45 protein-coding genes and 1 pseudogene are annotated in these 52,599 nt (G+C 71.1%); 25 read left to right on the top strand and 21 right to left on the bottom strand.

The genetic code is table 11. The features are described from left to right. Positions 1-363: 363 nt before the first annotated feature. A complete protein-coding gene (locus AB0M27_RS34500) occupies positions 364-702 on the bottom strand; it encodes a hypothetical protein (protein ID WP_365727699.1) in 339 nt (112 codons plus the stop codon). 279 nt (positions 703-981) lie between these two features. On the opposite strand from AB0M27_RS34500, the gene AB0M27_RS34495 reads away from it, so the two are divergent. From AB0M27_RS34495 to AB0M27_RS34485, 3 genes are read left to right on the top strand one after another with little or no spacing between them, the layout of a single operon-like run. After that, positions 982-1,290 (top strand): transposase, encoded by a 309-nt coding sequence (locus AB0M27_RS34495; RefSeq protein WP_365727697.1) that lies wholly within the window; start codon positions 982-984, stop codon positions 1,288-1,290. Then, a complete protein-coding gene (locus tag AB0M27_RS34490) occupies positions 1,287-1,571 on the top strand; it encodes a hypothetical protein (protein ID WP_365727696.1) in 285 nt (94 codons plus the stop codon). Before AB0M27_RS34495 ends, AB0M27_RS34490 begins: the two co-directional genes overlap by 4 nt. Next, the gene (locus tag AB0M27_RS34485) at positions 1,559-2,206 is read left to right on the top strand and encodes a hypothetical protein (RefSeq protein WP_365727694.1); all 648 of its coding nucleotides are present in this window, start codon (positions 1,559-1,561) and stop codon (positions 2,204-2,206) included. The genes AB0M27_RS34490 and AB0M27_RS34485 overlap by 13 nt, the downstream gene beginning before the upstream one ends. A 239-nt stretch (positions 2,207-2,445) precedes the next feature. Here AB0M27_RS34485 and fxsT read toward each other — a convergent pair whose 3' ends face one another. Together fxsT and AB0M27_RS34475 are read right to left on the bottom strand one after the other, a co-directional pair. Further along, entirely contained in the window at positions 2,446-4,998 is a 2,553-nt protein-coding gene (fxsT, locus tag AB0M27_RS34480; RefSeq protein ID WP_365727693.1) for an FxSxx-COOH system tetratricopeptide repeat protein, read from the bottom strand. Between the two features lie 179 nt (positions 4,999-5,177). Then, complete coding sequence (locus AB0M27_RS34475) at positions 5,178-5,666, bottom strand: hypothetical protein (RefSeq protein WP_365727690.1); 489 nt, start codon at positions 5,664-5,666, stop codon at positions 5,178-5,180. Between the two features lie 582 nt (positions 5,667-6,248). Here AB0M27_RS34475 and AB0M27_RS34470 point away from each other — a divergent pair. Then, the gene (locus AB0M27_RS34470; RefSeq protein WP_365727705.1) at positions 6,249-7,346 is read left to right on the top strand and encodes a PP2C family protein-serine/threonine phosphatase; all 1,098 of its coding nucleotides are present in this window, start codon (positions 6,249-6,251) and stop codon (positions 7,344-7,346) included. 541 nt (positions 7,347-7,887) lie between these two features. Here AB0M27_RS34470 and ppdK read toward each other — a convergent pair. Together ppdK and AB0M27_RS34460 are read right to left on the bottom strand one after the other, a co-directional pair. Next, a complete protein-coding gene (gene ppdK, locus AB0M27_RS34465; protein WP_365727688.1) occupies positions 7,888-10,608 on the bottom strand; it encodes a pyruvate, phosphate dikinase in 2,721 nt (906 codons plus the stop codon). A 422-nt stretch (positions 10,609-11,030) separates the two neighbouring features. Beyond that, a complete protein-coding gene (locus AB0M27_RS34460) occupies positions 11,031-12,251 on the bottom strand; it encodes an ROK family protein (protein WP_365727687.1) in 1,221 nt (406 codons plus the stop codon). A gap of 132 nt (positions 12,252-12,383) precedes the next feature. Between AB0M27_RS34460 and AB0M27_RS34455 the strand changes: the two genes are divergently transcribed. The 3 genes from AB0M27_RS34455 to AB0M27_RS34445 all read left to right on the top strand — a co-directional run bounded on the left by AB0M27_RS34455 (position 12,384) and on the right by AB0M27_RS34445 (position 17,837). Continuing rightward, the gene (locus AB0M27_RS34455; protein ID WP_365727685.1) at positions 12,384-13,916 is read left to right on the top strand and encodes a hypothetical protein; all 1,533 of its coding nucleotides are present in this window, start codon (positions 12,384-12,386) and stop codon (positions 13,914-13,916) included. Beyond that, positions 13,913-15,850 (top strand): glycogen debranching N-terminal domain-containing protein, encoded by a 1,938-nt coding sequence (locus AB0M27_RS34450; protein WP_365727683.1) that lies wholly within the window; start codon positions 13,913-13,915, stop codon positions 15,848-15,850. Before AB0M27_RS34455 ends, AB0M27_RS34450 begins: the two co-directional genes overlap by 4 nt. A gap of 418 nt (positions 15,851-16,268) precedes the next feature. Further along, the gene (locus AB0M27_RS34445) at positions 16,269-17,837 is read left to right on the top strand and encodes a CDP-alcohol phosphatidyltransferase (protein WP_365727703.1); all 1,569 of its coding nucleotides are present in this window, start codon (positions 16,269-16,271) and stop codon (positions 17,835-17,837) included. Here the strand turns inward: AB0M27_RS34445 and dusB are convergent, their stop codons facing one another. Continuing rightward, the gene (dusB, locus tag AB0M27_RS34440) at positions 17,838-18,995 is read right to left on the bottom strand and encodes a tRNA dihydrouridine synthase DusB (protein WP_365727681.1); all 1,158 of its coding nucleotides are present in this window, start codon (positions 18,993-18,995) and stop codon (positions 17,838-17,840) included. It lies immediately after the preceding gene. Positions 18,996-19,329: 334 nt separating this feature from the next. Between dusB and AB0M27_RS34435 the strand changes: the two genes are divergently transcribed. After that, positions 19,330-20,781, top strand: a complete 1,452-nt coding sequence (locus AB0M27_RS34435; RefSeq protein WP_365727679.1) for an MFS transporter — start codon at positions 19,330-19,332, stop codon at positions 20,779-20,781. A gap of 40 nt (positions 20,782-20,821) precedes the next feature. Here AB0M27_RS34435 and AB0M27_RS34430 read toward each other — a convergent pair whose 3' ends face one another. Continuing rightward, the gene (locus AB0M27_RS34430; RefSeq protein ID WP_365727677.1) at positions 20,822-21,721 is read right to left on the bottom strand and encodes a helix-turn-helix transcriptional regulator; all 900 of its coding nucleotides are present in this window, start codon (positions 21,719-21,721) and stop codon (positions 20,822-20,824) included. Positions 21,722-21,823: 102 nt separating this feature from the next. On the opposite strand from AB0M27_RS34430, the gene AB0M27_RS34425 reads away from it, so the two are divergent. The 3 genes from AB0M27_RS34425 (at position 21,824) to AB0M27_RS34415 (ending at position 24,255) form a co-directional block, all read left to right on the top strand. Further along, entirely contained in the window at positions 21,824-23,251 is a 1,428-nt protein-coding gene (locus tag AB0M27_RS34425; RefSeq protein ID WP_365727675.1) for an MFS transporter, read from the top strand. A 136-nt stretch (positions 23,252-23,387) separates the two neighbouring features. After that, positions 23,388-23,612 carry a hypothetical protein gene (locus AB0M27_RS34420; RefSeq protein WP_365727673.1) on the top strand — a complete coding sequence of 75 codons (225 nt, stop codon included), beginning with the start codon at positions 23,388-23,390 and terminating at the stop codon, positions 23,610-23,612. A gap of 148 nt (positions 23,613-23,760) precedes the next feature. Next, positions 23,761-24,255, top strand: a complete 495-nt coding sequence (locus AB0M27_RS34415; RefSeq protein WP_365727671.1) for a hypothetical protein — start codon at positions 23,761-23,763, stop codon at positions 24,253-24,255. Here the strand turns inward: AB0M27_RS34415 and AB0M27_RS34410 are convergent. Further along, positions 24,236-24,832: a TetR family transcriptional regulator gene (locus AB0M27_RS34410; RefSeq protein WP_365727670.1), complete on the bottom strand. Its 597-nt coding sequence runs from the start codon at positions 24,830-24,832 to the stop codon at positions 24,236-24,238. The two genes, AB0M27_RS34415 and AB0M27_RS34410, sit on opposite strands and share 20 nt — an antisense overlap. A 26-nt stretch (positions 24,833-24,858) precedes the next feature. Further along, positions 24,859-25,869 carry an aldo/keto reductase gene (locus tag AB0M27_RS34405; RefSeq protein ID WP_365727668.1) on the bottom strand — a complete coding sequence of 337 codons (1,011 nt, stop codon included), beginning with the start codon at positions 25,867-25,869 and terminating at the stop codon, positions 24,859-24,861. Positions 25,870-26,014: 145 nt separating this feature from the next. Here AB0M27_RS34405 and AB0M27_RS34400 point away from each other — a divergent pair, with 145 nt between their 5' ends. Further along, the gene (locus AB0M27_RS34400) at positions 26,015-27,061 is read left to right on the top strand and encodes a chitinase (RefSeq protein WP_365727667.1); all 1,047 of its coding nucleotides are present in this window, start codon (positions 26,015-26,017) and stop codon (positions 27,059-27,061) included. 13 nt (positions 27,062-27,074) lie between these two features. Here the strand turns inward: AB0M27_RS34400 and AB0M27_RS34395 are convergent, their stop codons facing one another. Beyond that, entirely contained in the window at positions 27,075-27,641 is a 567-nt protein-coding gene (locus AB0M27_RS34395) for a TetR family transcriptional regulator (RefSeq protein WP_365727663.1), read from the bottom strand. Positions 27,642-27,728: 87 nt separating this feature from the next. On the opposite strand from AB0M27_RS34395, the gene AB0M27_RS34390 reads away from it, so the two are divergent. Continuing rightward, positions 27,729-28,148 (top strand): nuclear transport factor 2 family protein, encoded by a 420-nt coding sequence (locus tag AB0M27_RS34390; protein WP_365727661.1) that lies wholly within the window; start codon positions 27,729-27,731, stop codon positions 28,146-28,148. 140 nt (positions 28,149-28,288) lie between these two features. On the opposite strand, the gene AB0M27_RS34385 is transcribed toward AB0M27_RS34390, so the two are convergent. After that, positions 28,289-29,671 (bottom strand): glycine--tRNA ligase, encoded by a 1,383-nt coding sequence (locus AB0M27_RS34385; protein ID WP_365727659.1) that lies wholly within the window; start codon positions 29,669-29,671, stop codon positions 28,289-28,291. A gap of 173 nt (positions 29,672-29,844) precedes the next feature. On the opposite strand from AB0M27_RS34385, the gene AB0M27_RS34380 reads away from it, so the two are divergent. From AB0M27_RS34380 to AB0M27_RS34365, 4 genes are all read left to right on the top strand, one after another. Further along, a complete protein-coding gene (locus AB0M27_RS34380) occupies positions 29,845-30,804 on the top strand; it encodes a metal ABC transporter substrate-binding protein (protein WP_365727658.1) in 960 nt (319 codons plus the stop codon). Between the two features lie 23 nt (positions 30,805-30,827). Continuing rightward, positions 30,828-31,598 carry a metal ABC transporter ATP-binding protein gene (locus AB0M27_RS34375; RefSeq protein WP_365727701.1) on the top strand — a complete coding sequence of 257 codons (771 nt, stop codon included), beginning with the start codon at positions 30,828-30,830 and terminating at the stop codon, positions 31,596-31,598. After that, positions 31,598-32,500, top strand: coding sequence for a metal ABC transporter permease (locus tag AB0M27_RS34370; protein ID WP_365727656.1), 903 nt, complete (start codon positions 31,598-31,600; stop codon positions 32,498-32,500). The genes AB0M27_RS34375 and AB0M27_RS34370 overlap by 1 nt, the downstream gene beginning before the upstream one ends. A gap of 63 nt (positions 32,501-32,563) precedes the next feature. After that, the gene (locus AB0M27_RS34365; protein WP_365727654.1) at positions 32,564-32,983 is read left to right on the top strand and encodes a transcriptional repressor; all 420 of its coding nucleotides are present in this window, start codon (positions 32,564-32,566) and stop codon (positions 32,981-32,983) included. A gap of 95 nt (positions 32,984-33,078) precedes the next feature. Here AB0M27_RS34365 and AB0M27_RS34360 read toward each other — a convergent pair whose 3' ends face one another. The 4 genes from AB0M27_RS34360 to recO are packed head-to-tail and all read right to left on the bottom strand — an operon-like array spanning position 33,079 to position 36,641. Beyond that, the gene (locus tag AB0M27_RS34360) at positions 33,079-33,600 is read right to left on the bottom strand and encodes a YcxB family protein (RefSeq protein ID WP_365727652.1); all 522 of its coding nucleotides are present in this window, start codon (positions 33,598-33,600) and stop codon (positions 33,079-33,081) included. Positions 33,601-33,632: 32 nt separating this feature from the next. Next, the gene (locus AB0M27_RS34355) at positions 33,633-34,964 is read right to left on the bottom strand and encodes a histidine-type phosphatase (RefSeq protein WP_365727650.1); all 1,332 of its coding nucleotides are present in this window, start codon (positions 34,962-34,964) and stop codon (positions 33,633-33,635) included. Between the two features lie 40 nt (positions 34,965-35,004). Continuing rightward, on the bottom strand, positions 35,005-35,853 hold the full coding sequence (locus AB0M27_RS34350) for an isoprenyl transferase (protein ID WP_365727648.1): 849 nt from the start codon (positions 35,851-35,853) through the stop codon (positions 35,005-35,007). A gap of 41 nt (positions 35,854-35,894) precedes the next feature. After that, positions 35,895-36,641: a DNA repair protein RecO gene (gene recO / locus AB0M27_RS34345; protein WP_014672589.1), complete on the bottom strand. Its 747-nt coding sequence runs from the start codon at positions 36,639-36,641 to the stop codon at positions 35,895-35,897. A gap of 95 nt (positions 36,642-36,736) precedes the next feature. Here recO and AB0M27_RS34340 point away from each other — a divergent pair, with 95 nt between their 5' ends. Then, entirely contained in the window at positions 36,737-38,101 is a 1,365-nt protein-coding gene (locus AB0M27_RS34340) for an AMP-binding protein (RefSeq protein WP_365727642.1), read from the top strand. Here the strand turns inward: AB0M27_RS34340 and AB0M27_RS34335 are convergent. Continuing rightward, complete coding sequence (locus AB0M27_RS34335) at positions 38,098-38,313, bottom strand: hypothetical protein (protein WP_365727640.1); 216 nt, start codon at positions 38,311-38,313, stop codon at positions 38,098-38,100. The two genes, AB0M27_RS34340 and AB0M27_RS34335, sit on opposite strands and share 4 nt — an antisense overlap. 205 nt (positions 38,314-38,518) lie before the next feature. Here AB0M27_RS34335 and AB0M27_RS34330 point away from each other — a divergent pair. The 7 genes and pseudogenes from AB0M27_RS34330 to AB0M27_RS34300 all read left to right on the top strand — a co-directional run. Next, positions 38,519-38,823, top strand: a pseudogene (locus AB0M27_RS34330) (Scr1 family TA system antitoxin-like transcriptional regulator); the annotation flags it as partial. A gap of 65 nt (positions 38,824-38,888) precedes the next feature. Continuing rightward, positions 38,889-39,419: a DUF397 domain-containing protein gene (locus tag AB0M27_RS34325; RefSeq protein WP_365727638.1), complete on the top strand. Its 531-nt coding sequence runs from the start codon at positions 38,889-38,891 to the stop codon at positions 39,417-39,419. Positions 39,420-39,552: 133 nt separating this feature from the next. Next, entirely contained in the window at positions 39,553-41,187 is a 1,635-nt protein-coding gene (locus AB0M27_RS34320) for an ABC transporter substrate-binding protein (RefSeq protein WP_365727636.1), read from the top strand. A 4-nt stretch (positions 41,188-41,191) separates the two neighbouring features. Continuing rightward, positions 41,192-42,148, top strand: coding sequence for an ABC transporter permease (locus tag AB0M27_RS34315; protein ID WP_365727634.1), 957 nt, complete (start codon positions 41,192-41,194; stop codon positions 42,146-42,148). Beyond that, positions 42,148-44,127, top strand: coding sequence for a dipeptide/oligopeptide/nickel ABC transporter permease/ATP-binding protein (locus AB0M27_RS34310; protein WP_365727624.1), 1,980 nt, complete (start codon positions 42,148-42,150; stop codon positions 44,125-44,127). Before AB0M27_RS34315 ends, AB0M27_RS34310 begins: the two co-directional genes overlap by 1 nt. After that, positions 44,124-45,128: an ABC transporter ATP-binding protein gene (locus AB0M27_RS34305; protein WP_365727622.1), complete on the top strand. Its 1,005-nt coding sequence runs from the start codon at positions 44,124-44,126 to the stop codon at positions 45,126-45,128. The genes AB0M27_RS34310 and AB0M27_RS34305 overlap by 4 nt, the downstream gene beginning before the upstream one ends. 1 nt (position 45,129) lies before the next feature. Further along, positions 45,130-46,056 (top strand): dihydrodipicolinate synthase family protein, encoded by a 927-nt coding sequence (locus AB0M27_RS34300; protein WP_365727617.1) that lies wholly within the window; start codon positions 45,130-45,132, stop codon positions 46,054-46,056. Here AB0M27_RS34300 and AB0M27_RS34295 read toward each other — a convergent pair. The 5 genes from AB0M27_RS34295 to AB0M27_RS34275 all read right to left on the bottom strand — a co-directional run bounded on the left by AB0M27_RS34295 (position 46,053) and on the right by AB0M27_RS34275 (position 52,355). Further along, on the bottom strand, positions 46,053-47,507 hold the full coding sequence (locus tag AB0M27_RS34295) for a sialidase family protein (RefSeq protein ID WP_365727616.1): 1,455 nt from the start codon (positions 47,505-47,507) through the stop codon (positions 46,053-46,055). The two genes, AB0M27_RS34300 and AB0M27_RS34295, sit on opposite strands and share 4 nt — an antisense overlap. Then, on the bottom strand, positions 47,504-48,169 hold the full coding sequence (locus AB0M27_RS34290) for a response regulator transcription factor (protein WP_365727614.1): 666 nt from the start codon (positions 48,167-48,169) through the stop codon (positions 47,504-47,506). Before AB0M27_RS34290 ends, AB0M27_RS34295 begins: the two co-directional genes overlap by 4 nt. After that, positions 48,166-49,365 (bottom strand): histidine kinase, encoded by a 1,200-nt coding sequence (locus AB0M27_RS34285; RefSeq protein WP_365727612.1) that lies wholly within the window; start codon positions 49,363-49,365, stop codon positions 48,166-48,168. Before AB0M27_RS34285 ends, AB0M27_RS34290 begins: the two co-directional genes overlap by 4 nt. A gap of 6 nt (positions 49,366-49,371) precedes the next feature. After that, positions 49,372-51,441, bottom strand: coding sequence for an MMPL family transporter (locus AB0M27_RS34280; RefSeq protein ID WP_365727607.1), 2,070 nt, complete (start codon positions 51,439-51,441; stop codon positions 49,372-49,374). Between the two features lie 218 nt (positions 51,442-51,659). Beyond that, positions 51,660-52,355 carry a TerB family tellurite resistance protein gene (locus AB0M27_RS34275; RefSeq protein WP_356302633.1) on the bottom strand — a complete coding sequence of 232 codons (696 nt, stop codon included), beginning with the start codon at positions 52,353-52,355 and terminating at the stop codon, positions 51,660-51,662. Between the last annotated feature and the right edge of the window lie 244 nt (positions 52,356-52,599).

Below are 52,599 nucleotides of genomic sequence, written 5' to 3'. Positions count from 1 at the left end.
GTCATCCCACAGCAGGTCAGGCATCACGCCATGCTGCCTTGCCACTCACCGAAACGCAGGCCGATTCCCTTGACGAAACCCATAGGGGCACCCCCGGGAGCGTGATCGTGGCGGAAGCGTATCCGTACTGCGTTGGAACGGTGGGCGTGGTGCCGGCGACCGCACGTGCAGGGGTGGCGCGGGGGGCGGGCGCAGAACATCGGCGTGGGCCTCGGCCACGTGGTCGACCACTCGGGTCGGAATCCTTCGAAGAACTCGGGCGGCGACTCGATCCTGTTAAAGGTGGTCGTCGATGCGTTTCTGTACTGGGTGCGATGGGCGCGATGGGCGCGATGCGTGGCGCGACTTGGCTAGATCACGACACTACTTGCCGACGTTGACCTTCTCGTTGTCGAGGAGCGCGGTGTGGGTGGCTGCGGTGATGATCAGCAGCGCGAGAAGGAAACCGGGCACGGGGTTGTCGTCGTTGGCTTTGGGGCTGATGCCGATGGCGATGGAGAACACGGCGATCTCACCGATCACGTAGGTGATGGCGAGCCACGGCTTGATGACGCCCTTGACCGCGGCAACGACGAAGGGGACGGCGGCGGCCAGGCCGGCGCTGACGATCGGGACGAGTGTCCAGATGACTTTGGCCGGAGTGGAGGCGAACATGCGCGGCCGGATTGGGGCGAGTGGCTGATTGAGGTAGGGACTGACCATGGCTTCTCCAGGAACTAAGGGCGTGTGGAGGAAGTGTGCAGGAAGCGTGCGTAAGACGCAGGTGGTTCAGGAGAATTGACGCTCAGCAGTGACTGCCGCCGTTGGTCGCTTGGGTCGCTGCCATGCTCGGCGTAGGCCCGTCGTGCCTGGGGCAGCGCGCGCACAGTGCGAGCCAAGCCTGGTCGCCGTCAGGTGTACAGCTGTAGGTGAGGGTCTGCTGCACGATCGGGTGACATCTGAACTGGCTTGCCCTGTGAGGCGGGTGGGAAGGATGTCGCTGTGCCCAAGCCTTATCCGGAAGAGTTCCGCCAGGACGTCGTGCGGGTCGCGAGGAACCGCGGCCCGGGTGTCACGGTGGAGCAGGTGGCCACCGATTTCGGGGTTCACCCGATGACGTTGTGGAGGTGGATGCGCCAGGCGGATGTCGACGACGGGTCCAAGCCCGGGGTGACCAGCCAGGAGAGCGCGGAACTGCGGGAAGCACGTCGGCGGATCAAGCTGCTGGAGCAGGAGAACGAGGTCCTGCGCCGGGCTCCGGCCTATCTGTCGCAGGCGCATCTGCCGGGAAAAGGATCTACCCGCTCGTGAGAGAGCTGGCCGTGGACGGGGTGCCCGTCGCGGTGACGTGCCGGGTGCTCAAGCTCGCCAGACAGCCCTACTACCGCTGGCTGGGCAAGCCGGTCGCCGACGCCGTGCTGGAGGAGGCATATCGCGCGAACGCGCTGTTCGACGCCCACCGCGACGACCCGGAGTTCGGCTACCGGTTCCTGGCCCCTCTGCGCGAGTTGTGCGCAACCTCTTGGATTCGGCGACTCCCTTCGTTGCCGACTGCGGCGCCCCCGCTACCGTCCCCGCCATGGACTACCTAGCGATAACTGGCACCGTCGCCGCCGGCCTCAGCGCCGTGGCCGCACTCGGCTCGTGGATGGCAGCGCACCGCGCGAACAAGACCAGCGCCCAGGCGCAGGAGACTGGCGAGCGGGCCTTCCAGACCGCCGAGGCCGTGGCGCGCATCGAGCGCGACCGACGACACGAGGAGAGACGCCCACAGTTCGAACTGCGGCTGGAGCCGCGAGGGCCGCAGCACTCCATGCTGAACGTGCACCTACTCGGCCCTGATGAACTGGGCGAGGTCGAGATCGTCAGCATTCGCGTGGACGACGACGACAAGGACCGCACAGGGCTGATCTACGGCAGTACTCCCCGCGAGGACATCCTCAACCACGTCTGGAGGCCGCTCCGGTTCACACCGCGCGTTGACACCGCAGACGCACACGGGCGGGCCGTGGGCCCTGAAACCTTGCGGGTCGGCCGGGGTCGGCCGTTTCAGATGGAGCCCACTCGACCCGGCCACTGGATGACGGGGACCACAGCAGACCAGTGGCAGGAGGGGTATCGGGATCACCCGGTGCGCCTGATCATCACGTGCCGGGTCGGGTATGAGGAGTGGGTGTTGCCGCGGCATCTGCCGCAACCCGCCTTGGCGCCGCGCCTGAGCGCCTGACACGTCCGTGCTGCTTCGGCGGCCCTTTCTGGAGGGTGAAGTGGCGAACTGGTGGGTGCCCTTGAGAGGCGTGTTTCCCCCAGGTGTCCCCCGATGGGTTCAGGAGCTGCTAAAAGACCTGCTCAGGGCGGGCGAAGCCAGCCCGCTGTAAATCTGCCGTGGTGCGCACCTGGGGTACAGGTAAACGGCTTTGTCATGAGCCGCGGTCGGGGTGAATCTTGGTGTTCCCCCCGCGTCCGTTAGCCGACGGCGCCATCGCTCTCCCCTGCCTCCCCTCGCCAGCGGGCCAGCTGGTGCCCGGTGTTGAGGGTGTGGGGGTGGTCCGGGCCGAGGACCCGCACCTGGTCCTCCAGCAGTTCGGCGAGCGCGGTCGCGGCTCCGGCCGCATCACCTGCCTCCCCCCGCCACCGGGCCAGGTTGTGCCGGGTGTTGAGGGTGTGAGGGTGGTCCGGGCCGAGGACCCGCACCCGGTCCTCCAGCAGCTCGGCGAACGCGGTCGCGGCTCCGGCCGCATCACCTGCCTCCCCCCGCCACCGGGCCAGGTTGTGCCGGGTGTTGAGGGTGTGGGGGTGGTCCGGGCCGTGGACCCGGACCCGGTCCTCCAGTAGCTTGGTCGTCGCCTCCACGGCCCCGGCCGCATCCCCCGCCTCCCCCCGCCACCGGGCCAGCTGGTGCCGGGTGCTGAGGGTGTCGGGGTGGTCCGGGCCGACGACCCGCACCCGGTCCTCCAGCAGCTCGGCGAACGCGGTCGCGGCCCCGGCCGCATCCCCCGCCTCCCCCCGCCACCGGGCCAGGTTGTGCCGGGTGTTGAGGGTGTCGGGGTGGTCCGGGCCGAGGACCCGCACCCGGTCCTCCAGCAGCTCGGCGAACGCGGTCGCGGGCCCGGCCGCATCCCCCGCCTCCCCCCGCCAGTGGGCCAGTTTGTGCCGGACGGTGAGGGTGTCGGGGTGGTCGGGGCCGAGGACCCGCACGTGGTCCTCCAGCAGTTCGGCGAGCGCGGTCGCGGCTCCGGCCGCATCACCTGCCTCCCCCCGCCACCGGGCCAGGTTGTGCCGGGTGTTGAGGGTGTGGGGGTGGTCCGGGCCGACGACCCGCACCCGGTCCTCCAGCAGCTCGGCGAACGCGGTCGCGGCCCCGGCCGCATCCCCCGCCACCCCCCGCCAGTAGGCCAGGTTGTGCCGGGTGTTGAGGGTGTCGGGGTGGTCCGGGCCGACGACCCGCACCCGGTCCTCCAGCAGCTCGGCGAACGCGGTCGCGGCCCCGGCCGCATCCCCCGCCCACCCCCGCCAGTAGGCCAGGTTGCCGCGGGTGGTGGAGGTGTCGGGGTGGTGCGGGCCGAGGACCCGGACCCGGTCCTCCAGCAGCTCGGCGAGCGCGGTCGCGGCCCCGGCCGCATCCCCCGCCTCCCCCCGCCAGTAGGCCAGGTCATGCCGGGCGGTGAGGGTGTCGAGGTGGTCCGGGCCGAGCTGGCGGCGGGTGGTGGCCGCGAGGTGGTGAAAGTGGTCGACAGCAGCGGTGACTTGGCCGGACTCGCCGAGGCTGGTGCCCATGCGGTACAGAACCGTATGGACACCCGGCTGGTACAGGGCGTCTGCGGCGCAGCTGGTGAGGGCGGTGGTGTTGGCGCGCAGGGCCTGAGCGAGGGTGGTGTCGCGTTCTACGTCGGGCCAGGCCGCGAGGAGGGCGTCGGCGGCGGTGCGGGCGGCGGGGTGCTTGTGGTCGTCGGGGAGCCGTTCGCGGACGGCGCGTTGGATGAGCTCGTGCACGCGGACGGTCTGGTTTGGGGTGTGATCGATGAGGCTGAGTCGGTGCAGGGCGCGCAGGGCCCCCGTGGCATCTTCGCCTGTCGCCTCGGGGCGACGGTATCCGGCTCGCTCAGCGGTGAGGTGGGCGAGGGCGGGGGGGCTGGTCAGGACGGTTTCGGGGATGCCGTTGGGGTCCAGGAATGCGGCGAGTTGGAGCATGGGGCGGGCCAGGCCGGCGGGGGGCAGAGTGTCGGCGCGTTCGATGGACAGGGACCATGCGGCGGACATGGTGCGGGTCTGGTCGTCGGGCAGGACGGCGGGGGCGGCATCGGCGAGGGTGGCGGTGCGGTCGGCGAGCAGGGTGCGGTAGGCGGCTGCGGTCTGGCCGGAGTCGATGAGGTAGGCGGCGGCCTGGGACAGGGCCAGCGGCAGGTGTCCGAGGTCTGCGGCGAGCGCGGCGAGCTGCTCGTCGGGCTCGTGGCGGTCGTGGGCGGCCAGTGCCGTGGTGAGGTAGGCCAGCGCTTCGGTCCTGGTGAACAGTCCGACGTTGATCAGGCGTCGTTGGCGGCCGGTGAGGGCGGCGTCCCGGCGGCGGGTGGTGACCAGGGTGCGGCCGTGCGGGCTGGCCGGCGGCCACAGGCCGTGCAGAGCCTCCGGGTCGGCCACGTCATCCAGCACGATCAGCCACCGGCAGGGGCGCTGGTGGGGTTTGGGCTCCAGCCAGGCCACGAACTTCTCGGCGGCCGTCTCAAGGTCGTCGGTGTCGGCGGCCAGGACCTCCGCGGCGGCTTTCGCGTATCCGGTCACGGCGGCGCTGCGGGTGTCGGCGGTGATCCAGACCAGTACGTCCAGGGTGCGGGTCTGCCAGGCGGTGCGGGCGTAGTCGGCGGCGAGCTGGGTCTTGCCGACCCCGCCCATCCCGGTCAGCACCTGTCCACGCACGGTGTCCTGTCCCACCAGGACCGCGGTGTCCACCCCCGCGAGGGCCTGGCGCAGGCGGGCCGCTTCGGCCCGGTCCTGGAAGCAGTCCGCCCGCGGCGGGATCACCCCGACCTGGTGCGGCCACGGCGCCGGCGTGCGCGGCGCGGCATGCTCGTGCCGGTGCTGGTGGATCCCGCCGGCGACGAACCCGGCGGCGATACTGCCATCGCCCGCGATGACCTGCGAGTGCTGGGCGGTGGTGTACGGGGCGGTGGGTGGTGGGCCGGGAGTGGCGCCGGGTGCGGTCAGCCCTTGTCCGGACCCGGCTGCGAGGGGTTTGGCGCCGACCCGATCGTCACGTCCTCCATGCGCAGGGCGGCCGCCGACCCGCCCTCGGCACGGATGTCCACATTCCCGCCGACGGCCTGCCCGTCCCCGGACGCCGACACCCCGCCACCCGCGGTCCCGGCAGCCGCAGCCGCCTGCAGCTCCTCCACCAGGTTCGCCAGGGCCTGGGCGAAGCCCGCATCCCGCTCGGCGGCATCCTCCAAAGAATCCGTCAGCCGCCGCTGGGTGCGCTCCGAGAGCACCTCCCGGCCCTCACCGGCCTCCTCCGCAGCTCGTTGGAGCGCTGGATCCTGGCCGAGTTTGCGGCTGACCAACTCGTGCAGCCGGTCCATCCCCGCATCCAGCCCCCGGTCGACCTCGGCATCCGCCCGCCCCGCCACCCGCTGGGCCTTCCGGGCCAGCCAGGCGAACACATACCCCGCCGCGATCTCCACCCCCGGAACCACGACAACCCCCTCTGATCCAGCCGAAGACGACACCACGAACATACCCACACCCAGAGGCCCTGTCCCCGAAAGAGGTACGCGTCGGCTACCTGCGCCTCCTAGGTGTAAAGCATCCCAAAACTGCACGTGTCACCCAAATTCTCGCCGCTGCGCTGACCGCCATGGGAAGGACACATGAGGCGCAGCAGCTGACTGGCGGGAAGCCGAGAAGGGGCAAAGGCCGCTTCGGTCGTAAACGGCGGTAGTGAAGCAGTCATTGTCTGTAATATGCATGCAGGTCACGCTGGCGCGGTGGTCTGCTCTCAGCCCAGACACGGCACGGCATGAGTGCTGACGGCGGTAACGGTCTTTACTTGGTGGGGCAAGCGTGGGGCAACTTCGCCTTGCGGTGGCTCAAATTCCTGGTCAGAGGCAGACACGCGCGCGGTCTGTCAATGGGCCGGGCCGGTCTCCGGGCTGCCCAGGGCGGCCGGCAGAGTGGAGCCGTGGGTTTCAGCGAGGCAGGCTTGATGCATGAAGTCGCTCTTGCGCTCACCCCCGCGGCCAGGAGCAGGCGGTCATAGCCGGGTCCTCTTCACGCTGATGCAGTGTGTGCCCTATCTGATCGCGCTGGCCGTGCTGGTCATCGAGCTCACGCCTGCGCACTTCATCTATACCGGCCCCCTTCTCACCGCGGTCCCGGCGCTGGCGGCAGTGACGTTGGGGCCCAAGGGCACCACCGCGGCGGCGGCCCTCGCTCTGGCGATAAGCGTGACCACCGCGACCTATAACGGGGCATGGGGCACCCTGCAGGTCTACTCCAATTTCCTCGCTCTGGCCCTGGTCTCCGTGGCTGGTTTCATCGCCAGCCATGCTGTGCAGGAGCGCAGGCAGAGAGAGCTCGACCAGGTCCGCCGGATCGCCGTAACGGCCCAGGAGGTCGTGCTGCGGCCTGTGCCCGCGCGCCTGGGCCCAGTGTTGGCCGGCAGCCTGTGCCTTGCGGCTGGGACGGGGGCACAGGTGGGCGGTGATCTGTATGAGGCCGTGCAGACGCGGTACGGCGTTCGGATGATCGTCGGGGACGTCCGCGGCAAGGGGCTGTCCGCGGTGCGAGCCGTCGCGGTGGTGCTGGGTGCGTTCCGGGAAGCTGTGCACTATGAGGAGGACCTGCTCGACGTTATGAACCGCTGCGCGGCTGCGCTGCGACGGGAAGTCGCCGTGCCGGGTGCGTATGGTCAGGAGGTTCTGCTGGAAGGGTTCACCACGGCGCTCATCGCGCAGGTGCCGGACGAACCCGTGGTGCAGCTGGTCAACCGTGGACATCCACCACCGCTGCTGCTGCACCAGGGCAGGGCTACGCCACTGATGCCGAGCTTGCTGTCGCCGCCTCTCGGCCTCGAAGATCTCATCAACGACCTCCCCGTTAAGCCTGAGAGCTATGCGTTCATCCCCGGTGACCGTCTGTTGCTGTATACCGATGGTGTGATCGAGGCCCGCAACCGGGACAGCGAATTCTTTGCTCTGCCGGAGACCGTGGAGGGGATACGCGTCGACACCACCCCACCGGAATTCCTGGAGCGCCTGCACCAGGCGTTGATCCGTCACACCGGTGGCGATTTGGCAGACGATGTGGCGATGATCCTGGCTGACCGGTTCCACGGCCTAACAGAGCCATCGTCCGGTGGGGCGGACGTGGGGTGACAGTGGTTGTGGGCTGCGAAAACCGCAGTTCGAGGGGCGTCCTCCGCGGGGTCTGTAGATCTGCCGACCGCGCCAACTGGGCCGTCTCCGGGCCGTCTGAGGGTGGCCGATGACGGCCTCGGACAACCAATAACGATCAGGACGGCCCGGCATCCTGCCGGGCCGTCCTGGCTCGTATACCCAGCTAAACCCAGGTGTCCAGCCACATCCGCGACCGCCACGAGTCGATCGGGATGGCCGTGCCCGTGTACAGCGGCCAGAAGTAGATGTTCTGCCACGGCTTGACATCGACATACGCTACCCCCACCTGGAGGGCACGGCGAGGGCACAACGGCTTCGGACTGGTCCAACGGCAACCAACGCCAGCAAACATCATTTCGCCTGGTCAGCGACGTACCTTGACAGCCTTCGCAGATGATGCACGGAGAGGCGGCACCCCCGCACAGGGTGCCGCCTCTCCTCTTTCGTGCGCCGGAGCCGCCGCCGATCGGTGAGGGTCGGGGACCAGCGGCGGCTCCGGGGTCAAGTGGCCCGTGAGGGCCTAGCGGTGGTCGCTGCCCGCCGAGTTCGTCGCCGCCCGGCCTGCCTCAAGGCGGGCCACCGGGATGCGGAAGGGGGAGCAGGAGACGTAGTCCAGACCGACCTCGTGGAAGAAGTGGACGGACTCGGGGTCACCGCCGTGCTCGCCGCAGACGCCGAGCTTGAGGTCGGGGCGGGTACGCCGGCCCGCTTCCGCCGCCGACTTCACCAGGGAGCCGACGCCGTCCTTGTCGATCGTCTCAAAGGGGCTGACGCCGAAGATGCCCTTCTCCAGGTACGCCGTGAAGAAGGAGGCTTCGACGTCGTCACGGCTGAAGCCCCATACCGTCTGCGTCAGGTCGTTCGTGCCGAAGCTGAAGAACTCCGCCGCCTCGGCGATCTGGCCCGCCGTGAGGGCGGCTCGGGGGAGTTCGATCATCGTGCCGATCGCCAGCCTCAGCGCCGTACCCGTCGCCGCCTCGACCTCCGCGATGACCTTGTCGGCCTCCTCGCGGACGATCTCCAGCTCCTGGACCGTGCCGACGAGCGGGATCATGACCTCGGCGCGCGGGTCGCCCTTCGCGGACTTGCGTTCCGCCGCCGCCTCTGCGATCGCTCGGACCTGCATCGTGAACAGGCCGGGGATGACGAGGCCGAGACGCACGCCACGCAGGCCCAGCATCGGGTTCTGCTCGTGCAGGCGGTGCACCGCCTGGAGCAGGCGGAGCTCGTTCTCGTGCGGCTCCTGGCGGGACTCGGCCAGGGCCACGCGGACCGACAGCTCGGTGATGTCGGGGAGGAACTCGTGCAGCGGCGGGTCCAGGAGACGGATCGTCACCGGGAGGCCGTCCATCGCCTCGAAGAGCTCGACGAAGTCCTTCTTCTGGAGGGGCAGCAGCTCCGACAGGGCCGCCTCGCGCTCCTCCTCCGTGTCCGCGAGGATCAGCTTCTCGACCATCTCGCGGCGCTCGCCGAGGAACATGTGCTCCGTACGGCACAGGCCGATGCCCTGGGCGCCGAAGCGGCGGGCGCGCAGGGCGTCCTCGGCGTTGTCGGCGTTGGCGCGGACCCGCAGGCGGCGCTTGCGGTCGGCGAAGGCCATCATGCGGTGGACCGCCTCGACCAGCTCGTCCGCATCGTCGGCGCCGGGGTGCATCCGGCCCTCGAAGTACTCCACCACGGGGGACGGGACCACCGGGACCTCGCCCAGGTAGACCTTGCCCGACGAGCCGTCGATCGAGATGACGTCGCCTTCCTCGACGACGTGACCACCCGGCACCGTCATCCTGCGGCGCTTGGTGTCGACCTCCAGCTCCTCCGCGCCGCACACGCACGTCTTGCCCATGCCTCGGGCCACCACGGCCGCGTGGGAGGTCTTGCCGCCGCGCGACGTCAGGATGCCCTCCGCCGCGATCATGCCGTCCAGGTCGTCCGGGTTCGTCTCGCGGCGGACCAGGATGACCTTCTCGCCCGAGCGGGACCACTTGACGGCCGTGTAGGAGTCGAAGACCGCCTTGCCCACCGCCGCGCCGGGGGATGCGGCGATGCCGCGCGCCACCTGGTCGACCTTCGCCTGCTCGTCGAAGCGCGGGAACATCAGCTGGGCCAGCTGGGCGCCGGTGACGCGCTGGAGCGCCTCCGTCTCGTCGATCAGGCCCTGGTCGACCAGCTGGGTCGCGATACGGAAGGCGGCGCCCGCCGTGCGCTTGCCGACGCGGGTCTGGAGCATCCACAGCTGACCGCGCTCGATCGTGAACTCGATGTCGCACAGGTCCTTGTAGTGGTTCTCCAGCGTCTCCATGATCTGCATGAGCTGGTCGTACGACTTCTTGTCGATCGACTCCAGCTCCGCGAGCGGGACGGTGTTGCGGATGCCCGCGACCACGTCCTCGCCCTGGGCGTTCTGCAGGTAGTCGCCGTAGACGCCCTGGTGGCCGGAGGCGGGGTCACGGGTGAACGCGACGCCCGTGCCGGAGTCGGGGCCCAGGTTGCCGAAGACCATCGAGCAGACGTTGACGGCCGTACCGAGGTCGTGCGGGATGCGCTCCTGGCGGCGGTACAGCTTCGCCCGGTCGCCGTTCCACGAGTCGAAGACCGCCTTGATGGCGAGGTCCATCTGCTCGCGCGGGTCCTGCGGGAAGTCCCGGCCGGCCTCCTTCTTGACGATCTTCTTGAAGGTGGTGACCAGCTTCTTCAGGTCGGCGGCCTCCAGGTCGGTGTCGACCGTGACCTTCTTGGCCGCCTTGGCCGCCTCGAGGGCCTCCTCGAAGAGGTCGCCGTCGACGCCGAGGACGGTCTTGCCGAACATCTGGATCAGGCGGCGGTAGGAGTCCCAGGCGAACCGGTCGTCGCCGGCCTGCTTGGCAAGGCCCTGCACCGACTTGTCGGAGAGGCCGATGTTCAGGACGGTGTCCATCATGCCGGGCATGGAGAACTTGGCGCCGGAGCGGACGGAGACCAGCAGCGGGTCGTCGGCCTGGCCGAGCTTCTTGCCCATGCGGGACTCGAGGGCGTCGAGGTGCGCACTCACCTCGTCACGCAGTGCCGCGGGCTCCTCACCGCTGTCCAGGTAGACCTTGCAGGCCTCGGTGGTGATGGTGAAGCCGGGAGGGACCGGCAGACCGAGGTTGGTCATCTCGGCGAGGTTGGCGCCCTTGCCGCCGAGGAGGTCCTTGAGGTCCTTGTTGCCCTCGGTGAAGTCGTAAACGAACTTCACTACGTGGGGTTCTTTGTTTTCCGACACGGGTCTCGACTCCTTGAGGCCGCGGTGGCTGCCCTGACGGCGAGGAACATACCCAGATCGAAGGCACATGGGTACGTCCACTTGCGCGTCATGAGCCCGTAACCACTCGTCCGCCAGCGGATCGAAAGTCAAGGCTTGGCAAGCCAGCACCACCAAATGTCTTCACTTCTTGAACGCAGGCGCTCCTCGATAGCAGGTTTTTCGCTCAGATGAGCGGGGATCCCGCACGTCTGATTTCGATCGATGAACGATCAAGGGGTGGCACCCAGTGCCACCCCTTGAGGAAGTGCAGTCGCCCATGATCCGCTCATCTGAGCACAACCCTTATCAAGGGTGGCGAGAATCACGCTGCCACACCCCGCCGGATTTCACCATGCGGACCGCTTCCCGGTATCCGGAAACACCCACGTCACACGCCCGCGTCAGACACCCAGCACCCGCAGCCGCTCCTCCACCCGCTCCGGCGCGTAGAGGTGTTCCACGACCAGCGCCCCCGCTCCGATGAGCGCGGCCCGCTCCCCCAGCCGGGAGGTCACGACATGGAGGTGGGCCGTGGAGCGCGGCAGGGCCCGCTGGTAGAGGAGTTCCCGGACGCCGGTGAGGAAGGGCGTCCCGGCCAGGTCGCCCGCGATCATCAGCACCCCGGGGTTCAACAGGGTCACCACCGTCGCCAGGACGTCACCGACCCGCCGCCCGGCCTCCCGGGCCAGTGCCGCCGCCTCCGGATGCCCGGCAGCCAGCAGATCCCGTACGTCCGCGCCGGAGGCGGCCGGCACCCCGCTCTCGGCCAGCCGCCGGGCCACGGCGCCCCCGCTCGCGACGGCGGCGAGACAGCCGTACGAACCGCAGCGGCACAGCGCGTCCGCGCCGACCCGGATGTGCCCGATGTCGCCGGCGCCGCCGTCGATCCCCCGGTAGATCGAGCCGTCCACGACCACCCCGGCACCGATGCCCGTGGACACCTTGACCAGCACGAAGGCCGCGCAGTCGAGGTGGCCGGCGCGATGTTCGCCGTACGCCATGAGGTTGGCATCGTTGTCCACGAGGACCGGGACCGCCCCCGCGCCGGTGTGCTCGGTGAAGGCGCGGGACAGGCGACCCGTGATGTCGTAGCCGTCCCAGCCCGGCATCATCGGCGGCTGCACCACGCGGCCGGTGCCGGACTCCACCGGGCCGGGCACGGCGAGCCCGATGCCGCCGACCTCCGCCGCCGGGCGCCCGGCCTTCTCCAGCAACCGGTCGAACCAGTGGCCGAGTTCGCCGAGCACCGCCTCCGGTCCGTCCTCGACGACCAGGGTCCCCGCGTGCTCGGCGAGGATCTCGCCGGTCAGGGAGAGGACGGCCGCGCGGGCATGCCGGGTGTCCAGGTCGGCGGCGAGGACGACGGCGTGGGAGTCGTCGAACTCCAGGGTGATGGAGGGGCGTCCGCCGAGCGGCGAGTCGACCGGGCCGCCGGCGCCCTCGCGCAGCCAGCCGGCCCGGAAGAGGCGGTCCAGGCGCTGGCCGACGGTCGCGCGGGACAGTCCCGTCGCCTGCTGGAGCGCACCCCGCGTCACCGCCCGTCCGCTGCGGACCAGTTCGAGCAGCTCTCCGGCGCCGGCCGGACCGCCGCTCTTACCGACTCTTCCCGGATGTCCGGTCATGCGCACCCCCCTTGTGTTTCCCAAGCCTGCATTACATATTGAGTTTTGCGTGTTAAATAGACGTAACTCTACGACGGTTACCGCCAAACCCGGTCGGCACGGCCGGGCGTCTTCGTCTTCGGGGAGCCCCGAGTGGATCGCAGCACGCAGCTCACCGTCCGTCCCGCGGAGCCCGCGACGTACGAGACCGCGGGTGATGCCCCGGCCTCCGGCAGGTCCCTGCCCGTCCGGGCGGCCCAGGTGCTCGACGCGAACTGGACGGGCGCCTCGACGGTCCCCTCCCGGAACCTGTATCCGCACCAGTGGTCCTGGGACTCGGCGTTCATCGCGATCGGCCTGAGGCACGTCTCACCCCTGCGGGCCCAGACCGAGCTGGAGACACTGCTGGCCGCGCAGTGGGCCGACGGGCGCGTCCCGCACATCGTCTTCAACCCCTCCGTACCGCTCGACGCCTACTTCCCCAGCCCCGACTTCTGGCGCTCCTCCACCGCCGGTCGCGCGGCGGGCGCCCCGCGCACCGTACAGACGTCGGGGATCGTGCAGCCACCGGTACACGCGCTCGCGGCCTGGCTGGTGCACCGCGCCGACCCCGGGCTGTCGCGCGCCCGAGGCTTCCTGGCCCGGATGTACCCGCGGCTGGCCGCCTGGCACCGCTATCTGCTGCACCGCCGGGACCTGGGCGGCGCCGGGCTGGTGTCCGTGGTCCACCCCTGGGAGCAGGGTATGGACAACAGCCCCTGCTGGGACGCCCCGCTCGCCCGGATCGCCCCCGCCCCGGCCCGCTCCTTCCGCCGCGCCGACCTCGCCCACGGGGCGCCCGAGGACCGGCCGACGGATCTGGACTACGGACGGTACGTTCGGCTGGCCGCCGACTACCGGGACGCGGAGTACAGGGACGGGACGGGTGGGAGGCACGGGGACGGGACGGGTGGGAGGCACGGGGCCGGGACGGGTGGGAGGCACGGGGCCCGGGGCGGTGAATTCGCCGTGGAGGACCCGGCGTTCAACGCTCTGCTCATCGCCTCCGAACACGCGCTGGCCCGGATCGCCGAGGAACTGGGCGCGCCCGGCGCGGCACGGCACACACGCGCCGAACGGCTGACGGAGACGCTGGTGGAGCGGCTGTGGGACCCGGCGTCCGGCATGTTCCTGTGCCGGGACCTGCGCGCCGACGGACCGATCCCCGAGCGGAGCGTGTCCGGGCTGGTGCCGCTCCTGCTGCCCGGGCTGCCGCGCGAGGTCGCCGACGCGCTCGTGCGCACGCTGTGCGGGCCGCACTTCGGGCTCGGTGGGCGCACCCGGCTCGTGCCCAGTTACGACCTGCTCGGCGAGGCCTTCGATCCGCACCGGTACTGGCGCGGTCCGGCCTGGTTCAACACGAGCTGGCTGCTGGAGCGGGGCCTACGGGTGCACGGTGAGCGGGAGCGGGCCGACGCGCTGCGCGCGGCCGTGCTGCAGCTCGCCGAAGCCACCGGTTTCGCGGAGTACGTCGACCCGTACACCGGCGAGGCCTGCGGCGCGACCGGCTTCGGCTGGACCGCCGCGCTCGCCCTCGATCTGCACCACGAGCAGCACAAAGACCTTCTCAAAGGCGCCCGCGAGGGCGTGTCCGAGGCGGCCACCGGCACGTTCGACAGAAGTGAAGAAGGAGGCGACCGGGCATGACGGACCGGCATCATCTGCTCGTGCACGGGGCGACGTTCGCCGCCGTGGGCGACCGGGGCGACATCAGCGGGGTCCGGGGCGGCGGCTCCCCGGACGGGTTGTTCGTACGGGACGGCCGGCACCTCAGCCGCTGGCAGCTCACCGTCGACGGCGCCGTGCCCGAGGTGCTCACCCCGGTCACCGACGGTGACGCGGCTCGCTGTGTGCTGGTCCCGCGCGGCGGCCGGCAGGAACCTCCGGCGCACACCCTCTTCCGGCGACAGGCCGTCGGCGACAGCTCGTTCGTCGAGTCGCTCCGGGTGACCAGCAACCGCCCGGTGCCGACCACCGTCCGGCTCGCCATCACCGCCGACGCCGACTTCACCGACCAGTTCGAGCTCCGCTCCGACCACCGCACCTACGCCAAGCCCGGCGCCGTACGCTCCCGCGAAGTCCTCGACGACGGCATCGAGTTCACCTACCGGCGTGCCGAGTGGCAGTCCCGTACGACCATCACCGCCGACCCGGCCCCCGACGCCGTGGAGGAGACCGGCACGGGCGCCCGCCGCCTGGTGTGGACCCTCGACCTGGCACCGCACGGCACGACCGAGCTGCTGCTGCGGGTGATCGCCCGCCCGCACGGCGAGAAACGCGCCCTGCGCGTGCCCCGCGACCCGGCGTCGGTGGGCGAACAACTCCGCGCACTGGAAGGGCAGTTCACGGAAGGTGTGGCCTTCCCGACCGGCTGGCCGGAACTGGCGGCGGCCTGCGCGCGGGGCCTCGCCGACCTGGCCGCGCTCCAGGTGCCGGCGCGCGGGCCCGACGGCGAGGAACTGCGCGTCCCGGCCGGCGGCGCCCCCTGGTTCCTCGCCCTCCTCGCCCGGGACGCCCTGCTCACCTCCCTGTTCGCGCTGCCGTACCGCCCGGAACTGGCCGCCGCCACGCTCCCCGCGCTCGCCGCGACCCAGGCGACCGGCGGCGGCCCGTCCCCGCTCGCCCAGCCCGGCAAGATCGTGCACGAGGTTCGGCACGGCGAGCTGGCCCACTTCGGGCAGGTGCCGTTCGGGCGGTACTACGGCTCGGTCGACGCGACCCCGCTGTTCCTGATCCTGCTCGGCGCGTACGTCGAGCAGACCGGGGACACCGGCCCGGCCCGGCGCCTGGAGCCGCACGCGCGTGCCGCCGTCGGCTGGATGCTGGACCACGGCGGTCTGACCTCGCGCGGCTATCTCGTCTACCGCGCCGACGAGGGCGGCCTCGCCAACCAGAACTGGAAGGACTCCCCCGGCGCGATCTGCTGCGCCGACGGCACCCGGCCCACCGGCGCGGTGATGGCGGCGGGCGCGCAGGGCTACGCGTACGACGCGCTGCGCCGCACGGCGTGGCTGGCGCGGTCGGTGTGGGGCGACGAGACGTACGGCGCCCTGCTGGAGCAGGCCGCCGCCGACCTGAGGGACCGGTTCCAGCGGGACTTCTGGATGCGGGAGCACTCCTTCCCTGCGCTCGCGCTGGACGGTGAGGGTCACCGGATCGACGCGCTGGCGTCCGACGCGGGGCATCTGCTGTGGTCCGGCCTGCTGGACAAGGAGTACGGCGAGGTGGTGGGCCGGAGGCTGCTGGAGCCGGACTTCTTCTCCGGCTGGGGTGTGCGGACGCTGGCCGCGGGGCAGGCGGCGTACCACCCGCTGTCGTATCACCGTGGCTCTGTCTGGCCGCATGACAACGCGCTGATCACGTTGGGGCTTGCCCGGTACGGGCTGCACGACGAGGCCCGTGCGGTGGCGCATGCCCTGGTGGATGCGGCGGTGGTTGCCAGGCATCGGCTGCCGGAGGTTCTGGCCGGGTACGGGAGGGACACGCATCCGGAACCGGTGCCTTATCCGCATGCGTGTGTGCGGGAGTCACGGTCGGCTGCGGTGCCGCTCGCGCTGCTGACAGCGGTGGGGGGTGTGTAGCGCCGTTGTCGGGTGCGGGTGCGTGGGGGCTGGTCGCGCCCGCGCGGCAACGCCGCACATCGACACGGACCCGCGCCCCTCAGGTTGGTGCGGCTGGCGTTTGCCAGGTGTTTGCCCGGAGCTTGTGAACAGGCGTGGCGAAGTGGCCGTACGGGACGGCAGATCGGGTCTCGCAGGGAAGGACGCCGGGTTGTCCCAGGACATGAGCACGCGCGAATCAGCCGTAGCAGAAGCCGAAAAGGCCGAGCCGGAGCAGCCCGCCGTCCCTATACCCGGCCCGCGCCGCACCTTCCCGCGCCCCTGGACCGCCTGCTCGGCGTGGGCGCGGCGGTGGCGGGAGGCGCATCCGGCCGGCGCCCAGGCCCTGTCCGTCGGCATCACCGTGCTCGCCGCCGCCCTCGTCATCGCCGCGCTGGTGATGCCGAACACCGTGGTGCGGCTGGAGCCATCCGCGTTTGTGCGGATACCGGCGGAGGCGGTGATCGGGGCGGCCGTGATGATCGCGCTGCCACGTCGGCCGCGGGTGGTGCTGGCCGCCGTGTCCGGAGTGGCGCTGGGCGCGATGACCGTGCTGAACGCGCTCGACATGGGCTTCAAGCAATACCTCGGCCGCGGCTTCAACGTCGTCCTCGACTGGAGCCTGTTCGGCGACGCGGAGTCGTATCTGGAGGACTCCCTCGGCCGCACGGAGACCCTCGCGGCCGTGGCCGGGGTGATCGCCGCCGTGCTGCTCCTGTTCGTGCTGCTGGCGCTGGCCATGGTCCGGCTGAGCAATCTGCTCGCCCGTCACTCCGGCATCGCGACCCGGGGCACGCTGGTCGCCGGGGTGGTCTGGATCACCTGCTCCTCCCTCGGCCTCCAGATGTCCGGCGCACCGCTCGCCTCCGACAGCACCGCCACCGCGCTGAAGGCCCAGGTTCACCTGGTGTCGGCCACGCTCAAGGACGAGGCGGAGTTCCGGAAGGTCGCGAGGGTCGACGCCTTCGGGAACACCCCGGGCAGCCAGCTGGTCCCGGATCTGCGCGGCAAGGACATGATCTTCACGTTCATCGAGAGCTACGGCCGCAGCGCGATCGAGGACCCGATCATGGCGCCCGGCGTCGACAGCACGCTCGACGCCCGGACCAAGGCGCTGGCCAAGGCCGGCTTCCACGCCAAGAGCGGCTGGCTGACCTCGGCGACCTACGGCGGCAGCAGCTGGCTCGGCCACTCCACCACCATGTCGGGCCTGTGGATCAGCAACCAACAGCGCTACCGCACGGTCATGGCCAGCGACCACCTCAGCCTGACCGAGGCGTTCAAGAAGACCGGCGCGTTCGACACGGTCGGCGTCATGCCGGGCGTGCAGAAGGCCTGGCCGGAGCAGAAGTGGTACGGCCTCGGCAAGGTCTACAACGCCTTCGAACTCGGCTACAAGGGACCGAAGTTCAGCTGGTCGACCATGCCCGACCAGTACGCGCTGCAGCAGTACCAGGAGCGGGTGCACAGCAAGAAGCCCGCTGACGGCAAGGCGCGGATGTCCCTGCTCATCCTCACCTCCAGCCACCAGCCGTGGGCGCCGATCCCGAAGATGGTCGGCTGGGACCAGCTGGGCGACGGCTCGATCTTCAAGGGCATCCAGGCGGCGGGCAACAAACCGGCCGACGTCATCGCCGACACCACCAAGTCCCGCCAGGAGTACGGCAAGTCGATTCAGTACTCGGTGACCGCGCTGACCGAGTGGCTGACGCGCTACGGCAGCAAGGACACCGTGCTGGTCTTCCTCGGCGACCACCAGCCCATCGCCCGGGTCAGCGGCAACCACGCCAGCCGTGACGTGCCGGTCTCGATCGTCGCCAAGGACCCGAAGGTGCTGGACAAGATCGCCGGGTGGGGCTGGACGGACGGCCTGCGCCCCGCCCACAGCGCCCCGGTGTGGAAGATGAGCGCGTTCCGGGACCGCTTCCTGACGGCGTACGGCTCGACTCCGCACCCGAAGAAGGGCTGATCAGCCGCCGGAGGTGTCCAGCTCCGCGTCCTCGCTCAGGCCCGCGCAGTCGTACGGGTCCTTCAGCCAGCCGTCCGGCAGCACCACCCGGTTGTTGCCGGACGTACGGCCGCGGGGTCCGTCCGCGCCGGTCGGCCACGGCTGGTCGAGGTCCAGCTCGTCCAGCCCGGCCCGCAGCTCCTGGAGCGAGGAGGTGATCGCGAGCCGCCCCCGCATCTCCGAGCCGACCGCGAAGCCCTTCAGGTACCAGGCGACATGCTTGCGGAAGTCGACCACGCCCTTGGACTCGTCGCCGATCCACTCCCCGAGCAGGGTCGCGTGCCGGACCATGACGTCGGCCACCTCGCGGAGGGTCGGCCGGGCACTGCATCCATCAGTGCCTCCGGCCCGGGCCTGAAGCCGCCCCTCGAACGCCGCCACCAGGTCCGCGAACAGCCACGGCCGCCCCAGGCACCCGCGCCCGACGACGACCCCGTCGCAGCCGGTCTCCCGCACCATCCGCAGCGCGTCCTCGGCCGACCAGATGTCGCCGTTGCCGAGCACGGGGATCTCCGGAACGTGTTCCTTCAGCCGGGCGACGGCGTCCCAGTCGGCGGTGCCGCCGTAGTGCTGGGCGGCCGTGCGGCCGTGCAGGGCGATCGCGGTGACGCCCTCCTCGACGGCGATGCGGCCGGCGTCGAGGTAGGTGATGTGATCGTCGTCGATGCCCTTGCGCATCTTCATCGTGACCGGGAGATCACCGGCGCCGCTCACGGCCTCCCGGAGAATCGCGCGCAGCAGGTTCCGCTTGTACGGCAGGGCCGAGCCGCCGCCCTTCCGGGTCACCTTCGGGACCGGGCAGCCGAAGTTCAGGTCGATGTGGTCGGCCAGGTCCTCCTCCGCGATCATGCGGACGGCCTTGCCGACGGTCGCCGGGTCGACGCCGTACAGCTGGATCGAACGCGGCTGTTCGCTCGCGTCGAACCTGATCAGCTGCATGGTCTTCTCGTTGCGCTCGACCAGCGCCCGGGTCGTGATCATCTCGCTGACGAACAGCCCCTTGCCACCGCTGAACTCCCGGCACAGGGTGCGGAAGGGCGCGTTGGTGATCCCCGCCATGGGTGCGAGCACGACGGGCGGGGTCACGGCGTGCGGGCCGATGGAGAGCGGGTGGGTCATCAGACGGCTCCGGGACGGACGTACGGCACAGGGCAAGCACCCATTGTCCCTCACTCGGCCGACAGCCCGTCCCGCCGCTCCCTTCCGGCGCGGCTGGCGGGTGCGGGCAGTGGGCTCGCGGCCACGCTCCAGCAGTCGCGGGAGGCGCTGGCGGTGGTGCCGGCCGGTGCAGGCGTCGGGTCTGGTGGGGCTGGGGGCGCTTGGCCTTCGACTGCCCCGGGTACTGGGACAGCCACTGGACGGGGGCGACCGACCACGATTGATCGTGTAGCACACATCAATTAGGCATACTATTAGTTAAGCGCACTATCGAAATAAGCGTACGATTCCCTCCATGCCCGAGTTGAGCCCCCGCCGCCGTCTCCTCGTGCTCGCGATCTGCTGCATGAGCCTGCTGATCGTGAGTCTGGACAACACCGTGCTGAACGTGGCGCTGCCGTCCATGCAGCGCGATCTGCACGCCACCACCTCAGGCCTGCAGTGGACGATCGACGCCTACACGCTGGTGCTCGCCTCGCTGCTGATGCTCGCGGGCTCGACGGCCGACCGGATCGGCCGCAAGCGGGTCTTCATGACCGGCCTGGTGGTCTTCTCCATCGGATCGCTGCTGTGCTCGCTCGCGCCGAACCTGTCCCTGCTGGTGGTGTTCCGGATGGTGCAGGCGATCGGCGGCTCGATGCTCAACCCGGTCGCCATGTCGATCATCACCAACACCTTCACCGACGCCCGGGAACGGGCCCGTGCGATCGGCGTCTGGGGCGCGGTCGTCGGCATCTCCATGGCGGCCGGCCCGCTGGTCGGCGGCCTGCTGGTGCAGTCGGTGAGCTGGCGCGCGATCTTCTGGATCAACCTCCCGGTCGGCCTCGCGGCCCTCCTGCTCACCCTCCGCTTCGTCCCCGAGTCCCGCGCACCGAAGGCCCGCCGCCCCGATCCGGTCGGCCAGCTCCTGGTCATCGCCCTGTTCGGCTCGCTGACGTACGGGATCATCGAGGCGCCGGACTCGGGCCTGACCGCGGTGTCCCCGTTCATGGCGATCGCCTTCGTGGCCCTCCTCGGCCTGCTCTGGTACGAGCCCCGCCGCGCCGAACCCCTCATCGACCTGCGCTTCTTCCGCTCGGCGCCGTTCAGCGGCGCCACGGTGATCGCGATCAGCGCGTTCGCGGCGCTGGGCGGCTTCCTCTTCCTGTCCACTCTCTACCTGCAGAACGTCCGCGGCCTCGACGCCCTGCACGCAGGCCTGTGGATGCTGCCGATGGCCGCGCCGACCTTCCTGTGCGCCCCGCTGTCCGGCCGTCTGGTGGGCAGCCGCGGCCCCCGCCTGCCCCTGCTGATCGCCGGTGCGGCGATGACCGCGAGCGGTGTCCTCTTCGCGGCTTTCGAGGCGGAGACGTCGAACACCACCCTCCTCGTCGGCTACGTCCTGTTCGGCATCGGCTTCGGCTTCGTGAACGCGCCGATCACCAACACGGCCGTCTCCGGAATGCCCCGCGCCCAGGCCGGGGTCGCCGCCGCGGTCGCCTCCACGAGCCGGCAGCTGGGCCAGACGCTCGGCGTCGCGGTGATCGGCGCGGTCCTGGCCTCCGGCATCCACTCCTCCGCCTTCCGCGACACCTTCGTACCAGCGGCCCGCCCCGGCTGGTGGATCCTCACCGCCTGCGGCCTGTCCGTCCTCGTCCTCGGCTTCCTCACCAGCGGCCGCTGGGCCCACATGACCGCGGAACGCACGGCGGAGAAGCTGGAGTCGGCGGAGATCCGCCAGCCGGTGGGAGCCTCGGGACGCGGCTAGTGCCGTGACCGCGCGGGCCCCATCGGCCCCCTCGGATTCGTCAAGCCCTCGCGGTGGCCCCGCGGGCCATGGCGTACAGCCTCTCCAGGCGCTCGCGGGTCTCCTCGTCGGCCGGGGTGTACGTCACCATGCGGGCGCCCTGTTCGGGGCCGAGCCAGAGGTCCGTGTGCTCCAGCTTGAGGTGGCCCACGTGGGCGTTGAGGAACTCCTTGGTCTTGGTGCGGGCGGCGACGACCTCGTAACGCTCCCAGTTCTCGCGGAAGTCGGGGGATTCCGTCTGCAGGCGCTTCAGCAGCATCTTCCAGGCCGGCTCGCCGAGATGACCGGCCATGGACGCGCGCAGCCGGGCGGCCATCAGGCGCTGGGTCTGCTCCAGGTGGACGACCGACGACTGCCAGTCCTTGTTGGTGTACGTGAGGAGGATGCAGTTGCGGTCCTCCGCCGGTATCGCGTCCAGGTCGCTGAGGAGGCGGCCGTAGGTGAGGTTGTAGGCGAGGATGTCGTACCGGCTGTTCTGGATGCAGGCCGGGATCGGCTCCAGCTGGCGCAGCATCGCGCGCAGGGCCGGGGTGACGCTCGGGCAGCTCGCGGCGGGCGTCGGATCGACGGCGCCGGCCAGCTGGAAGAGGTGGGCGCGTTCGCCGGCGTCCAGCATCAGGGTGCGGGCCAGGGCGTCCAGCACCTGCACGGAGACCTGGATGTCGCGGGCCTGTTCGAGCCACGTGTACCAGGTGACGCCGACCGCGGAGAGCTGGGCGACCTCCTCCCGGCGCAGTCCCGGCGTACGGCGCCGGGTCCCGCGCGGCAGGCCCACCTGCTCAGGGCTGATGCGCTCGCGGCGGCTGCGCAGGAATGCGGCCAGCTCGTGCCGCCGGATCTCCGAGCCCCGGGTCGTCGGCTGTGGGGCGGGCGTCTTGCGGTCCGTGGCCATGGTGGTCATGGTCTCCAGGGTGCCTGCCCCGTCATCCTGTTGCCAGGTACTTCTTGTACCAGGATGAGGACACTCTGGTACCAGTCTGTGTGGCGGCGCAGGCTCGACGGCATGAGTGAAACCGTCACCACCCCGGCCGTCCGTGCGACGGCCGCACCACCCGCACTCGGCGGGATCGGGCTGTTCACCGTACTGCTGGCCGCGGCACTGCCGCTCGTCGATTTCTTCATCGTCAACGTCGCCCTGCCGACCATCGGCACCGACCTCGCCGCGAGCGAGGCCGTGCTGGAGCTGGTGGTGGCCGGGTACGGCGTCGCGTACGCCGTACTGCTGGTGCTCGGCGGGCGGCTCGGGGACCTGTTCGGGCGGCGCCGGCTGTTCCTCGGCGGAATGGCCGCGTTCGGACTGACGTCGCTGGCCTGCGGGCTGGCGCCCGACGCCTGGAGCCTGGTCGCGGCACGGGTCGCGCAGGGCGCCTCGGCGGCCGCGATGCTGCCTCAGGTGCTCGCCACCATCCAGGCCACCACCCGCGGCGCGCGCCGCGCGAAGGCCATGAGCCTGTACGGCGCGACCGCCGGACTGTCCATGGTCGCCGGGCAGATACTCGGCGGGGTGCTCGTCGCCGCCGATGTCGCCGGGACCGGCTGGCGCGCGGTGTTCCTCGTCAACGTGCCCGTGGTCGCCCTCGGTCTGCTCCTCGCCGTGCGGGTCGTACCGGAGACCCGGTCGCAGCACCCCGAGCCCGTCGACGGGCCCGGCACGGTCCTGCTCGCGGTGTCCCTGCTGACGCTGCTCGCGCCGCTCACCGAGGGCCGGGCCGCGGGCTGGCCGCTGTGGACGTGGCTGGCGCTGGCCGCGTTCCCGTTCGCCGCCGGCGCGTTCTGGGCCGTGGAGCGGCAGGCGGACCGGGCGGGACGGACCCCGCTGGTGCCGCCGAGTCTGCTGGCACTGGCCTCGCTGCGGCGCGGTCTGATCCTGATCCTGCCGTTCTCGATCGGTTTCAGCGGGTTCATGTTCGTCATCGCGCTGGCCCTGCAGAAGGGCGCCGGGCTCGGTCCGGTCTCGGCCGGGCTCGCGCTCGCGCCGATGGCCGTGGTGTTCCTGTTCACCTCTCTCGCCGGGCCCCGGCTGACGGCCCGTCACGGCACCCGGGTCGTCACCGCCGGCTCGGTGGTCCAGGGTGTGGGCGTGCTGCTGATCGTGCTGGCCGCCTGGCGGGACTGGCCGCACCTGGATTTCGGCTCGCTGCTGCCGGGCGCCGCCGTGGCCGGTGCCGGGCAGGCGCTCCAACTGCCCAACGTCTTCCGGATCGTGATGTCCGAGGTGCCGCCGGCCCGGGCCGGTGTCGGCAGCGGTGTGATGGTCACCACCCAGCAGTCCGCGCTCGCCCTCGGCGTGGCCACGCTCGGCACCCTGTTCCTCACCCTCACTTCGAGCACGGGCATGCGGGACGCGCTGGTCATCACGCTGCTGGTGCAGTTGGCCGGGGTCGTCCTGACCGGACTGCTCAGCCTGCGGCTGCCGCGGGAGGTCGGCTGAGCCGGGGCCGGGCCGGGACGGCTCCGGCCACGGCTTGGACAACTCCATGTGAAGCTCCCCCTGTTGATGTTCGTCTTGCTGCACACTCCTGTCCCGGCCGGGGTGTGCCACAGGAGTCGAGGAGACGTGAGGCGTCATGCCGCAGGGCAACAGCACGAGCAAGGTCAGCCGCTGGGACCAGCACGGCCGGGAGCACGTCGTCCGGGTACAGCGCACGGGGGTGCAGCGCACGATCAGATGCGACACGTGCGGCTGGCGCAGAGGCGCCCAGTTCCTGCCGTGGCTGAAGGCCGAGGAGCATCTGGCCGAGGCCCATCAGGCGACGATCGATCCGGCGGCGGACCGGCAGCCCTCCCGTTGAGCGCGCGGGTCCGAACAAGGTCCCGGACATCCGTGCTGACCTGCGCATTTGCCTGATCGGACGACCGGTTACACAGCGTCCCAAGTGGCCGACGGAGCGAAGTCGGGTCAGCCTGGGAGACGTCCGATCGAGCGACAAGGAGATGACCATGACCTCCGCACCCCGCCACCGCCGCTACGGCCGCGCCCTCGGCGTCGGCACCCTGTCCGTGGCGCTGCTCTCCGGCGGTACGGCCGGAGCCTTCGCCGTGACCAGCGCGCAGGCCCCCGCCCCCTCGCCGACCCGCAGCAGCATGCTGCCCGTCAGGCCCCCGATCACCGGCACCGGCAAGCCGAGCATGAAGCCGTCGCGGGCCCCGGCCGCGATGGGCTCGATCACCCTCTCGGCCAACCGCAAGGTCATCAAGGTCGGGAACACCGTGGTGTTCACCGGTCGGGTCACGGGCGTGAGGTCCGGCTCCACGCTGGTGCTCCAGCACATGCACAACGGCAAGTGGACCACGCTCAATTACAGCGCGGTCGTCAGCAAGAGCGGCCGCTACACGATCAAGCGGACCTTCACCGACAAGGGCACCCATCAGCTGCGGGTGATGAGCAAGTCCAGCACGATCCACTCCTCGCCGGTCACCGTGAAGGTGAGCTGAGCCCTCGTATCAGCAGGTCCACCACGGCCGTGAACTCCTCGTCGACGCCGGGAGCGGTCCACTCGCGGGCGTAACAGGGGTCGTGGAAACGGCCGGTGGCCTGGAAGACGGCTCGGGCAGCGGCGGCCGGGTCGAGCACCGGGAAGGTGCTCGACCCGGCCCCGTCCGCGATGATCCGGGTCAGCTGCGCGGTCAGGTCGGCGATGTGCTCGCCGACCGCCGTGCCGTTCTCGTCGGTCAGCACCGTGTAGGTGGCGAAGAGTTCGGGGTCGTCGCCCGCCTTGTGCCGCTTGGCCTCGAACAGCGCCGCGAGCCAGGCCCGCAGCCGCTCCTCGGGAGTGCCGTCCATGGTGACGATGACGGCCAGTCTCTGAGACGTCCGGTCCAGCCAGCGCTTGGTGACGGCCTCGCGCAGGGCCGCCTTGGTGCGGAAGTGCCGGTAGACACTGCCGTGGCTGACGCCGAGTGCGCGGGCCACGTCGACCACGGTGGCCTTGGCGGGGCCGTGGCGGCGCAGCACCTCCTCGGTCGCTTCGAGGATGCGCTCGGCGGTCAGGGTCTCGGTGGGCGGTGCCATGCCTTAGACCGTACCCGGAGCCACGGTCAGCGCTCGCTGTCGAGGTGTGCCATCTGCGCGGTCGGGTAGCGGTCGCCGGCCGCCGCGTCCGCCGGCACGGCCTCCTCGATCGCCGCCAGGTCGGCCGCCTCCAGGGCCACGTCCAGCGCGCCCAGCGACTCGCCCAGCCGCTCGCGGGTACGGGCGCCGACCAGCGGCACGATGTCGTCGCCTCGGGAGAGCACCCAGGCGATGGCGATCTGCGCGACCGTGACGCCCTTCTGCTCGGCGATCTTGCGCAGGGCCTCGACCAGGTTCAGGTTGTGCTGGAGGTTCTCGCCCTGGAAGCGGGGCGAGTGGGCGCGGAAGTCGTTCGCGGCCAGTTGCCGGTCACGGGTGAAGTGGCCGGAGATCAGGCCGCGGGACAGCACGCCGTACGCCGTGATGCCGATGCCCAGCTCACGGGTGGTCGGCAGGATGTCCCGCTCGATGCCCCGGCTGATCAGGGAGTACTCGATCTGCAGGTCGGTGATCGGGGCGGTGGCGGCGGCCCGGCGGACGGTCTCGGCGCCGACCTCGCTCAGGCCGACGTGCCGGACGTACCCCTTCTCGATCAGTTCGGCGATCGCGCCGACGGTCTCCTCGATCGGCACGTCCGGGTCGATCCGGGCGATCCGGTAGACGTCGATGTGGTCGACGCCCAGGCGCTGCAGGGAGTAGGCGGCGAAGTTCTTCACGGCGGCGGGGCGGCCGTCGTAGCCGACCCAGTTGCCCTCCGGGTCGCGCAGGGCGCCGAACTTCACGCTGGTCAGGGCCTGCTCACGGAGGGCGGCCGGGGCGGTGCGCAGGGCCTCGCCGATCAGCATCTCGTTGTGCCCCATGGCGTAGAAGTCGCCGGTGTCCAGCAGGGTGACGCCCGCTTCCAGGGCGGCGTGGACGGTCGCGATGGACTCCGCGCGGTCGGCGTCGCCGTAGAGCGCGGACATGCCCATGCAGCCGAGGCCGAGGGCGGAGGTGTGGGGGCCGGTGGTTCCGAGGGTTCGGGTTCGCATCGTCATGGCTCCACTGTTGCATGACAGCTGACAGATTTCAATATCTGTCATTCCATAGATGTCAGCACGGCCCAGACCTCTTGACGAAAGGTCTGGACCATTCCACTGTCATGTCTACGACACCTCACCGCACCCCCACCGGGAGGCCCGCATGCCCCGCCGCACGCTGTCCCTGCTCACCGCCGCGCTCGCGACCGCCTGTCTCACCCAGATCCCGGCCGCCACCACCGCCTCCGCCGCCGACACCTGCGCGGTGAAGTCCAGGCCGGCCGGGAAGGTGCTCCAGGGCTACTGGGAGAACTGGGACGGCTCCGCGGGCGGCGTCCACCCGCCCTTCGGCTGGACCCCGATCACCGACTCCCGTATCCCCGCGCACGGTTACAACGTGATCAACGCGGCCTTCCCGGTCATCCGTTCCGACGGCACGGCCCTGTGGGAGGACGGCATGGACACGGGCGTGAAGGTGGCGACGCCCGCGGAGATGTGCGCGGCAAAGGCGTCGGGCCGGACGATCCTGCTCTCCATCGGCGGCGCGGCGGCCGGCATCGACCTGAACTCGTCGGCCGTGGCCGACCGTTTCGTCTCGACGATCGTCCCGATCCTGAAGAAGTACAACTTCGACGGCATCGACATCGACATCGAGACCGGCCTGACGAACAGCGGCAACATCAACCAACTGTCCGCGTCCCAGGCCAACTTGATCCGTATCGTCGACGGCGTCCTGGCGCAGATGCCGCCGAACTTCGGCCTGACGATGGCCCCCGAGACCGCGTACGTCACCGGCGGCAGCATCACCTACGGCTCGATCTGGGGGGCCTACCTGCCGATCATCAAGAAGTACGCCGACAACGGCCGGCTGTGGTGGCTGAACATGCAGTACTACAACGGCAGCATGTACGGCTGCTCCGGCGACTCCTACCAGGCCGGCACGGTCGCGGGCTTCACCGCCCAGACCGACTGCCTGAACAAGGGCCTGGTGGTCCAGGGCACCACCGTCAAGGTGCCCTACGACAAGCAGGTCCCCGGCTTGCCGGCCCAGCCCGGCGCGGGCGGCGGCTACATGTCACCGTCCCTGGTCTCCCAGGCCTGGAACCACTACGGCACATCCCTCAAGGGCCTGATGACCTGGTCGATCAACTGGGACGGCTCGAAGAACTGGACCTTCGGCGACAACGTCAAGGCGTTGCAGCACCGTTGAGCGACGCCGGCCGTCAGCCCGCCGGTTCCGCCAGCGCCTTGATCGCCGGCCGGAGCAGGGCGGCGACCCGGTCGGCCGGGGCCTCACGCAACGGGGCCAGGCCGAGGAGCTGGTGGCCGATCGTGACGCCCAGCAAGGTGGTGACGAGCAGGGCGGCGCGCAGTTCGCGGTCCTCGGCCGCGGGCAGCGCACCGCCGACACCGTCGATCTGTCGGCCCAGGGTCTCGCGGGCGTGCTCGGCGGCCGCCGGGTCGGTGAGCATGGAGCGCATCATCGCCAGCGCGCCCTCGGGAAGACCGCCCAGCTTGAGGCCGAGCGTGGCCAGCAGCTGATCGGCGAGCGCGTCGGCGTCGGTGGCCGTCGGCAGCGCGGGGACCGTCTGCACGGCCCGGGTGAACAGCTCGCGCTTCGAGCCGAAGTACTGCATGACCAGCGCCGGGTCGACACCCGCCGCGGTCGCCACGGCGCGGATGGTGGTGCGGTCGAACCCCTTCTCGGCGAACAGCTCCCGGGCACGGTCGAGAATGCGCGCCTCGGTGGCACGGCGGCGGTCGGCGCGGGTCTGGTGAGGGGCGGGCACGAATTCACTCTACAGCCGTTGACCGAACGTCCGGCGGGCTCCTACCGTGGTTGGGTCAACGGCCGTTGAGCGAGTGGAGTGATCTCCGTGCCGGATCTTCAAGACCCCTGGACCCCGCGCGAAGTGCTGGCCCGCTACTACCGGGCCATGTTCGACAAGTCCGCCGATGATCTCGCCGACCTGTACGCCGCGAACGCGGTGCACGAGTTCCCGTTCACCTCACCCGGCTTTCCCCCGCGCTTCGAGGGGCGGGAGGCGGTGCGCGCGGGCTATCGGGCGGCGTGGGGCGCCAGCCCCGCACAGGTCGAGGAGATCGAGCAGATCGCGATCCACGACACCGCCGATCCCGAGGTCATCATCGCCGAACAGGTCGTACGGGGATCACTGCCGGCCACCGGCGCCTCCTTCAGCGTGCCGGGCCTGCTGGTCCTCCAGGTCCACGACGGCCTGCTCACGCGGGTCCGCGACTACATGGACGGCGCGGGGGTGGCGGCGGCCAGGTCATGACCGCAGAGGGCCACCCAACCGGCCGACGGGGTCTCCCCCAACCCAAAACGCCCACCCTCCAGCCGACCGAGTCGGATGGTGGGTGGGCGTAGGCCGTGGGTCCGGGGGCGGAGCCCCCGGGACCCCGGGGACGGCGAGGGTCAGCAGCCCAGCAGGCGGCCGGCCAGGTACCCCTCGATCTGGTCGAGAGACACCCGTTCCTGCTTCATCGAGTCACGCTCACGCACGGTGACGGCATTGTCCTCAAGCGTGTCGAAGTCGACAGTCACGCAGTACGGCGTACCGATCTCGTCCTGGCGACGGTAGCGGCGGCCGATGGCGCCGGCGTCGTCGAACTCGATGTTCCAGTGCTGGCGCAGCGCCTGGGCGAGACCCTTGGCCTTCGGGGACAGCTCGGGGTTGCGGGACAGCGGGAGGACGGCCACCTTCACCGGGGCGAGGCGGTGGTCGAGGCGCAGCACCGTCCGCTTCTCCATCTTGCCCTTGGCGTTCGGCGCCTCGTCCTCGACGTAGGCGTCGAGCAGGAAGGCCAGCATGGTGCGGCCGACGCCGGCCGCGGGCTCGATGACGTACGGCGTCCAGCGCTCGCCGGCCTCCTGGTCGAAGTAGGAGAGGTCCTGGCCGGAGGCCTTGGAGTGGGCGCCGAGGTCGTAGTCGGTCCGGTTGGCGACACCCTCCAGCTCGCCCCACTCGCTGCCGCCGAACTGGAAGCGGTACTCGATGTCGGCGGTGCGCTTGGAGTAGTGGGAGAGCTTCTCCTTCGGGTGCTCGTACCAGCGCATGTTCTCAGTGCGCAGGCCCAGGCCGGTGTACCAGTTCCAGCGCTGCTCCATCCAGTACTCGTGCCACGTCTCGTCCTCGCCCGGCTTGACGAAGAACTCCATCTCCATCTGCTCGAACTCACGGGTGCGGAAGATGAAGTTGCCCGGCGTGATCTCGTTGCGGAACGACTTGCCCATCTGGGCGATGCCGAACGGCGGCTTGCGGCGCGAGGTGGTCTGCACCTGGGCGAAGTTGGTGAAGATGCCCTGGGCGGTCTCGGGGCGCAGGTAGGCGACGGAGCCGCTGTCCTGGGTCGGGCCGAGGTGCGTCGACAGCAGACCGGAGAACTGCTTGGGCTCGGTGAACTGGCCCTTGTTGCCGCAGTTCGGGCAGTTGATGTCGGCCAGGCCGTTCGCCGGGGCGTGGCCCTTCTTCTCCTCGTACGCCTCTTCCAGGTGGTCGGCGCGGAACCGCTTGTGACACGCGGTGCACTCGGTCAGCGGATCCGTGAAGGTGGCGACGTGACCGGAGGCGACCCAGACCTCGGAGGCCAGGATGACGGACGAGTCGATACCGACGACGTCCTCGCGCGACGTCACCATGTAGCGCCACCACTGGCGCTTGATGTTCTCCTTGAGCTCGACACCCAGCGGTCCGTAGTCCCAGGCGGCACGCTGTCCGCCGTAGATCTCACTGCACGGGAAAACGAAGCCACGGCGCTTGCTCAGGCTGACGATGGTGTCGATCTTGTCGGCGGCCACGGTGCTCTCTTCATTACGACGACGGGCGTTGAAGCGAGATGCTTCCAGCGAATGATTCAGGTTACCGGCGCAGGCTCCCCCCGGACCAAATCGGCCCCCTCCCCCGGGCTCTCACCGGGCCTCTCACCGGCGTTTATTGACAACGGTTTCCATGTTTGTTGAAAATGACTGTCATGAACGTACGACGACGCCTCATACCGACCGCCGCCCTCACCGCCGTGACCGCCCTCGGCCTCGGCACCCTCACGGCCTGCTCCGGCGACAGGGCGGAGGCGGCGAACACCGGCAAGTTCGACGTCGTCGCGTCCTTCTACCCCATGGCGTTCCTCGCCGACCGGATCGGCGGGGACCACGTCCACGTCACCAGTCTCACCTCCCCCGGCCAGGAGCCGCACGACCTGGAGCTCAGCCCCCGGCAGATCGCCTCCCTCCAGGACTCCGACGCCGTCCTGTACCTGAAGAACCTCCAGCCCTCCGTCGACGACGCGGTGGCCCAGTCCCCGGTCGCCACGAAGATCGACGCGGCCTCCCTGACCACGCTCGAGGAGCACGGCAACGAGGTCGGCGGCCACGCCGCCGCGCACGACACCCACCAGGGCGAGGAGGCCGGCGCCGAGGATCCGCACATCTGGCTCGACCCGGTGCGCTACGCCCAGGTCGCCGAGGGCGTCGGCAAGGCCTTCGAGAAGGCCGACCCCAAGCACGCGGCCGACTACCGGAAGAACACCGCGGCCCTGGTCAAGCAGCTGACCGATCTGGACCGGCAGTTCAGGACCGGCCTCGCGCACACGAAGACCAAGGTCTTCATCACCACCCACGCCGCCTTCGGCTATCTCGCCGAGCGCTACGGCCTGACCGAGGAGGCCATCAACGGCCTCGACCCCGAGTCCGAGCCCAGCGCCGCACGCGTGAAGGACCTGGAGACGATGGCCAAGGCCGACGGCGTATCCACCGTCTTCTACGAGACGCTCGTCAGCGACAAGACCGCGAAGACCATCGCGTACGACGCGGGCCTGAAGACCGACGTGCTGGACCCGATCGAGGGCATCACGGCCAAGTCCCGCGGCAAGGACTACTTCTCCGTCCAGGAGGCCAACCTCAAGGCTCTCCAGCAGGCCCTCGGCTCGAAGTGAGGGGACACGAGATGACCCACGAGATGACCAGCGAACCCGTCATATCCCTGCGCGGGGTCACCGCCGAACTCGGCGCGCGCCCCGTGCTCCGGGGCATCGACCTCACGGTCCGCCGCGGCGAGGTCGTCGCGCTGCTCGGCGCCAACGGCTCCGGCAAGTCCACGGCGATCCGCACGATCATCGGCCAGGTCCCGGTCAGCGGCGGCACCATCGAGCTGTTCGGCACCGCGCGCCGCGCCTTCCGCGACTGGGCGCGCGTGGGCTACGTACCGCAGCGGACGACGGCCGCGGGGGGCGTCCCCGCGACGGTGACCGAGATCGTGTCGTCCGGCCGGCTGTCCCGCACCCGCTTCGGCGTCTTCCGCAGGGCCGACCGGGACGCCGTGCACCGGGCCCTGGAGCTGGTCGGGATGGCCGACCGCGCCAAGGACTCGGTGAACGCCCTGTCCGGCGGCCAGCACCAGCGCGTCCTGATCGCCCGCGCCCTCGTCGCCGAGCCCGAACTGCTGATCATGGACGAGCCGATGGCCGGCGTCGACCTGGCCAGCCAGGAGGTGCTCGCCCACACGCTGAAGCAGCAGGTCGACTCAGGTACGACGGTCCTGCTCGTCCTGCACGAACTGGGCCCCCTGGAGCCCCTGATCGACCGGGCGGTCGTGCTGCGCGACGGCTGCGTCCTGCACGACGGCCCGCCGCCGCAGGCCGTCGGCCAGCACGCCCTGCCCGGCCACGACCACGTACACCCGCACGCACCGGCGGGCACCGAACCTCTGCGGACGGGACTGCTGAGCTGATGGACCTCCTGAACTACGCCTTCATGCAGCGGGCGCTGCTCGCCGCCGTCCTGGTCGGCATCACCGCGCCCGCGATCGGCATCTACCTCGTCCAGCGCCGCCAGCCCCTGATGGGCGACGGCATCGGCCACGTGGCGATGACCGGCGTCGGCCTCGGCTTCCTGCTGCACGCCTCGCCGGTGTGGATGGCCACGGCCGTCTCCGCGCTGGGCTCGGTCCTGATGGAACTGATCCGCTGGTACGGCAGGACGCGCGGCGACATCGCCCTCGCGATGCTCTTCTACGGCGGTATGGCGGGCGGCGTGATGTTCGTCAACATCGCGCCGGGCGGCTCCAACGCGAACCTCATGTCATACCTGTTCGGCTCGTTGTCGACGGTGGCCCCCTCGGACGTGACCGCGATCATGGTGCTCGCCGCGTTCGTCGTCGCGGTGACCCTCGGTCTGCGCCGCCAGCTGTTCGCCGTCAGTCAGGACGAGGAGTTCGCCCGGGTCACCGGGCTGCCCGTGCGGGCGCTGAACCTGCTCGTCGCGGTCACCGCCGCCGTCACGGTCACCGTGGCCATGCGGGTGGTCGGCCTGATCCTGGTGTCCGCGCTCATGGTCGTACCGGTGGCGGCGGCGCAGCAGCTCACCCGCAGCTTCGCCGTGACCTTCGCGATCGCCGTCGCCATCGGCGTGTCCGTGACGGTCACCGGCACGATCACCTCGTACTACCAGGACGTTCCGCCCGGCGCGACGATCGTCCTGCTGACCATCGCCGCGTTCGTCGCGCTGACGGTCCTGGCCACACCGCTGGCCCGCCGACGCGCCCGCGCGGCGGCCGCCGCACAGCCCGCCGGGGATCCGGCAGAGTGCACCATTCCGGCCACTCGGCCGGCCGGGGACGAGATCATCGTCTGACCGCTGACAGCCCGGGCTGGCACAATGGCCGCCCGGGCAGAAGCGAGACGTGAGGAGACAACGGTGACGACCGCTGGACCGCCCGTGAAGGGCCGCGCGACCCGCCAGCGTGCAGCCGTGGCGGCGGCCCTGGACGAGGTCGATGAGTTCCGCAGCGCGCAGGAACTGCACGACATGCTCAAGCACAAGGGCGACTCGGTCGGCCTGACCACGGTGTACCGCACCCTCCAGTCCCTCGCCGACGCCGGCGAGGTCGACGTCCTGCGCACGTCCGACGGCGAGTCCGTCTACCGCCGCTGCTCGACCGGCGAACACCATCACCACCTCGTCTGCCGCGCCTGCGGCAAGGCGGTGGAGGTGGAGGGCCCGGCCGTCGAGAAGTGGGCGGAGGCCATCGCCGCCGAGCACGGCTACGTCAACGTGGCCCACACGGTGGAGATCTTCGGCACGTGCGCGGACTGCGCGGCGGGCTGTGCGCCGTAGGTGTGCGGACCGTTGCCGGCTGCGGGTCCGTCGTGGCTGGCCGCGCCCCCGCGGCGGAGCCGCATTGATACAGCCCAGCGCCCCTTCCGGGCGCTCTACACCCGTCGGATGTGCCGGTCGAGTATCGCCCGCAGCCGGTCCGCGTCCGACGGGTCGGTCAGGCCGTGCTTGGGCAGCAGGGTCAGGCACCGTGCCTTCTCGTCGTCGCTGAACAGCACGAACAGCTCCGGCGTCTCCCGGTACACCGGCCGCGCACCCCACCCCTGGGTGACGGTGATGTGCTCCCCGCGGATCGTCACCCCGGCGTCCGTCACCGTCGTACGACAGGGGCCGTTCACATCCGCGGCGCGCATCATGCCGCGTCCCTGCAAGCGGGGCAGCAGGACGAGACCGAGCGCGAAGTAGCACAAGAGGAGGAGCGTGGGCAGGTCGATGTCCCCGTCGGAGGCCAGGAGGGCGTACGTCAACGCGCCCACGGCCACCGCCCCCACCAGATGCCGGACCGCCCAGGTGACTTTCCTGCGCGCCCACAGTGCCGACGAGAAGTCCCGCGCGGTCGGCCGGTAGTCCAGCTCGACCGTCTCCTGCACCGCATCCCGCCCCATGTCCATGACCATGAAGCGGGATCATACGGGGCCTGCGCGGCGGCTCAGCCTCGTCCGAAGCAGCGCTCCAGTTCGTCCAGATCGTAGAAGGCGCTGCCCTTGGCGGCGGGACGGCAACCCGCCTTGAACGGCGTCTCCCGCTCGTCGTAGAGCATGCGGACGAGGTAACGGCCGTCCTTCTCGTACACGTCCCACTGGATGTTGGCGCCGAGCGGCGCCACCGACGCGCCCCGCCAGGAATTGTCGGCGTAGGTGTACGGCTCCCCCGGCGTCGCCGGCTTCGTGCTGCCGGGCAACCCCATCAGCGCGGCCAAGGGGATGATCTCCTCGGCGTGGGTGAAGCGCAGCTCGGCGCCGAGGTCGCTGGTGCCGGCGCGCTTGGCCTCGACCTGCTCGAAGAAGTCGTCCAGGAGGACATCAGCCATCTTGTAGGTGATGTCGCTCCCGGAGAACCCGGGGCCCTTCTCGTAGAAGTCCTCCGCGTCCCCGAGGTAACCGAACCAGGCGGCGTCCGAGCGGGAGACGTAGCGGTCCATGCCCCAGCCCCTGCCGTCCGGGTCAGGGCTCTCCTCATTCATCGCCGGCGCGATGGCGTACAGGTTGTAGACGGCCTGCGCGGCGCCGACCTGGTCGCTGATCCCGTCGACGAACGGCTCCTTGAAGATCCGCCGCAGCACACTGCGCGCGGCCTCGTGCGTCCTGGGCTGGTCGCTGATCGAGTTCAGCGTGTCCTTGAGCCGCTGGTCGTTCGCGATGTAGTCCCGGTACGCGGCACCACCCGCCGCCTTGTGGAAGTACAGCAGGTCCTTGTCCGTGCGGGTCGCCCCGATCAGCGGCTTCAGCGCGGGGTCGGCGGCGGCGAGGGCGCCGGTGTACTCGCTCGCGCTGTCCACGGCCCGCCCCTGCCCGGAGCTGACCACGTCGATCTTCTCGCCCTGGTCGGCGATGTCCTTGAACAGGGCGGGCAGGCGCTGCTCCATGCGCGTCGCCGTGTCCCGCATCTCCCGCCGGCCGCGCCCGCTGAGGTTGCCGTACCCGACCTTCTCCATGGCGGCCATGAGCGCCCGCACGGTCGGACCGAACTCCTCACCCTCACTGGTGAGTTGGCCCTCCGCCCGGGCCTTGTCCCACAGCCCGAGGATCAGGTCGCCGTCCTCGCTGCCGGTCGCCGCACGGGAGCCGTGCCGGGAGACGTTCTCGGTGAAGACGGCGGTGTATCCGGCCGGGGGCTGGTGGTAGGCGCGCGGGTTCTGCCCGGGCACGTACGGGGCCTTGGTGCCGTAACTCTCGCGGTGCGCGGGGCCGTCGGCGGCGTGCGCGGGCAGCGCGGTGAGCAGCAGGGCGCCAAGGGCGAGAACAGGCGTGAGACGTCTCATGAGTCCCCCATCCTCGGCGGCCCGCGTGAACCGCCAGTGGCTACGAAGTGGACTCACCCTTCATCGCGGCCTCCATGGCGAGCAGTTCCTCGTTCGGGACGGCACCGCCGAACCGCCGGTCCCGGGAGGCGAATTCGACACAGGCCCGCCACAGGTCACGACGGTCGAAGTCGGGCCACAGCACGTCCTGGAAGACCATCTCGGCGTACGCGCTCTGCCAGAGCAGGTAGTTGGAGGTGCGCTGCTCCCCGCTGGGCCGGAGGAAGAGGTCCACGTCCGGCATGTCCGGGTAGTACAGGTACTTCTGGAGGGTCTTCTCGTTGACCTTCCCCGGGTCCAGCCGCCCCGCCGCGACATCCTCGGCCAACGCCTTCGCCGCGTCGGCGATCTCGGCCCGCCCGCCGTAGTTCATGCAGAAGTACAGCGTGAGCAGGTCGTTCCCCTTGGTCTGCTCCTGGGCGACCTGCAGTTCCTTGGCGACCGACTTCCACAGCTTGGGCATACGGCCCACCCAGCGGACCCGGATGCCGAGTTCGTCGAGCTGGTCCCGCGTCTTGCGGATGAAGTCGCGGTTGAAGTTCATCAGGAAGCGGACCTCGTCGGGCGACCGCTTCCAGTTCTCGGTGGAGAAGGCGTAGAGGGAGATGTTGCGGACGCCGACCTCGATCGACCCCTGGAGGACGTCGAGGACGCGCTCGGCACCGACCTTGTGCCCCTCGGTCCGCGGCAGCCCCCGCTCCTTCGCCCACCGCCCGTTGCCGTCCATGACGATGGCCACGTGGTTGGGGACCAGCTCGCCGGGGAGCTTGGGCGCGCGGGCACCGGACGGGTGCGGCTCCGGCGCCTTGTACTCGCGCCGCCGGCGCCCCAGGATCCCGCGTACGACCATGTGCTTCTCGTCTCCCTCTTGCTTCTCGACGTACCTGAGCGTTACTTCTCGACGTACCTGAGCGAACGCAGCCCGCGCTCCAGATGCCAGTGCAGGTAGGCGGACACCAGCCCGCTGCCCTCGCGGACGTACCGCGCCTCGCACGCGTCCGCCGTCTCCCAGTCTCCCGTAAGCAGCGCCCCGAGGAGTACCAGGGTCTGTGGCGACGGTACGACACTCCCGGGCACCCGGCAGTCGACGCAGACGGACCCACCGGAGGCCACGGAGAAGAACCGGTTCGGTCCGGGCATCCCGCACTTCGCGCAGTCACCGAAACTCGGGGCGTATCCGTTGACGGCGAGGGAGCGGAGCAGGAAGGCGTCGAGGACGAGGTGGGGCGCGTGCTCGCCCCGGGCGAGGGTACGCAGGGCGCCCACGAGCAGCAGATACTGCTGCACGGCCGGCTCCCCCTCGTGATCGGTGAACCGCTCGGCGGTCTCCAGCATCGCCGTCCCGGCGGTGTACCGCGCGTAGTCGGTGACGATCCCGCCACCGTACGGCGCGATGGTCTCGCTCTGCGTGCACAGCGGCAGCCCGCGCCCGACCAGCTCGCTCCCGCGCGCGAAGAACTGCACGTCGACGTGGGAGAAGGGCTCCAGCCGGGCCCCGAACTTCGACTTCGTCCGCCGCACGCCCCGGGCCACGGCCCGTACCCGCCCGTGACCGCGCGTTAGCAGCGTGATGATCCGGTCCGCCTCACCCAGCTTCTGGGTGCGCAGCACGATGCCGTCGTCGCGGAACAGACTCATGGACACCATTCTCGCCCAAGCGCTCCCCTGCACGCGCCCTTAAACAATATGTTGAAGCCGGGCGATGAACACGACGTGGGAAGAAGGTGCAGCCCGTGCCGCTCGACGGCTTCGCTCCATGGCCCGAGGACGCCGCCCTCGCCTACCGCCGCGCCGGCTACTGGCAGGGCCGTCCCCTGCCCGAGCTGCTGCACGACTGGACACGCGAGCACGGCCCACGCACGGCACTCGTGCACGGCACGACCCGCCTCACGTACTTCCAGCTGGACCGACGGGTGAGCCGGATGGCGGCCGGTCTGCGACTGCGGGGTGTCGAGCCCGGCAGACGGGTGGTGGTGCAGCTGCCGAACACCCCGGAGTTCGTCGTCGCGATGTTCGCGCTGATGCGGGTCGGCGCGATCCCGGTGCTCGCGCCGACGGCCCACCGGGAGACGGAGATCGCCCACCTGGTCGCCGAGAGCGAGGCGGCCGGCTACGTCGGTCCGGCGGTGCACCACGGCTTCGGCCACGCGGAGATGGCGGCCCGGATCGCCGTCGGCTCGACGTCGATGCGGCGGATCTTCACCCTCGCCGCGCCCGGCGGGCAGACGGGCGGCTTCTCGTTGCTGCCGGGGGGCGCACTGGCCTTCCCGCTGGACACGGTGGACGAGGCACCGGTGCCGGACCGCCGCCTGGACGCCTCGGACGTGGCGTTCTTCCTGCCGTCGGGTGGCGGCGGTACGACGACACCGCCGAGGCTCATCGGGCGCACCCACGACGACTACGCCTACCAACTCCGCGCCATGGCGGAGCCGCTCGCTCTCGGCCGCGAGGACGTGTATCTGGCGGCCCTGCCGGCAGAGTCGAACCTCGCCTTGGGCTGTCCCGGCATCCTCGGCACCCTGGCGGTGGGCGGCACGGTCGTACTGCTCGACGACCCGACGCCGGACGCGGCCTTCCACGCGATCGCACGGGAAGGGGTGACCGTCACGTCGGTGACGCCGGGCATCGCCGCCCGGTGGCTGGACGCCCTGGACGACGTCGAGGCCGACCTGGGCCCACTGCGGGTGATGCAGATCGGCGGCGGCGCCCGCCTGGATCCCGGCCTGGCCGACCTGGCCGCAGGGATCGAGCCCGGCTTCGGCTGCCGGCTCCAGCAGGTGTGGGGCACGGCGGAAGGACTGCTCACCGCCACCCGCCTGGACGACCCGCGCGACGTGGTCCTCACCACCCAGGGCCGTCCGGTCTCCCCGGCCGACGAGATCCGCATCGACGCGCCCGAGGGAGAGGCCGGCGAACTCCTGGTCCGAGGCCCCTGCACCGTGCGCGGGTACTACCGCTCCCCCGAGCACAACGCCCGAGCCTTCACCGCCGACGGTTTCTTTCGCACCGGACACCTGGCCCGGTTGACGGCCGAGGGCAACCTGGTCGTGGAGGGCCGTGTCGAGGGCGTCGAGAACATCGGGGACATGGTGGTCTAGGGCACCTCCCCACGGCTGCGGGCGTTGGCGCAGGCGGTCGCCGCGCTCATCCGCTCGGCGGGAGTGGCGAGCCGCACCGCTCCGGGGTCGGCATCCCACTCCCTGCCTCCGCCGTAGGGTCTCAGCTGGAGGTACGGGCCCACGTGGCCCATGACGATCCCCACGCGCCCGGTGCGGGTGTCCATGGCGTGGCTGCCGATGGGAGGCTTCACCGGGGCACCTCTCGCGCGACCTTTTCCAGAGCCGACCGCGATTCCTTCAAGCTCTCCTCCACCTCGTCGGTTCCGGGCATCACGCTCCTCTTTCTTTCCGGTTCTTTCCGGGTTTCACCCTTCGCACATCCAGAGTGACGCTCCGCCACTACACTCGGCAGGGGTCTGCGCCCTACAAGCGCGAGGCAGGCCAAGGGGGTTGGCCATGGCCAACGGTTCCCGGCAGGCGGCGTGGGAGTTCTTCGGCGCGGAGCTGAAACGGCGCCGACAGCGGATCGACGAGGTTCTACAGACCGACGGTTTTTTCGAACGGCTGTGGCGAAAGCTGCGGTCCTCCATGAGACGTTCCTGCGGATCCCCGTTGGCGGCCCGGGAGTCATGGCACACCAGCCGGAGCACGTCGCGACGCTGATGCGGGAGCGCACGACGATGGTGCAGGTGTTGCCGTTCGCGGCGGGAGCACACCCGGAGACGGGCAAACTCATGAAGCTCATGGAGTTCGATGACGCCTGAGCGACGCCCGCTGGCGCAAGAGCAGCTACAGCGGAGGCAGCGGCGGGGAGGACTGCATCGAGGTGGCCGACAAAGTCGCCGGTGTCGTACCCGTCCGGGACAGCAAGGTGCCCGGCAGTGCGGTGCTGGTGATCGGGCCGGCCGTGTGGGCGGAGTTCATCCGCACCCTTGGGGCCGCTCGCTTCCAGGCCGGTGTCGTGCTTCCCCGCTCCGCGTCAAGGGCGCTACGCCGACGTACCGGGCCATGTCCTCCCAGGAGGCCCCCCGCTCCCGTTCGTACACGAGGGCCCTCGTCAGGACCCGCTCGGCCAGTCCGACCAGCGTTCGCGCCTCGCTGGCCCGAAGCCGAGTCCGGCGTAGGCGTCGTGGCGCGTGGGCACCAACTCACGGGCGGTGTCGGCGAACCCGTACGCGGCGCTGCTGAGCACCAGCCGGGCCAGTGCCTCTCAGGTGTAGCAGCGTCGTACGGCGTCGTGCCGTTCATCCGGGTCAGGGTCGCATGCGGGCCGAGTCCGGGTTCGGGAATTTCCGGCCGCCGCCGGATCGGCATCATCCCCCGCCCGACCGCCAATGGTGCGACCTCTGGCGGCTAGCCCATTCGTGTGCGCCGTCTTGACCACCCCCACGCCCCCTCCTATGGTCGCGCTACCGACCGGACGTAGGACGTAGGACGTCGTATCTCCCACCCCCCTCCTCCCCTTCCCCCGACGACTTGCTGGAGGACCCGTGCGCGACGACGTGATTCCCGACGTACCGGCACCGCGCCGCCGGTCGTTCCTGAAGTACACGGGGGCCCTGGGCGCGGCCGCCGTTCTGCCGCCCGTGCTGGCGGGCTGCTCCGCAGGACCGGAGTCCACGAACGACACCGGGGGCGGCGGCAGCGGCAAGGACCGGACACTGACCGCGGTGATCGGCTACGGCAACGACGGCAGCTGGGATCCGACGCAGACGGCGTCGGCGTTCTGCATGGCCGCCAACAACCATATCTACGAGGGGCTGCTGGACACCGACCCGATCAGCCGGATGCCCTATCCCGCGCTCGCCACCGAGGTGCCCAAGGACGCCAACGCCACCACCTGGCGGTTCACCCTGCGTTCGGGCGCGACCTTCCACGACGGCAAGCCCGTGACCGCCGACGACGTCGTGTTCGTCTTCGACCGGATCCTCGATCCGAAGACCCAGACGCTCGCCAAGGGGTTCTTCGCCAGCTGGCTGAGCGGTGCCCGCAAAGTCGACTCGCGCACCGTCGAGCTCGTGCTCAAGTTCCCCTTCCCCGACGGGCTTTCCCGGCTCACCCTCGCCAAGATCATGCCGAAGCACGTGTTCTCCAAGCCCGGCGCCTGGGACGACGCCATCAAGGGGCTGGCCGTCGGCTCGGGGCCGTACCGGCAGACCGCGCACCACCCGAAGTCCAACACCACCTTCGAGGCCTTCGCCGCCTACAACGGGCCGCGCCCGCCTGCCTTCAAGCGCATGAACTGGCTGACCATCGTGGATGCCGCTCCGCGCGTCGCGAAGATCTCCGGATCCGATGCCGGGGCGCAGATCGCCGACAACATCCCCTACGCCAACATCGCCAGGCTGGAGCAGGGCGGGCTCAAGGTCGCCGGTGGCGCGGGGATGAACAACCTCTTCCTGATGTTCAACACCCAGCACAAGCCCTTCGACGACGTGCGGGTGCGGCAGGCGCTGCACTACGCCATCGACACCGAGAAGATGGTGCAGGTCGCCCTCAAGGGGCACGGGAAGCCCGCCTCCTCGTTCCTGAACGAGGGGAACCCGACCTACCGGCGCGCCAAGACCGTGTACGACTACGACCCCGACAAGGCGAAGGCGCTGCTGAAGGCCGCCGGGGTCAGCAACCTCAAGGTCAACATCCTTGCCGTCAACGTCAGTTGGATCGTGGACTGTCTGCCGACCATCAAGTCCTCCTGGGACGCGATCGGCGTGGAGACGACGCTGGCGCCGCAGGAGACCACGGCCGTGTTCACCAAGATGGACCAGAAGCAGGACTATCAGGTCGTCGCCGCGGCTTCCAATCCGAATCAGTTCGGGCTCGACGCCGATCTGATCATGCACTACAACTACGGGCCGCAGAACCTGTGGATGCAGTACACCCGGTGGGCCGGCAACCCCGTCGCCAAGCAGCTCTTCAAGGACATGGACCGGGCGACCCGGGAGCCGGATCCGGAGAAGAAGAAGGCGATCATCCAGGACTACGTCGACGTCGTCGCCGAGCAGGCGGTGCTGTACCCGGTCGTTCACAATGAGCTGATGACCGCCTGGGACGCCCGGAAGCTCACGGGTATAAGGGCGCAGCCCTATCCCGGCATCAATCTCCTCCAGGCCAAGTGGATCTGACGGCATGACAGCAGTCGTACGGATCCTGCTCCGCCGTATCGCGCTGCTCGTGCCGCTGATGCTCGGGATCGTGCTGTTCGTGTTCCTGGTGATGCGGTTCTCGGACGTCGATCCCGCGTCCGCGTTCTTCCAGGGGGCGAATCCGACTCCGCAGCAGTTGCACGACTTCCGGGAACGGAACGGGCTCCTCGATCCGCTCCCGGTGCGGTACGTCCACTTCGTCGGCGATCTCCTCCACGGCGACCTCGGCACCAGCGCCCTGACCCGGGCCCCGGTGGTCAAGCAGGTCACCACCGCGCTGCCGCTCACTCTCCAGCTGACCTTCCTCGGGCTCGCCATCGCGGTGGTGCTGGCGCTGGTGGGTGGGGTGACGGCCGCTGTGTACCGGGACCGGATCCCGGACCAGGTCATCCGGGTGGTCTCGCTGGTCGGGGTGGCCGCGCCCGGCTTCTGGCTGGCGCTGCTGATGATCCAGTACCTGGCGGTGGACCGGGGCTGGTTCCCGACCGGCGGCTACATCAACCCGGCCGACTCGGTCACCGGCTGGCTGAAGACCATGGCGCTGCCCGCCTTCGCCCTCTCCCTGCCGGTGGCCGCGCAGCTGACGAGGATCGTGCGGACGTCGGTGGTGGAGGAGCTGGACAAGGACTATGTGCGGACGGCGATCGGGAGCGGGCTGCCGCCGTGGGTGGTCGTCGGGCGGAACGTCCTGCGCAACGCCCTGGTCAATCCGCTGACCGTGCTCGGGCTGCGGGTCGGCTATCTCCTCGGCGGTGCCGTAGTCATCGAGACGATCTTCTCGCTGCCCGGCATGGGCAAGCTGATGATCGACGCCGTGCAGAACGGCGACCCGGCCGTGGTGCAGGGGGTGGTGCTGACGACCGCCACCGGGTTCGTCGTCGTCAATCTCGTGATCGACATTCTGTATCTGCTGGTCAACCCACGTCTGAGGGCGGGCTGATGATCACGCGCGCGAGTCTTGCCGAGCGGCTCTCCCGGCCCGGCGGCGTGCGGCCGCGGGGCTGGCGCCGGCTGCCGCTGCTGTCGAAGGTCGCCGTCTGTTTCCTGGCCTTCGTCATCCTCGTCGCCGTACTCGCCCCGCTCCTCGCTCCCGACGATCCCCTCGACCAGCAGGACCCGGCCGGCGGCAGCGGGCATCCGTCCGCCGCGCACTGGTTCGGGCAGGACAGCCTGGGCCGGGACATCCTGAGCCGGCTGATGTACGGCGCCCGGTGGTCGCTGGCGATCGGGCTGGGGGCGACGGCGCTCGCGCTGGTCGTGGGTGCCGTCGTAGGCGCGGTCGCCGCCACCTCCCGCAAGGCGGTCGACGAGACGCTGATGCGCTGCCTGGACGTGGTGATGGCGTTCCCGGGGATCGCGCTCGCCGCCGTGCTGGTCGCCGTGTTCGGCGGGGGGATCGGCGTGCTGATCTGTGCCATCGCCTTCCTGTTCACTCCCCCCGTGGCGCGGGTGGTGCGGGCCAACGTCCTCGATCAGTACGGCGAGGACTACGTCACGGCGGAACGGGTGATCGGCGCCCGTACGCCCCACATCGTGGCGCGGCACGTGGCCGTGAACTGCGCCGCCCCGGTGCTGGTGTTCTGCACGGTCCAGGTCGCCGAGGCGATCGTGTTCGAGGCGTCGCTGTCCTTCATCGGCGCCGGGGTGCGGCCGCCGGACCCGTCCTGGGGCAGTGTCATCGCCGACGGCAAGAACATGGTGCTGACCGGCGGCTGGTGGGCGACCGTCTTCCCCGGGCTGCTGATCCTGCTGACCGTGCTGTCGCTGAACATCCTCTCCGAGGGGGTGTCCGACGCGTGGGCGGCACCGGCCCCGAGGGAGGTGGCAACGCCCAAGAACCGGCTGGAGGCGCCGGAGCCGGGCAGCGGTGAGGTGCTGCGGCTGCCCGGGCTGGCCGAGGCCGCCCGGCGGCTGCGGTCCCGGGCCCGGCCGCTGCCCGACCGGAGCGGGCAGCCGGTGCTCGCCGTGGAGAACCTCACCATCGGCTTCCCGGACCGGCACCGGGGTGTCGACATCGTGGCCGGGGTGAGCTTCGAGGTGTACCCCGGGGACGTACTCGGTCTGGTGGGCGAGTCGGGCTGCGGGAAGTCGCTGACCGCGCTCACCGTCATGGGACTCCAGCCGAGTCACGCGCGCATCGGAGGGCAGGTGCGGTTCCGGCAGCGGGACCTGCTCGCCGAGCCGATGCGGGCCAGGCGGCGGCTGCTCGGGCACGAGATGGCGATGGTCTACCAGGACGCCCTGTCCTCGCTGAACCCGGCGATGACCATCCGCGCCCAGCTGAAACAGCTCGTCCGGCGCGGGGGCAGGCGCGGTCCGCGCGAGCTCATGGAACTGGTCGGCCTGGATCCGGAGCGCACCCTGCGCAGCTATCCGCACGAGCTGTCCGGCGGGCAGCGGCAGCGCGTGCTCATCGCCATGGCACTGTCGCGCGACCCACGGCTGATCGTCGCCGACGAGCCGACGACCGCCCTGGACGTCACCGTGCAGGCCCAGGTGATGGAGCTGCTGCTGCGGCTGCGCGAGGAGCTGGGGTTCGCGCTGATCCTGGTCTCGCACGATCTGGCGCTGGTCGCCGACATCACCGACCGGGTGGTGGTGATGTACGGCGGGCAGATCGTGGAGAGCGGGGTGACCGCCGACCTGGTGGCGGCGCCGGCCCACCACTACACGCGCGGGCTGCTCGGCAGTGTGCTGTCCCTGGAGTCGGCCGAGGAACGGATGACGCAGATCAAGGGGGTCGTACCGTCCCCCGCCGACTTCCCGGCGGGCTGCCGCTTCGCCGACCGCTGCCCGCTGGCGAGCGAGGTGTGCCACGCGCATGCTCCCGTCCTCGGCGGTACGGCCACCCACACGGCCGCCTGCCATCACCCGGCGGTGGACCTCACGTCGGCGCAGAGCGAGGAGGCACTGCAGTGACCGCCGTGGTCGAGGTGCAAGGCGCCCATGTCGTGCACAAGGCCCGCAGCGGCGGGCTGTTCCGCCGTGACCGGGTGTACGCCCTGACCGGCGCCGATCTCACCGTGGCCGCCGGGGAGACGGTGGGGGTGGTCGGCGAGTCGGGGTGCGGGAAGTCGACACTGGCGCGGGTGCTGGTGGGCATCCAGCGGCCGGTGTCGGGCTCGGTGGCGTTCCAGGGCCGTGACCTGTGGACGATGCCGCCCGCCGAGCGCCGGGCCACGGTCGGCGCCGGCGTCGGACTGGTCTTGCAGGACCCGTCGACCGCCCTGAACCGGCGGCTCACGGTACGGCGGATCCTGCGCGACCCATTGGATGTGCATCAGCGGGGCACACGGGCCGAACGGGATGACCGGGTAAGGGAGTTGATGGGCCTGGTCGGGCTTCCCCGGGCCCTGGCCGACGCCCTGCCCGGGCAGCTCTCCGGCGGGCAGCGGCAGCGCGTCGCCATCGCCCGCGCGCTCGCCCTGGACCCGGCGCTGGTCGTCGCCGACGAGCCGACCAGCGCCCTGGACGTGTCGGTCCGCGCCCAGATCCTCAACCTCCTGCTGGACCTGAGGGAACGCCTCGGCCTGGCCCTGGTGTTCGTCTCGCACGACATCCAGACGGTACGGCGGATGAGCGACCGGGTGATCACCATGTACCTGGGCCGGATCGTGGAGGAGACCCCGGCCGGCCGGGTCACCGACGCCGCCCGGCACCCGTACACCCGCGCCCTGTTCTCCGCCACGCCCGGCCTGCTGGACCCCATCGACCCGATCCCGCTGACCGGGCCGGTGCCCTCGGCGACCCGGCCGCCGAGCGGCTGCCCGTTCCGCACCCGCTGCTGGAAGGCGGACGGGTTGTGTGCCGAGGTGATGCCGGACTTCTCGGCCGCGTCGCGCCCCGAACACCGCTACCGGTGCCACCATCCTGTTGAGGAGGAGGAATCGACCCGCGACCTAGCACGCCAGGAGCCCTGACATGCCCTTCCCCACCCCGCTCACCGGTGTCGTCCCGCCCGTCTGCACGCCCCTGACACCGGAACGCGAGGTGGACGTGCCCTCGCTGCTCGGTCTGGTCGACCATCTGGTGGAGGGCGGGGTGCACGGGCTGTTCCTGCTCGGCTCCACGTCCGAGGCGGCGTTCCTCACGGACCGGCAGCGCAGGCAGGTCGTGGAGGCGGTCGTCGCCCATGTGGGCGGTCAGCTGCCGATCCTCGCCGGCGCCATCGACATGACCACGCCGCGCGTCCTGGACCACGTCGCGGCGGTGACGGCGGCCGGAGCGGACGCGGTGGTCGTCACCGCACCCTTCTACGCGCGCACCCACCGCTCCGAGATCGTCCACCACTACCGCCGGATCGCCGCCGCCTCCGAGGTGCCGGTCATCGCCTACGACATCCCCGTCGCCGTGCACACCAAGCTCCCCGCCGACGTGGTGCTGGGTCTTGCCGCCGACCGGGTGCTGGCGGGGATCAAGGACTCCAGCGGGGACCTGGCCGCCTTCCGCGAGATCGTCACCGGCTCCCGCGTGCACCCCGGTTTCAGCGTGCTGACCGGCTCCGAGCTGATCGTGGACTCCGCGCTGGCCCTGGGCGCCGACGGGGCGGTGCCGGGGCTGGCCAACGTCGACCCGCACGGGTACGTCCGGCTGTACCGGATGTGCCGCGCCGGCGACTGGGAGGGGGCGCGGGAGGAGCAGGAACGGCTGTGCGCGCTGTTCGGGATGGTGACGGTCGGGGATCCGGCGCGGATGGGCGGCGGCTCGTCGGCACTGGGCGCGTTCAAGGCGGCGCTGCATCTGCGCGGGATCATCGACTGCGCGGTGACGGCCGAGCCGCAGGTGCCGCTGTCGGGCGAGGAGGCCGAGAGGGTCGGCAAGTTCCTGGCGGCGGCGGGGTTGCTCTAGCTCCGTGACAGGGTCAGTCTGCGGAACTCCACGGTGTCGTAGCTGTGGGTCGCGCCCGTCTCGTACAGGACGCCGATCGTGCCGGAGCCGAGCTGGACCAGGTCGGAGTAGGCGGCCGGGCGGTCCGAGAGGGTGAGCAGCTTGGTGAAGGTGCGGCCGGCGTCCGTGCTCGACCAGAGGGCCAGTGCGCGGCGGGCTGTGGGCACCGAGGGGGCGGAGAACAGCAACGGGGCCGCCGGCCCGCGGACTTGGAGGAGGCTGCCCTGGACCACCGGGACGGCGTTCAGGGTGGGCTGGACGGCGTAGGGGCGGTCGAGGGTGGTGCCGCCGTCGTCGGAGTAGGTGTCGAGGCGGTTGCCGGGGGCGGTGCCGTACTGGTCGCGGGCGTTGAAGTAGAGCCTGCCGTCCGGAAGTTGGGCGGCGGTCGTCTCGTTGACGTTGGTCACGCCGTCCTGGGTCTCGGTCACGAAACCGAGCTGCCAGGTGCGGCCGTCGTCGTCGCTGTAGAGCGCGTGCCCGCCGTCGTACCGGGATCCGGGGCCGGAGGACATGGCGGGCGAGGCGACGGAGTGGTTGGCGGGGATGAGCAGGCGGCCGGCGTGCGGGCCCCGGGTGAGGGCGAGGGCGTGGCCGGGACCGGTGGCGTACCAGCGCCAGCCGGGCAGCTTCACCTGTGCCGTGATCTCCGCCGGAGCCGTGAAGTGCCGGCCGTCGTCCCAGCTGCGCTGCACGAACACCCGGCGGTCCCCCGCCCCGCGCCGGATCTGGTCCTCCGTGGCCTTCCCGTCGTTGCCGCAGGTCACCAGCACGACGGCCCCGGTGCGCGGGTCCTCGACGGGCGCCGGGTTGCCCCGGGTGTCCCCGTGCTCGCCGGCCACGACCGTCAGCGGGCCCCAGGTGCAGCCGCCGTCGGCGGAACGACGCAGTACGACATCGATGTCACCGGTGTCGGCGGCACCGTCCCGCCGTCCCTCGGCGAAGGCCAGCACGGCGCCGTACCGGGTCTTCACGACCGCGGGGATGCGGTAGGTGGCGTAGCCGCCCTGGCCGGAGACGTAGGGCACCGACGACACGCAGCCGGGGATGGCCCGCGCCGAGGCGGAGGTGGCGGGGGCGGGGCCCGCTTGGGCGGGGGCGGAGGGGGCGGCGTCGGCGTGGGCGGGAGTGGCGCGGGCAGGGCCGGCGGGGGCGGGAGTGACCTGGGCGGTGTTCTCTCGGGCGAGGGTCTTTTGGGCGGGGGTCTTTGGGGCGAGGGTCTTTTGCGGAAGGTCCTCTCGAGGGCGGTCGTGGCGCGCGGCGGGCCTCTCGGTGCCGGCCGCCTGGTCGCGGCTCGCGTGGGTGGGAGTCGCGTGAGTGGGGCTCGGCCGGGCCGGGGGCGCCGTGGGGTGGCAGGCGGTGAGCGAGGTGAGGAGCGCGAGGGCGGTGAGCAGGGTGCGGCTCTTCGGTGTCACCCGCCCATGCTGCCAGGGATCACCAGCCCCGACTCGTAGCCGACGATCACCAGCTGGGCGCGGTCGCGGGCGCCGAGCTTGCCCATGATCCGGCTGACGTGGGTCTTGGCGGTGAGCGGGCTCAGCCCCAACACCTCGGCGATCTCGGCGTTGTTGAGGCCGCGCGCGACCAGGGTCAGCACCTCCCGCTCCCGGTCCGAAAGGCACTCGGGGCCGCCGGTCACGGGCGCCGAGGGGCTGCGCAGGAACCGCTCGATCAGCCGTGCCGTGGGCCCCGGTGAGAGCAGTGCCTCGCCCGCCGCGACCGTGCGGATGGCGTCGAGGAGGTCGGCCGGGCGGGTGTCCTTCACCAGGAATCCGGAGGCACCGGCCCGCAGCGCCTCCACCACGTGCTCGTCGGTGTCGTAGGTGGTGAGCACCAGGACCCTGACCCCGGCGAGGTCCTCGTCGGCGGCGATCAGCCGGGTCGCCTCGATGCCGTCCAGGCCGGGCATGCGGATGTCCATCAGGACGACGTCGGCGCGCTCGGCCCGGGCGAGGTCGACGGCCTCGCGGCCGGTGCCCGCCTGCCCGACGACCTCCATGTCCGGCGCCGACTCCACGAGCATCGCGAACGCGGCCCGCACCAGGGTCTGGTCGTCGGCGAGCAAGACGCGGATCATCTCTGGTCCCCCGGTTTCTCCCCCAGCGGCAGTACGGCGCTCACCTCGAAGCCCCGGCCGTCGGCGCGTGGTCCGGCGTCGACCGTGCCGCCGACGCTGCGGGCCCGCTCCCGCATCCCGACGAGCCCGTACCCGGGCGGACCGTCCCCGGCGCCGCCCACCCCGTCGTCGGTGACCTGGACGCGCAGGCCGCCCTCCTCCTCGCGCACGCCCACGCGCACGGTCAGGTCGTCCCGGCCGCCGTGCCGTACCGCGTTGGTGAGCGCCTCCTGCACGATCCGGTAGGCGGCGGCGCCGACGGCCGGCGGCACCCCGACGGCGCGGACGGCCAGCTCCACCCGGGCGCCGGCCGACTTCGCGAGGTCGGCGAGGCCGTCGAGGCCGGGCAGCGGGCCGCGGGCGTCCGGGGCGCCGGGGTCGCGCAGCACCTCCAGGGTCGTACGGAGTTCACCGCGGGCCGTGCGGCAGGTCTCGGCGATGTCGTCGAGGGCCTTCGCGACGGCCGTACGGTCCAGGCGCCCGGGGTCGGCCCCCAGGACGTGCGCGGCGACCGAGGTCTGCACTCCGATGAGGGTGATGGTGTGGGCGAGCAGGTCGTGCAGGTCGCGGGCGATGCGCAGGCGTTCCTCGGCGACCCGGCGCCGGGCCTCCTCCTCGCGGGTGCGCTCGGCGCGTTCGGCGCGTTCCACGGCGGCGGCGGCGTTCTCCCGGTGGACGCGTATGTAGCCGCCGAGGACGAGCATGGAGACGATCCAGCCGGTGATCTGGAAGCTGACCTGGACCCCGGCCATGCCGTGGCGGATCTTCAGGAGCAGCATCAGCGTGACGACGGCGGCGCCGATGAAGGCGGTGCGCCGGGGGCCGTGGGTCACCGCCACCGTGTAGAGGACGACCATCGAGGCGGCGGTGGGCGCCGAGTGGTTGTAGTCCAGTTGGTGGTAGGTCGCGATCAGCGTGATCATGACCGCCAGGACGGTGAGCGGGGCCCGCCGGCGCCACACCAGCGGCACGTGCAGGCCGAGCAGCAGGGCCCAGCCGAGCGCGTCCGGGTGCCGGCCGCTGCCGATGGTGACGGCGATGCCGGAGGCGAGCGCGGCGAGCGCGGCGGCCAGGAGGGCGTCCTGCCGCAGGGGATCCAGGGACGCCAGGGTCCGGCGGGGCCGGGACGCGGTGATGGTTGCCTGCACGGGGTTCATCTTCCGCTACGCGCTCACGGGCTCCGGCGTGCGGTCGGCGTCCGGCGCCGGGCGGGACAGCCGGCCCGGCCACCACACCCTGCGCCCGAGCGCGACGCTCGCGCTGGTCACCAGGTAGGTGCGGACGAGGAAGGTGTCCAGCAGGACGCCGACGGCGATGACGAAGCCCAGCTCGACCAGCGGTACCAGGCCCATGTTCGTCAGCACCGCGAAGGTGGCCGCGAGCACCAGCCCGGCGGAGGCGATGACGCCGCCGGTGGTGCGCAGGGCGGTGAGGGCGGCCGCCGCCGGTTCGGCGCCCTTGACCGACTCCTCCCGCATCCGGTGCATCAGGAAGATGCCGTAGTCGACGCCCAGGGCGACCAGGAAGACGAAGGACAGCAGGCCGAGGCCGGGGTCGGTGCCGGGGAAGCCGAACAGGGCCCCGAAGGCGAGCCCGCCGAGGCCGAGGGCGGCGCCCCACACGGCGACCACGGCGGCGACGAGGAGCAGCGGGGCGACCAGGGAGCGGAGCAGGACGACCAGGATCAGCAGCACGGACAGGAGCACGATCGGGACGACCACCAGGCGGTCGCGGGCGCCTGTGTCCTTCAGGTCGAGTTGCTGAGCGCTGGGCCCGCCGACGTGGGAGCCGGGCAGCCGGTGCCGGAGCGCCTCGATGGTGGCGGTCTCGGCGGCGGACTGGGGCGGGGCGGCCGCGGTCACGGTGATCTCGGTCCAGCCTCCGCCGGTACGGCCCCGCCGCGCATCGGCCACTCCCCGGGTGCCCTTGACCACGTCGAGGGTGGCGTCGGCCCGGCCGGCCGGGGTGAGGACCTCGATGGGCTGCGCGGACCGCTCCGGGTAGGCCTTGGCCACGGTTTCCATGGCGGTCACGGACTCGGGCCGGTCCACGAAGGTGTCGAGCTGCTTGATCGCGCCGGGCAGGTTCAGGGTGCCCAGCGCGAGCGCGCCGAGCAGGACGGCGCCGGAGGCGAGGACGGTCAGCGGGCGGCGCCCGGCCGAGGAGCCCATCGCCGCGAACAGGGACCGGCGGGCCTTGGGCGTACTGCCGTAGGCGGGGACGAGCGGCCAGAAGACCCGGCGGCCCAGCAGAACGAGGACGGCCGGCAGCAGGGTCAGCATCGCGGCGAGCGCGCACAGCACGCCGACCGTGCCGAGCGGGCCCATGCCCCGGCTGGAGTTGAGGTCGGCGGCGAGCAGGCAGAGCAGTCCGGCGGCGACCGTGCCGGAGGAGGCGAGGACGGCGGGTCCGCAGCCGCGCAGGGCGGCGCGCATCGCGTCGTACGGCGTATCGTGGCGCCGCAGCTCCTCGCGGTAGCGGGAGACCAGGAGCAGGGCGTAGTCGGTGCCGGCCCCGAAGACGAGGATGGTCATGATGCCGGCGCTCTGGCCGGAGACGGTGATGCCGAAGGCCTGGTTGAGACCGTAGGCGGCGGCGCGGGCGAGGAAGTCGGAGAGACCGGCGACGACGAGCGGGACCAGCCACAGCAGGGGGCTGCGGTAGATGAGAATGAGCAGGATCGCGACGACGGCGACCGTGGTGTAGAGCAGGGGCCCGCCGAGCGAGGCGTACACGCCGGAGGCGTCGGTGGCGAGGGCGCCCGGCCCGCCGACGCGCACGGCCAACCCGCCCTGACCCTGAGCGACTTGGCGGACGTCGTCGACGAACGCGTCCCGCTTCTTCTCGTCCGTGCCGGGCTCGTTGCTGGTGACCGGGTACATGAGGGTGGTGCCGTCGGCGGACGGGACGCCGTGCGGGGTGCCGGTGGCGAGGCGGTGGCGGTCGGCGATCTCGGCGACTTGCGTCCGCGCCGTGGCCCGGTCGGCGGCGGTGAGACCGGTCGCCCGGTGGTAGACGAGGACCAGCTCGGTGGTCTCGCCCCCGGGCAGCCGGTCCTGCAGCTTGGCGACCTGGGTGGAGTCGGCGGACGCCGGCAGATAGTCGGTGGCCCGGTTGTGCTGCACGTCGCCCAGCTTGGCGGCGAACGGTCCGAGCACGGCCAGCAGCACCACCCACAGCCCGACCACCAGCCAGGGCAGCGCCCTGCTCCTCCGTGTTTTCGCGGCCCCCATGGAAATCGGGCCTCCCCTCCGCAGTGGATGTCTGGACACGGCTTCCAGACTTCCGGCGAAAGGGGCGGCGAGCGTCGGGCGCGGGAGCGAGTTCGCGGGTACTGCCGGGGGTGGCCTCGGGGTGGCGTTACTCCCCGGGGAGTAACGGGGGGCGGGGCGCGGGGCGGGTTCGCCGGGGCCCCCGGGCGTGTCCCAGGGCGCCGAAGCTCCCCGCCGGGTCAGGAGGGCGTGCGCGCCGCCGCCAGCAGGCGGGTCACGTCGTCCGCGCAGATCGTCAGGGCCGCGCCGACCGTGGTGAGGGCGTCGCGTTCGGCGGGGGTGTAGGGGCCGTCGGCGAGGGCGATGCGGGCGGCCTGGAGGAGGAGGGACTCGCGGCCGGCGGGGGCGAGGTGCGGGGCGAGCGGGTCCAGGGCCTCGTGCAGCTCTATGGTCAGGCTGGTGCCGCACTCGGCGCCGAGGACCCGGCCGGTGTCGGCGGCGAGGGCGTCGACCAGGGCGGCCAGTTGTTCCTCGGTGCAGCCGTCGAAGCCGGCCGCGCGCACGGCGCCGGCGGCCGTCTCCAGGGCCGTACGGGAGGAGGTGCCGCCCGCGGCGAGCACGGCGAGGGCCACGGTGTGCACGGCGTCGCGGAGCATCGCGGAGAAGCGGCGGGTGGTGGGGTGGTCGAGGACGTCGGTGCCGTAGTGGTGGCGGCAGGCGGCGCACTCCACGACCGGGCCCGCGGTGCCGCGCGGCAGCAGGGGGACGCCGAGCAGGGTGAGCCTGCGGCGGCCGGTGAGCCGTTGGTAGTTGCGGTCGCCTCCGCAGCCGGGGCAGTAGAACTCGCCGTCCCCGACGGGTGTCCACGCGGTGCGGACGCGCAGGATGTGCGCAGCCCTGGTGGCACGGCCGTCTCGTCCCCGTACTGGCAGCACGTCGCACCTCCGTAACGACGCCGCAACATCGCGGCGCTGGCGTGATGTTAGCCACATCACCAAGGCTGAGTCAGTACCCCGTAGGAGACCTTTCTGTGACCTGGCCGGCCCCGTGGCCGAGAACAGCCGGGGCCCCGGCCGCCGTATACGGCATGAGTCCCGCGGGGTGTGCGCCGCCGCCATCCCCTGCGCCAGCGCCACCACGGCGGCGAGCCGCTTGTCCTCAGCCATTACTCCAGGTTAG

The organism is Streptomyces sp. NPDC052107, assembly GCF_040680215.1.
Classification (GTDB): Bacteria; Actinomycetota; Actinomycetes; order Streptomycetales; family Streptomycetaceae; genus Streptomyces.
Note: the sequence above shows the minus strand (reverse complement) of the source record. Positions and strands in the feature narration are given on the sequence as shown.

Excerpts from the sequence above, each read along its gene's own strand:
- AB0M27_RS34500 (WP_365727699.1), bottom strand. The coding sequence starts at position 702 with ATGGTCAGTCCCTACCTCAATCAGCCACTCGCCCCAATCCGGCCGCGC.
- AB0M27_RS34485 (WP_365727694.1), top strand. The coding sequence starts at position 1,559 with ATGGACTACCTAGCGATAACTGGCACCGTCGCCGCCGGCCTCAGCGCC.
- AB0M27_RS34470 (WP_365727705.1), top strand. The coding sequence starts at position 6,249 with ATGCAGTGTGTGCCCTATCTGATCGCGCTGGCCGTGCTGGTCATCGAG.
- AB0M27_RS34460 (WP_365727687.1), bottom strand. The coding sequence starts at position 12,251 with ATGACCGGACATCCGGGAAGAGTCGGTAAGAGCGGCGGTCCGGCCGGC.
- AB0M27_RS34450 (WP_365727683.1), top strand. The coding sequence starts at position 13,913 with ATGACGGACCGGCATCATCTGCTCGTGCACGGGGCGACGTTCGCCGCC.
- AB0M27_RS34445 (WP_365727703.1), top strand. The coding sequence starts at position 16,269 with ATGCCGAACACCGTGGTGCGGCTGGAGCCATCCGCGTTTGTGCGGATA.
- dusB (WP_365727681.1), bottom strand. The coding sequence starts at position 18,995 with ATGACCCACCCGCTCTCCATCGGCCCGCACGCCGTGACCCCGCCCGTC.
- AB0M27_RS34435 (WP_365727679.1), top strand. The coding sequence starts at position 19,330 with ATGCCCGAGTTGAGCCCCCGCCGCCGTCTCCTCGTGCTCGCGATCTGC.
- AB0M27_RS34430 (WP_365727677.1), bottom strand. The coding sequence starts at position 21,721 with ATGACCACCATGGCCACGGACCGCAAGACGCCCGCCCCACAGCCGACG.
- AB0M27_RS34425 (WP_365727675.1), top strand. The coding sequence starts at position 21,824 with ATGAGTGAAACCGTCACCACCCCGGCCGTCCGTGCGACGGCCGCACCA.
- AB0M27_RS34420 (WP_365727673.1), top strand. The coding sequence starts at position 23,388 with ATGCCGCAGGGCAACAGCACGAGCAAGGTCAGCCGCTGGGACCAGCAC.
- AB0M27_RS34415 (WP_365727671.1), top strand. The coding sequence starts at position 23,761 with ATGACCTCCGCACCCCGCCACCGCCGCTACGGCCGCGCCCTCGGCGTC.
- AB0M27_RS34410 (WP_365727670.1), bottom strand. The coding sequence starts at position 24,832 with ATGGCACCGCCCACCGAGACCCTGACCGCCGAGCGCATCCTCGAAGCG.
- AB0M27_RS34405 (WP_365727668.1), bottom strand. The coding sequence starts at position 25,869 with ATGACGATGCGAACCCGAACCCTCGGAACCACCGGCCCCCACACCTCC.
- AB0M27_RS34400 (WP_365727667.1), top strand. The coding sequence starts at position 26,015 with ATGCCCCGCCGCACGCTGTCCCTGCTCACCGCCGCGCTCGCGACCGCC.
- AB0M27_RS34380 (WP_365727658.1), top strand. The coding sequence starts at position 29,845 with ATGAACGTACGACGACGCCTCATACCGACCGCCGCCCTCACCGCCGTG.
- AB0M27_RS34375 (WP_365727701.1), top strand. The coding sequence starts at position 30,828 with ATGACCAGCGAACCCGTCATATCCCTGCGCGGGGTCACCGCCGAACTC.
- AB0M27_RS34370 (WP_365727656.1), top strand. The coding sequence starts at position 31,598 with ATGGACCTCCTGAACTACGCCTTCATGCAGCGGGCGCTGCTCGCCGCC.
- AB0M27_RS34360 (WP_365727652.1), bottom strand. The coding sequence starts at position 33,600 with ATGGTCATGGACATGGGGCGGGATGCGGTGCAGGAGACGGTCGAGCTG.
- AB0M27_RS34355 (WP_365727650.1), bottom strand. The coding sequence starts at position 34,964 with ATGAGACGTCTCACGCCTGTTCTCGCCCTTGGCGCCCTGCTGCTCACC.
- AB0M27_RS34350 (WP_365727648.1), bottom strand. The coding sequence starts at position 35,853 with ATGGTCGTACGCGGGATCCTGGGGCGCCGGCGGCGCGAGTACAAGGCG.
- recO (WP_014672589.1), bottom strand. The coding sequence starts at position 36,641 with ATGAGTCTGTTCCGCGACGACGGCATCGTGCTGCGCACCCAGAAGCTG.
- AB0M27_RS34315 (WP_365727634.1), top strand. The coding sequence starts at position 41,192 with ATGACAGCAGTCGTACGGATCCTGCTCCGCCGTATCGCGCTGCTCGTG.
- AB0M27_RS34310 (WP_365727624.1), top strand. The coding sequence starts at position 42,148 with ATGATCACGCGCGCGAGTCTTGCCGAGCGGCTCTCCCGGCCCGGCGGC.
- AB0M27_RS34300 (WP_365727617.1), top strand. The coding sequence starts at position 45,130 with ATGCCCTTCCCCACCCCGCTCACCGGTGTCGTCCCGCCCGTCTGCACG.
- AB0M27_RS34290 (WP_365727614.1), bottom strand. The coding sequence starts at position 48,169 with ATGATCCGCGTCTTGCTCGCCGACGACCAGACCCTGGTGCGGGCCGCG.
- AB0M27_RS34285 (WP_365727612.1), bottom strand. The coding sequence starts at position 49,365 with ATGAACCCCGTGCAGGCAACCATCACCGCGTCCCGGCCCCGCCGGACC.
- AB0M27_RS34280 (WP_365727607.1), bottom strand. The coding sequence starts at position 51,441 with ATGGGGGCCGCGAAAACACGGAGGAGCAGGGCGCTGCCCTGGCTGGTG.